The organism is Vibrio sp. 10N.222.52.C12 (assembly GCF_041474215.1).
GTDB lineage: Bacteria > Pseudomonadota > Gammaproteobacteria > Enterobacterales > Vibrionaceae > Vibrio > Vibrio crassostreae_C.
Genome location: NZ_JBFRTR010000036.1, coordinates 1 through 57,671 on the forward strand (window position 1 = coordinate 1; position 57,671 = coordinate 57,671).

Below are 57,671 nucleotides of genomic sequence, written 5' to 3' on the forward strand. Positions count from 1 at the left end.
GCTAGATGCTAGATGCTAGTTTGGCTTGTAAATCTTGCTGGACAATTTTGATTGCTTCTAACGCGACTTTTGGATCGATTTCGTTGCTTTCGAGCAGATAGATCAGGTCGACAGCTAACTTAACTTCTTCTGGTGCGTTATCCAGTGGTGATGGTGTGTTATCAGTGTTCATTTCGCTTAGGGTTCTCTAAGTTAATCAGTCTCTCAATATTTTTCATTGAGTCTTCACAGCGTTCTAATCGCTCTTTTGCTAACTGCCAAGCCTCTTCCGCTTTTTTCTTACTGTGGCGAGGCGCAGAATCAAACGCTAACTTTCGTACTCGTACTAAATCGACCAATCGCTTTTGCCAGTCTTGGTGCTGGGCGAGTTCGTTGTATAGGTCGTTCAGGGTTTTCCCTGACTTGCTTTTTCGGTCCAAGCGTAAATCGTGGTTGGCTAACTCTCTTTGGATTGCTGCAATCTGATTGGTCAGCTTTTCTGTCAGGTAGTTGGCTCTGGACGCGGTCAGTTGATTTGAGGTTTGTTCACGTACAATGGTGCGGTACGTTGCCTGAGTTTCAAGTGCATAGGGAAGCAAAACAGAGGCGCCGCATTTAAATAAGGCTCGGTCAAACAAGGCTTGATGATAAGCCCCTCGAGATTTGTCAACCTGCGAGCAATGGCCAATCAAGGTATCAATAACACTTTTTAGCTTTGAAAATTGATTCATTTCACTTCCCGTTGGCTACTGCCTATAAGTTCACAAACCAAGCTTCGTATGCCAGTTTAATTGCAAGTACGCTTACAACTGTAACAAACACAGGTCTTATAAATGTAGCACCGAACCGAATAGCAGAGTGAGCGCCAACAAATGCACCGGCCATCAAACAAAGGCCCATGGTTAAACCTAGAACCCAATCAATATGACCAAGAATCGCGAAGGTCACCAAAGAGGTAAAGTTACTGGTAAAGTTCATGGCTTTGGATAGACCAGAGGCAAGTAAGATGTTTAAGCGATAAAGCGCCATAGAGCTTACCGTCCAAAACGCGCCAGTTCCTGGGCCAGCAACCCCATCATAAAAGCCAAGAATGAATCCTTGGTACTTTTGTTTTCTCTTAAGCACAGGGCATGGCTTAGGAGACACATTATGGCTCACATCTGGAGTCTTATGAAAAATGGTATAGATCGCTGCGGCAAGAATGACTAACGGCAATACCTTCTCTAACCACTCGGTGCTAATGGCATCAACAGTGAGTGTGCCGATGGTCGCACCTATTAAAGTAGATATGAATGCATTGACCCAACACTCAGGCTTGAACAGCTTTTTACGGTAGTAAGTGAATGCAGCTGTAGATGAAGCAAACGTTGCGGCCAGCTTATTAGTTCCGAGTGCAATGTGTGGCGGCAGGCCAAGCGATAGCAAAGCTGGAACGGTTAACATCCCTCCGCCACCTGCGACAGCATCAATAAAGCCTGCTGCAAATGCAACCAGAGCAAGTATGACCAACATGGTTGGCTCAATCATTTCCATAAATAGCTAGTGTTCTCGTTATCGGCTGATAGGGCAGCCACATGAAAAATCTATGGATTAGTCATGTTGGGTTGTGAATGCAAGGGCCTAGCGATGAAGGCCCATAACTACCTCAAGGGCAGGGGATATTAGTATTTTATTGTTCTTTTAAAAGGCGGTAGTGAATCGAGTAGGGACTTTCCGTATCGCTTCGTTACTATGCGTCTATCAAGGATCGTGACTTTACCAGAATCTCTTTCCTTACGCAGTAGTCTACCCACAGATTGAATAAGCTTTTTACTCGCATCTGGAACAGTAATCTGCATAAAAGGGTTACCACCGCGTGATTCAATATATTCTGAATGTGCTTGCTCTACGGGAGAGGTAGGAACACCAAAAGGAATCTTGGTAATAACGAGGTTTTCAAGAAGCTCACCCGGTAGATCAAGACCTTCAGAAAAGCTGCCAGTTCCAAAAAGAACGCTGGTTTTACCTTGGTCTATTAGCTTTTTATGTTTTTTTAGAATTTCAGTTCGTGAAGTATCGCCTTGAACCTGCAATGCCCACGACTTTTTAACGAAATCTGTTGTTAAAGCCTCTGCAACTTTGTTCATTTGCCAGTAAGAAGAGAATAGAACGAGATTGGCTTTTTTGTCTTCTATTACCTTAGGCAAAATTTCAATAAGATATTCGGTAAACTGAGGTGCTTGTGGTTCGTACTTCATTGCCGGAACGATCAGCTCAGCTTGATTCTGGTAATCAAACGGTGATGCCAAAGCCAAAAACTGTACGCCATCTTCTGCTTTTTGGCTGATACCGGCTTGATGACAGAAAAAGCTGAAAGAGTTGAGCGCCCTCATGGTCGCAGATACTAATACGGCACCCACACAGCGGCTCCAGATTTGTTGATCCAGTTGCCAACCTACCTCTAGTGGCGAAACATTCACAACGAAATCGCCTTCGCTTTCTTTATTCAGTTCGAGCCAACGAGCCAAAGGAGCGCCTTTTTCTCTCTTCGGTTCAGCCATTAAGCGCCAAACTTGAGCAAGGTTCTCTGTTCTTTGCATATAGAAGCCAATTTCTGCCAGTGCCGGCTCTGCAAGTTTTGCTGAAAGCTCGCCGTCTTTAACTCGTTCTGCAATTAGGTCTGCAATCTTCGCAACGGCTTGGCTCGCCTTTTGCGTGAGCTGCTTGAGATCTTTAGATTCATTCTCAAGCCACTCTGGTAAGTCGCCATGTTCGAAGCGATACAAGCCGTCTTCAAAGTGGTTAGCGTCAAACTGTTTACTCATTTGAGTCAGGGTAGGGATCAGCTGTTGCACTGAGTCTTGCAGCTCATTTCGAAATCGATGGACACGTTTCTCGTCAGCGAGGCCTGAAAGCTTAGTGATTGATTGATTCAAACGCTCCAACCACGATGCTGCGCCTTTTAAGCTCGCAGCCGCAGAAGAGTGATCTCTGGCTACATGCGGTAAATGGTGAGCTTCATCGAATATATAGATGCTATTTTCTGGTTCAGGCAGTATCACGCCGCCGCCTAAGTCTGCATCAGCCATCACTAAACTGTGATTGGCGATAATCACGTCTGCTTTATCTAGCTCTGAGCGAGCTTTCTGGAAAGGGCAGTCTCTATGCGTAGGCATACTGTTGTTACAGCTGTGCTTATCGCTGACAATCATCTGCCAAATCATGTTGTCGATGGGTTTTGGCCACGAATCACGGTCACCATCCCATTTACCTTGGGTTAGGCTACGATACATGGTTTGAAGTTGGTCGATATCCTTCTTCTTTGGCTTAGATTCGAACATGGCCATTTGTCCGCCATCAACCCCGCAGGCAGCGGCTAGCTTTTCGGAACAACAATAACGCTGTCTGCCCTTCGCTAATATGAAAGAAAACTCTCGATCAGTCAGTCTTCTATATAGAGGGAGATCTTTATTGACGAGCTGTTCTTGTAGCGCAACCGTCGCCGTTGATATGACTATTTTTCGGTTATTGAGCACAGCGACAGGAATAGTTGCCATTAAATAAGCCAGTGATTTCCCGATCCCGGTTCCCGCTTCTGCAACAATCATGCGATTACTTTTGTGGTATTGACCACAAAGTGTCTTCGCTATTTCTGCAACAAGGTAATTTTGAGCACGTCGAGGTACAAAGTTGTCCAACTGATTTTGGAGGTTTTGATAACTGGTGCGAATAGATTTTTGAATTTTAGTAGTTAGCATACTGTGACCTACGTAACGGAGCGAGGATAGTAGCACATATCACTAGTCGGTACATTTACGGTGAAATAGCTTGCTTTTGAATCAAAGGTAGATCTTGTTCACAAAAAAAAACTGAACCATCAGGAACTTAACTATTTTATTTATGTTGCGAAATATAAATATTAAAAAAGACTTGCTTGTAGGTGTTAAATCCTGAGATGTGGCGTTTTTACAAGTTGTTTGTGGTGTTAAATGCTGTTTTGTTCTTTTTTTGGATTATTATATTTCCTAATAAAACTAAGGATAAGCTGCTCGTAAAACTATGAAAAAAAATGTAAGTAGTTGATTTTGATTGCTTTGTGTTTTTTTTAGGTTTGTTTTTAGTTTATTTGACACGCAGGATAATCTTTTGCAATCTAGACCTCGAAATTTAGTGACGGTGATTAACCAACAAAGAGTGGTAATGACCAGTCATAAAAATAAAAGGGAACCGGGCAAGGATCTCCCATTCTTAGAAAAGGCAGTGGATTTATTATGAAAAAGACTCTATTAGCGCTAGCAGTAATGACTGCAGCAGGTTCAGCAAACGCAGCTATCGAAATTTACAACCAAGATGGCGTATCTGTTGATCTTAAAGGCGATATCGAAGTTGTGTACAGCAACGAATTTAAGAAAGGCTCTTCGATGGAGCAAAAAATCGAAGATGCTGACTTCGGCTTCGATGTAAAATACATGGTGAACGCTGACTGGAAAGTTGGCGCTTACTGGGAATTTAACGGTTCTGATAACGCAAACGCTGAAAATACTAAAAACGGCGATACATACGTAGCGGCATACCACAATACTTTTGGTTCTATCAAATTTGGTCGCCTATGTACTGCTGTTGATGATCTAGGTATCGGCGGTGATGAAGCGTTCGGTATCTCTACTCTTCTAGACAATGAAACTAAAGAATGTGCTGACGAAGCTGTTCGTTACGATTTCGATAATGGTGATCTCTACGCTACGTTAGGTTACGTTCAAGATAAAGTTGACGGTTCTGATAACGCAGAAGCTGAAGGTACTAACGTAGAATACTTTGATGCTCGTATGGGTTACCGTTTCGCTGATTTCGACGTTTCTGCATTTGTTGCTAACCTTAACGCAGAGAGCGCAAACGGTGATCACCAAGGTTACGGTGCTGAGTTAGTATACTCTGGTATTGAAAACGTATACCTATCTACAGCATATTACGGTGTAGCTTCTGACGCTGATAATGATGACAACTCAGTAATCGCATTTGCTGCTGGTTACACTATGGGTCTTTGGGGCTTTAACGCTGGTTACTCAATCGGTGACCACGACGTAGACGTTAAAGATGAAGACCGTTGGTTTGTTAACTCAACTTACGCAATCGCACCAAACACTAAAGTATACGCAGAAGTGGGTGGTATCGATTCAGACAACGTTGTTTACAAAACTGATTCAGGTCTAGCTATTGGTGTTGAAGCATCATTCTAATTGACTTCTTAATTGAGTCTTAAAAAAAGCCACCTTAGGGTGGCTTTTTTGTTAGGATAAAGAGTAGTTTATTCGATTTGAAAGAGAGATATGATGAAGAAAGTATGGTTAGCTTTGGGCTTGCTTACAAGCGTTATTGGCAGTGTAAGTGCGGCAACCCTAACGCCTCAGAAAGGCGTATCAATTTTGTTCATTAATGGACAACAAGCTGAAAACAAAATTAGTGAGAATCACATTAATGAAGGCTTTAACCAAGTTCTAGTTCGCTTTGATAAAAAATTTGGTAATAGTGGAGTATACTCTTCAGCGCCTTATATATTGAGCTTTAATGTTACCGGTGATGAAGTAAAAATTAAGTCCCCAAAAGCGCGTAGTTATATTGAAGCAGAGAAGGTCTTCGAAAGCGGAAATCCTTCATGGAATGTTGTGCAAGATGAAGTGGCAATCAAATATCAACAGAATGTCATTGAGCGTAAACCCGGTTTTGCACCTTTTGGCGGGTTAGACTCCCAGTTGGTTGAGTATAATGAAAGTAATGCGATCTACTTCAAGGATGGTGTGTTACTTGATAAACCGGCTGACGCCGTGGTTTTAGTTCCTGTGGCAACAGGAATGGTTGTAGAAAATGAAGCTAAAACTCAAACGAAAACTGCGTCAACAGAAGCTCAAAGTGTCGAGCAATTGAAAGCTTGGTATCTAAAAGCTTCTAAAAAAGAGCGCAAAGAATTCCGTAAATGGATGATAGATCAAGAGTAACCAATCTTCATGTACAAAAAAAGCGAGACTAATAAGTGTCTCGCTTTGTTGTATTGCTATGACTTAAATCTCTTTCCACTCACCAGGCTGAAGCTGCCCTACATTCATGTTGCCCATTGAATAGCGAATAAGTCGCAGGGTAGGGAAGCCGATATTTGCTGTCATTCGTCTTACCTGACGGTTACGCCCTTCAATGATAGTAATCGCTAACCATGTTGTCGGTATTGCGGCTCTGAAACGCACTGGAGGGGTTCTTTCCCACACAACAGGTTCAGACATCACCTCGACCTGAGCAGGCAGTGTCATGCCGTCTTTTAGCTCCACGCCTTTTCTCAATTTATCTAAATCTTCCTCAGAAGGTGCGCCTTCAACCTGCACCCAGTAAGTCTTTGGCGATTTTGAGTTTGGTTGAGTTAATTTAGCTTGGAAGATGCCATCATTGGTCAAGACCATTAATCCTTCACTGTCGCGATCAAGTCGACCCGCCGCGTAAACATCTTTAACCGGAATAAAGTCGGCGAGTGTTTTCCTGCCTTCGCCATCAGTGAACTGGCTGAGAGTATCGAAAGGCTTGTTGAACAAAATGACTTTGCGATCTTCGAGCGCAACCTTAGGTTTTGCATTGGTAGGCTTGCCTTTATATCGGTGCTTGCTTGAGTGAGATTTGTTGTGCGAATTGCCAGTGTTATTCTTATCACTGCTTCGGCTTTGTCTATTACCGCTTTGTTTTAATGTTGCACCAGAACGAGCCGGTTTGTCTGAACGAGATGCGCTGCGTGAGCGAGTAGACATGTTAACTACCTTGCAAAAATGTAAACGAAGTGTGCTGAAAAGTTTTCACTGAAACGGAATTGAGCTATCATTTGCGCGCCTAAAAGACACAAAATAGAACAAGTTGATGGACTCTTAAGCCTGATTTGTTTAATTATACCTTCGTGTTTTATTATAACAACGCACTCACGGATTTGGTTCATGCTGTCATCAAGATTGTATGAAAAATAAGATAGAGTACGACTATCGAGTAAGCAGTTTTCACTCTTAGAGTGGCTTACTGGTCAATTTATAACACGCTCACTACTTTAAATGAGCTTGTAAGAACTATAGGGAAATTTCATGCCTACTGAAAAACCAACGATCATCTATACCATTACAGACGAAGCTCCGGCGCTAGCAACATACTCTCTGCTGCCTATCATTCAATCTTTTACAGCTTCTTCTGGTATTAACGTTGATACTCGCGACATTTCACTTGCAGGGCGTATTATTGCCAACTTCCCTGACTATTTGAACGAAGAGCAACGTATTGGTGATGCATTAGCAGAACTAGGTGAATTGGCTAAGACACCAGAAGCAAACATTATCAAGCTTCCAAACATCTCTGCATCTGTACCTCAGCTTCAAGCAACAATCAAAGAGCTACAGTCAAAAGGTTACGCACTTCCTAATTACCCAGAAGAAGCAAACACTGACGAAGAGAAAGCAGTAAAAGCGACTTACGACAAAATCAAAGGCAGTGCAGTAAATCCAGTATTGCGTGAAGGTAACTCGGATCGCCGCGCTCCACTTTCTGTTAAAAACTACGCGAAGAAGAACCCACACTCAATGGGTGCTTGGTCTGCAGATTCTAAGTCGCACGTTTCAAGTATGGACGACAAAGACTTCTTCGGTAGCGAAAAGTCAGTAACCATTGAAGGTGCTACAGAAGTTAGCATTGAATTCGTTGGCAAAGATGGTGCGAAGAAAACATTGAAGCCAGCTTTTGCACTGCAAGATAAAGAGATCATTGATGCGTCAGTGATGAATAAGGCCGCTTTGGTTGCATTCTTCGAAAAAGAAATCGCATCGGCTAAAGAGCAAGGTGTACTGCTTTCTCTTCACTTGAAAGCGACGATGATGAAAGTATCTGACCCAGTGATCTTTGGTCACGCGGTTAAGGTTTACTACAAAGACGTATTTGCTAAACACGGTCAGCTGTTTGAAGAGCTAGGCGTTGATGTAAATAACGGCATCGGTGATGTCTACGCGAAGATTGATGCGCTTCCTCAAGAGCAGAAAGAAGCAATCGAAGCTGACCTGCAAGCGGTATACGAGACTCAGCCACCACTAGCGATGGTTGATTCGGACCGTGGCATTACTAACCTACACGTACCAAGCGATATCATTGTGGATGCATCTATGCCTGCAATGCTGCGTTCTTCTGGTCAAATGTGGGATCCAGAAGGTAAGCAAAAAGATACCAAAGCAATGATCCCAGATCGTAGCTACGCGAGCATTTACCAAGCGGTTATTGATTTCTGTAAAGAGAACGGCGCGTTCGATCCAACAACGATGGGTAGCGTACCAAACGTTGGCTTGATGGCTCAAAAAGCGGAAGAGTACGGTTCTCATGATAAGACTTTCATCCTTGAAGCTGCTGGTCAGGTTCAAGTTGTTGACGCTTCAGGCGCTGTGCTTCTTGAGCAAGACGTAGAGGAAGGCGATATCTTCCGTATGTGTCAGGTTAAAGATGCACCAATCCAAGACTGGGTTAAGCTTGCGGTAACGCGTGCTCGTGCATCGGGTGTTCCAGCGGTATTTTGGCTAGATGCGTCACGCGCACATGATGCTCAGCTTATCAAGAAAGTTGAAGCATACCTTCCTGAATACGATACCGATGGTCTTGAAATTAAGATCCTTGCTCCACTTGAAGCGACTCAATACTCACTGGTTCGTATCAAAGAAGGCCTAGATACTATTTCGGTTACTGGTAACGTATTACGTGATTACCTAACTGACTTGTTCCCGATTTTAGAGCTTGGTACATCAGCTAAGATGCTATCGATTGTTCCACTAATGAACGGTGGTGGTCTGTTTGAAACAGGTGCTGGCGGCTCTGCTCCTAAACATGTTCAACAAGTAGAGAAAGAAAACCACCTGCGTTGGGATTCTCTAGGTGAATTCTTGGCACTAGCGGCATCTCTAGAGCACCTGAGCGTAGTAACAGGTAACGCTAAAGCACAAGTTCTAGCTGATGCGCTTGATAAAGCGACGGGTGAGTTCCTTGATAACAACAAGTCTCCTTCACGTCGAGTAGGTGAGCTTGATAACCGTGGTAGCCACTACTATCTAGCGGCATACTGGGCTAAGGCGCTTGCTGAGCAAACGGCTGACGCTGATCTTGCTGCTGAGTTTGCAGGTGTGGCAAGTCAACTGGCTGAAAGTGAAGAAGCGATCGTTGCAGAGCTGAACAACGCTCAAGGTGTGGCTGGCGACTTAGGTGGTTACTACCTACTTGACGATGCATTGGTTTCAACACTAATGCGCCCAAGCTCAACGCTAAACGCGTTTATTGATGCATAGTGATTGGACTCATCGTTAGTCACTCATGAACGTGATTTGCTAACGAGTTGCTTAGGCTGATAGCTAAGTTATAGATAAAGTCAAAACGAAAGACGCTTTAACGATAATGTTAAAGCGTCTTTTTTCTGTCTAATACTTCTTAAGACCTAGCTTAAGGGGAGTAGCTCTTCGAGCTCATTGTCCAGTGAGCAACTTTAGAGCCCCAAAAACGAAAAAAACCGCTCACGTAATCCTGTGTTACAGGTATTAAATGATCGGTTTCAATATTCTGTTTACCTGTCACCGTTAATGACGACTGATGGAGGTTAACATGAGTTTGCATTCGCCTATTTTGCGGCGCTGCCTTCTACAGGAACAACGGAGCTAGCATGCGAGCCTTTAGGTCCACTTTCTACTTCATAGTCGACCTGCTGACCAGCCTTTAAGGTTCGATAACCTTCCATTTGTATTGTGGAGTAGTGCGCGAAAATATCGCCGTCTTCACCTTCTGGACAAATAAAGCCAAACCCTTTGGCATTGTTAAACCATTTTACTGTACCTGTAGCCATGCTATACATCCCTCATGCATTTTGTTACTAACGTTGTTATATCAATTGTTGTAAGTGCGATTGATATCATTCCTACCAGCTAAAGAATTTCAGCTAATAGCTTGAATCTCGTACATTGCTTACGGAAATTAACGCTACCCTGCGTAATTATTCCTTATTGTTAATTTTTGAAGCGTGTTACTGATTTTAATTCATGTTGCAAAAGTGTATTAAAAAACCTTTTAGCTCCAATGTAGCTAATGATTGAGCACAGTCAATAGTAAATTGGTATAAAAGTGATCAATTTTAATAACAAATCACATTCGAGATTAACCGCAAACTATTAACCAAATAGTAACTTAGCGGTAATCTTATCGTTAGTATCAATAGTTATGGCGTCTTTTTAATCAATCACATATGTTAATCTTGTTAATCGAGATCTTTTATTTGCAGCGATGGAAATGGTGGATTAGGCTCAGTATAGAGGAATATTTTTTGGTACTGTTTCTAGGTGCAGTTTCTTAGTACACGGTAAAGCGTGAATGTGGTAAATTTGAGTTAGGTAAACACTCACGACTTCCGAAAAATAACCCTTAGCAAAGCGATATGAGCAGAAACTTTGAATGGGCATCTCCAGGCTCAGATTTACTGGAGAAAGAAGCAACAAAAGTAAAGCCACCGGCGATGTATAACGTTGTGTTGAATAACGATGACTACACGCCCATGGACTTTGTAATCGAGATCCTAGAGCGATTCTTCTCACTAGATATCGAAAAAGCAACGGAAGTGATGCTCAAGGTTCATTATGAAGGTAAAGCTATATGCGGCACATACAGTGCTGAAATAGCGGAAACAAAGGTAGCGCAGGTCACGATGTACTCAAAGGAAAATGAGCATCCGCTACTATGTACAATGGAGCAAGTATAAATTGCTCGAACAACACTGTTGTTCCCTTAGGAGGTACTTATGCTAAATAAAGAATTAGAGACGAGTTTAAATGGCGCATTTGCTCGTGCGCGAGACAAGCGACATGAATTCATGACTGTCGAACACCTCCTACTAGCATTATTAGAAAATGATGCGGCCAAGGAAGCGCTCCAAGCTTGTCAGGCTGATCTCGATGCTCTTCGCAATGAGCTCGATATTTTTATCGATCAAACGACCCCACTTATCCCTGAAAGCGACGAAACTCGCGAAACTCAGCCTACGTTGAGCTTCCAACGAGTACTTCAACGCGCTGTTTTTCATGTTCAATCTTCAGGTCGCAGCGAAGTAACAGGTGCTAACGTACTTGTGGCTATTTTTAGTGAGCAAGAATCTCACGCGGCATATCTTCTCAAGAAAAACGACATTAGTCGCTTAGATATTGTTAACTTCATCTCACACGGTATTACCAAAGCGAGCAACGAAGGCGACAGTCCTTCATCATCCGATTCATTTGGTGGTGCAGAAAATGCTGAAGAAGCTAACTCTGAAGACCGTTTAGAAAATTTTGCTACTAACCTTAACGAAGTCGCAAAGCAGGGCAATATTGACCCACTAATCGGTCGTGACAAAGAGCTAGAACGCACTATCCAAGTTCTGTGTCGTCGTCGTAAGAACAACCCTCTGTTAGTGGGTGAAGCGGGGGTAGGTAAAACTGCCATCGCGGAAGGTCTTGCATGGCGCATCGTTGAAGGACAAGTGCCTGAAATCATTCAGAGCAGCGTAATTTATTCTCTAGATATCGGTTCACTGTTAGCCGGAACCAAATATCGTGGTGACTTTGAGAAACGTTTTAAAGCGATTCTTAAGCAACTGGAGAAAGAAGAAGACGCGATTCTGTTCATCGATGAGATCCACACCATTATCGGTGCCGGGGCTGCATCGGGTGGTCAGGTTGATGCGGCAAACTTAATTAAACCACTACTAAGCAGTGGCAAATTACGTTGCATCGGTTCAACAACGTACCAAGAGTACAGCAGTATTTTTGAGAAGGAGCGTGCTTTAGCTCGTCGCTTCCAGAAAATAGATATTATTGAACCATCGCTAGACGATACGACCAAGATCCTGATTGGCTTGAAGCCAAAATACGAAGCTCACCACGAAGTGCGCTACACCAATAAAGCGTTGCGTGCCGCTGTGGAACTGTCAGCTAAATACATTAATGAACGCCACCTTCCTGATAAGGCCATTGACGTAATCGATGAAGCGGGCGCTCGTAGTCGTTTGGCACCTGCAAGCCGTCGTAAGAAAACGGTAAGCGTGGCTGATATTGAGTCAATGGTTGCGAAAATGGCGCGTATTCCTGAAAAGTCAGTATCGTCTTCAGACAAAGATACACTCCAGAAACTGGATGAGCGCATGAAAATGTTGGTATTCGGACAAGACCCTGCAATCGATGTATTGAGTGAAGCAATTAAGCTGACCCGTGCTGGATTGGGTGCAGACAATAAACCTGTTGGTTCATTCTTGTTTGCTGGTCCTACTGGTGTCGGTAAAACAGAGGTGACTGTTCAGCTGTCTAAGTTGATGGGTATTGAGCTTCTGCGCTTTGATATGTCTGAGTACGGTGAGCGACACTCAGTGAGCCGCTTGATTGGTGCGCCTCCTGGTTATGTTGGTTACGACCAAGGTGGTTTGCTAACGGATGCCGTAATCAAGAACCCGCACTCTGTTGTGTTACTGGATGAAATCGAGAAAGCTCACCCAGATATCTTTAACTTGCTACTGCAGGTAATGGATAACGGCACGCTAACTGACAACAATGGTCGCAAAGCGGATTTCCGCAATGTGATTCTAGTGATGACGACCAACGCAGGTGTGGCTGAAACCGAGAAGAAATCGATCGGCCTGATCCAACAAGATCATGCGCCAGATGCGATGGGCGAAATCAAGAAGGTATTTACTCCTGAGTTCCGTAACCGTCTTGATAATATCATTTGGTTCAACAGCCTTGACCCAAGTGTGATTAGCCAAGTAGTTGATAAGTTCATTGTCGAGCTTCAGGTTCAACTGGACGCTCGTGGCGTGTCTTTAGAGGTTTCTGAGGATGCTCGTCACTGGTTAGCTGATAAAGGCTATGACAAGACCATGGGTGCTCGTCCAATGGGACGTGTGATTCAAGAGAAGCTTAAGAAACCACTTGCTAACGAGTTACTGTTCGGTAGCTTGGTTGATGGCGGTACGGTTAAAGTATCCCTGAAAAAAGACGAATTGGATTTCATCTATGTTGGTGCTAAAGAAGAGGTCATGCACTAACGAAGTGATTGATAAATCAAAGGCTTAAATATAAAACGCATGACTTAGGTTGTGCGTTTTTTTATGCTTGCGAGATGCGAGATGCGAGATGCGAGATGCGAGATGCGAGATGCGAGATTGATGTGCTTGTGTAGTAAAAAGCTCAGGCAATAAAAAACGGAGCCTTAAGCTCCGCTTCTTATTGTATTCGCTAATTAAAAATTAACGAGCACGGAAGACGATGCGGCCTTTAGAAAGGTCGTATGGAGTCATCTCAACAGTTACTTTATCACCAGTAAGAATACGGATGTAGTTCTTACGCATTTTACCAGAGATGTGTGCTGTCACTACGTGACCGTTTTCAAGCTCAACACGGAACATTGTGTTTGGTAGAGTATCAAGGACAGTGCCTTGCATCTCGATTACGTCTTCTTTAGCCATCTAATCCTCTTTCGAAATTTGGCGGTTTTCAACGGCTTGATTGTGCCGTTAAAATCAAAATATGTAAAGTTGTCGCGTATTCTACCCTTGCCACCGCTGATTTACTAGCCTTTGATGACGTTGAAATCGTACTTTATAGTTCATCGCAGGGCATTCATCGATTTGATAACCCAAATATAACCATTGTTTTTGTTCTTTCTGGGCATGTTGGATCTGAAATAGAACGCCAAGTGTTCCCATCGAAATGTCTATATCAGGATCGAAGAAGGTATAAAACGCGCTCGTACAGTGAGCCATGTTGTCGGTTACGGCGATACCAACCAACTTGTTCTCATCATAGATGTGCATGAACTTTGTAGTAAGCCACTCATTTTTAGAGAATTGTAGAAACTCTTCTTTCTTGGGTGGGTACATGGTTCCCGAACGGTGACGAGCGGTGATATAGCGACTGTATAAGTCAAACCAGTTGTCATCCATCTCATCTTTCAGTTCCCAACGTAGTGATTTTCCTTTGTTAAGGATCCGTCGTTGGCTTTTGGAAAGCTTAACCTCAGGAATTGAAAGCCGAATCGCTTGGCATGCTGAGCAATTATCGCAATGTGGCTTATAAATGGTTGAACCACTGCGGCGAAATCCATTCGCAAGCAGAACTTCATAGTTATCTGAGGTGTGCATGTGTTCGTCAAGCGTGACCGCCACTCTCTCTTCGAAGTGAGGTAAGTAGCTGCAAGCGTGATTGTCTGTTAATCCAATTCTGATTTGTTGTAAATCTGGATTCATTAAGGCATTTCCTTTAGCCATTGGGTTTTAAAGCATGCATCGTCAACGGAGAACTCTTTGAGTAATTGCAGAGAGCCTAGGAATTCATCCCTATCAACCTCGATAGCGCCCAAGGATTCCAAGTGAGGGTTCATGACTTGGCAATCAATCAGTTGTCCGCCGAATCGGGTAAAGTGTTTACAAAAGTACCACAGCGCAATTTTAGAGGCATTGGTCTTTAGGCTGAACATCGATTCACCGCAAAAGACTTGGCCTCTTTGTAAGCCGTAAAGTCCACCGATCAGTTCATCATCTTGCCAAACCTCAACCGAGTGGCAGAAACCTAATGAAGCGAGTTTGCGGTAGGCTGACTGCATGTCGCTGTTTAGCCAAGTTTCTTCTTCGGGTCTTAGTGAAGAGCAATAACCAATTACTCTGTCCGTCGCTTGGTTGATGCTGACTCGGTAATTGTGCTTTCTTTGAAACTTTTTAAGACTTTTTGACGGTTCGAATGTCTTAGGATTAAATACCGCTCGCGGTGCAGGGCTCCACCAAAGTATAGGCTCACCTGGACCATACCATGGAAATATACCTTGGCTATAAGCGTTTAAAATTCGCATTGGTGATAAATCACCACCGAAGGCGAGCAGACCGTTGGGGTCATCAAGCGCGTCGAAAGGCGAAGGAAACTCTATACTAGTAGTATCAAGTTCGGTTAGGTATATAGTCATAAGTACCGCATTACAGATTAATCACTGACCAAGAGGTCTTTAGGAGTTTTACAATGAAGAAGTTGCTTTGGATTTTACTTGTTTTGCCCATGTTGGCAAATGCAGCTTACAACAGAAACCAAGCTCGACCAGTAAACGAGGTGGTTTATGGTGAGATTGATACGGTCAGATACATCACTCAGCAAGAGATCGTTGAGTCGAAAGCGAATGGTTGGGAAACCTTGTTAGGTGCGGCGATTGGTGGCTTGATTGGTAACCAGTTTGGCGGCGGCACTGGTAAAGAAGTGGCGACAGCTGTAGGTGCAGTAGCAGGTGCGGGTATTGCTCGTAACCGAGGTAACACACAATATAAAGTAGAGTACAAACTGGTCGAGTTATTGGTCAAAACCAAAGACGACAAGTTGGTCAACATTATCCAAGATGTCGATAACTCGATGCTGTTCAACCGAGGCGATGATGTACGAATTCTCTATTTTTCAGATGGTGTTCGAGTTGATCTCGTGTACTAGTATATAAATACGATTGATTGGCTAATTAATCACCGGTTTGGGCCGGATTAGCTCTGGAGTTCGTTGGAAAAGTTCGTTAGTCTGCAAGTACGAAGAATTATTCATCACCCGAAAATAAATACGCACCAGTGACTTCGGGTGGTACAAGGACTATAAGATTTAATGGAAAGCCTTACGTTACAACCAATTCAAAAAGTGAACGGGGAAGTTAACCTACCTGGTTCAAAAAGCGTTTCCAACCGTGCACTTCTTTTGGCTGCACTTTCTACGGGAACCACTCGCCTAACAAACTTGCTAGACAGTGATGATATTCGTCATATGTTGAATGCATTGACTCAGTTAGGTGTTGATTATCAGTTGTCTGCAGACAAAACCGTTTGTGAAGTGACAGGTGTTGGTGGTGCATTCTCAAGTGACAAAGCCCTAGAGCTTTTCTTAGGTAACGCGGGTACGGCGATGCGTCCGTTGGCGGCTGCACTATGTTTAGGTCGCGGTGAATACGTTCTTACTGGTGAGCCTCGCATGAAAGAGCGCCCAATTGGCCACTTAGTAACAGCACTACGAGAAGCCGGTGCCGACGTTGAATATTTAGAGAACGAAAACTACCCGCCATTGAAGATCACAGGTACCGGTTTGAAGAGCGGTACGGTTTCTATCGACGGTTCGATCTCTAGTCAATTTTTGACGGCATTTTTGATGGCTGCGCCTTTAGCTGAAGGTGAAGTGACCATTAAAATTGACGGTGAATTGGTTTCTAAACCTTACATCGATATTACGCTGCACATCATGAAGCAATTTGGTGTGGACGTGATCAATAATGATTACCAAGAGTTTGTGATTCCTACCGGGCAATCTTACTCGGCACCGGGTGATTTCTTGGTTGAAGGTGATGCATCATCTGCGTCATATTTCCTTGCAGCCGCTGCTATCAAAGGTGGTGAGATTAAGGTCACTGGTATTGGTAAAAACAGTATCCAAGGTGATATCCAATTCGCTGATGCGCTTGAGAAAATGGGTGCGGAAATCGAATGGGGTGACGACTACGTTATTTCTCGTTGTGGCGAGCTGAAAGGCATTGATATGGACTATAACCATATCCCAGATGCTGCGATGACTATCGCGACAACCGCATTGTTTGCGAAAGGCACAACGGCAATCCGTAATGTCTACAACTGGCGTGTGAAAGAGACAGATCGCTTGGCTGCAATGGCAACAGAGCTACGCAAAGTCGGCGCTGAAGTGGAAGAGGGTGAAGATTACATTATTGTTAACCCTGTGGCTGAACTGACTCATGCGGCGATTGATACTTACGATGATCACCGTATGGCGATGTGTTTCTCGCTGGTTGCCTTGAGCGATACGCCTGTGACGATTAATGATCCAGGTTGTACGTCAAAGACATTCCCTGATTACTTCGACAAGCTGAAAATGCTAAGTCTATAAAAATGCTTAGTATGTAAAGGTTTAGGAACAAAAAAGCTTGCCTAAGTGGCAAGCTTTTTAATTATTGCTGAATTGTAAATTCTTTCGAAAGGTGGTGCGCTAAGTATTTAAACATGTTAAATACCGCGGTTGTATTCTCGGTCGGCATTCCATTGCTGTCTAAGAAGTATTCACCTTTGAAGACGAGTACATCGTCTTTTTCTACTACGCTGTTTGCGCGCATGCCTTCAATGTAGTCATCATGTGATTGGATAATTTGGTTTGCGATAAGCAGTAAATCAAATTCTGCTATTACTTTCTTTGTCATGAGTTTATCTCTGATAACTGAATATAACGTTGAGTTTATGGTGTCGAACTAGAAATTCAATGATTTCACAACCGATTAAGAGAGTCTTTTCAAACATCCACAATTTATTTTGTGATTTACGGCAAAAATAATTGAATGGGGCTCGCGTTAGATTCGCGGACAAGCTTAGTATGAGCCCGTTTAGACGTAATGCCTGATGAATAGGCTCTTGCAAGTATTCTTAGTGAGTACTTTATAGCTTCTTTATATTGTGACCCTTTTATCTATGAGTCGTCGAATTGTCGAGCGATCAGATCCAATTTTGAAAAAAGCGGTTGATCTTCTAGTAATCTCGCACAATAGTAAAAAAAGAAGCAATGAATTTAGAATATCATGCGTAAAAGCCCACAAGCTAAATTGTTGGTGCTGAAGCATCGTGATTAAGGACGTTAGAGTCAATATGGGTAAATCGCTCGTTATAGTGGAGTCGCCAGCCAAGGCTAAAACTATCAATAAATATCTTGGTAAAGACTTTGTCGTTAAGTCGAGTGTAGGTCACGTACGTGATTTACCAACGGCAGGTCAAAGTACTGGTCAAAAGGCTGCTGCAGTTTCAACCAAGGGTATGAGCCCAGAAGACAAAGCTCGTATCAAAAAAGAAAAAGATCGCAAAGCTCTTATCAAAAAGATGGGTATCAACCCATATAAAGAGTGGGAAGCGAACTATCAAATCCTACCTGGTAAAGAGAAAGTCGTCGCTGAATTGCAAAAACTGGCTGAGAACGCAGACCATGTTTATCTCGCAACCGATTTGGACCGCGAAGGAGAAGCTATCGCATGGCACCTTCGTGAGATCATCGGCGGCGATGAAACGCGATACAAGCGAGTGGTTTTTAACGAAATCACCAAGAATGCTATTCAACAAGCTTTCGAAACGCCAGGTGAGCTAAATATTGATGGCGTAAACGCACAACAAGCACGACGTTTTATGGACCGTGTTGTTGGCTTTATGGTGTCACCTCTGCTTTGGAAAAAAGTAGCACGAGGCCTGTCCGCTGGCCGTGTTCAATCAGTAGCGGTAAAACTACTGGTAGAGCGTGAGCGCGAGATCAACGCCTTTATCCCTGAAGAGTTCTGGGATGTGCATGCTGATACTAAAACAGCAGAGAAAACCGACTTTAGACTGCAAGTTGCACAGAAAGACGGTGTTGCGTTTAAACCTGAAAATGAAGCGCAAACACAAGCTGCTGTTAGCGTTTTAGAAAAAGCGCAATACGAAGTATGTAAACGTGAAGACCGCCCAACAAAGAGTAAGCCGTCTGCACCTTACATCACGTCGACGCTGCAACAAGCGGCGAGTACGCGTCTTGGTTATGGCGTAAAGAAAACCATGATGCTGGCTCAACGCCTGTATGAAGCGGGTTACATCACTTATATGCGTACTGACTCAACTAACTTGAGCTCAGAAGCTGTAGAAGCCGCTCGTGAATACATTGGTTCTGAGTACGGCGCGCAATACCTTCCACCTAAAGCACTTGTATACGGCAGCAAAGAGGGCGCTCAAGAGGCCCACGAAGCGATTCGTCCTTCAAGTGTAGATGTTAAGTCGGAAGATCTAAACGGCGTAGACGCAGACGCACACAAGCTTTACTCGCTAATTTGGAATCAATTCGTAGCGTGTCAAATGACGCCAGCTCAATACGATTCAACGACAGTAAGCGTTAAAGCAGATGAGTACACGTTGAAAGCGAAAGGTCGTATCCTTAAATTTGATGGTTGGACTCGTGTTCAGCGTCCAATGGGCAAGAACGAAGATACGATCCTTCCAGCAGTACAGATCGGCGATAAGCTTGATCTGATTGCGCTAGACCCTAAACAGCACTTCACTAAGCCACCGGCTCGTTTCACTGAAGCGGCGCTAGTTAAAGAGCTTGAGAAGCGTGGTATTGGTCGTCCTTCAACATACGCATCAATCATCTCAACGATTCAAGATCGCGGTTATGTAAAAGTTGAACAGCGTCGTTTCTATGCTGAGAAGATGGGTGAAATTGTTACTGACCGTCTAGATGGCAGCTTCAATGACCTAATGAACTACGACTTCACTGCTCGTATGGAGCAGAAGTTGGACCAAATCGCAGAAGGCGAAGCAAGCTGGAAAGGCGTGCTAGATAACTTCTTCGAAGACTTTACTGGCGATTTGGAAAAAGCAGACTTAGACGAAGACGCTGGTGGCATGAAGCCAAATCATATCGTGGAAACCGATATTGAGTGTCCGACTTGTAGCCGTAAAATGGGTATTCGTACTGCTTCGACAGGCGTATTCCTTGGTTGTTCTGGCTATGCACTTCCACCAAAAGAGCGTTGTAAGACAACAATCAACCTTGGTGATGAAGAAGGCATTATCAACGTGCTTGAAGAAGACGTTGAAACAGCAGCACTTCGAGCTAAAAAGCGTTGTCCTATTTGTGAAACGGCAATGGATGCCTATCTAATCGATGATAAGCGTAAGATGCACGTATGTGGTAACAACCCGAACTGTGAAGGTTATGTGGTTGAGCACGGCGAATTTAAAGTGAAAGGCTACGATGGTCCACTTGTTGAGTGTGACAAGTGTGGTTCTGACATGGTTCTGAAGAACGGTCGTTTTGGTAAATACATGGACTGTACGAGTGAAGATTGTAAGAACACTCGTAAGATTCTGAAAAATGGCGAAGTTGCGCCACCAAAAGAAGACCCGGTGCATTTCCCTGAACTTCCGTGTGAAAATTCAGACGCGTACTTTGTTCTTCGTGATGGTGCTTCTGGTCTATTTATGGCTGCGAGCAACTTCCCTAAATCACGTGAAACACGTGCACCATTAGTGGAAGAGCTGGTTCGTTTTAAAGACCGTATCTCACCTAAGTTCCAATACCTAGCATCAGCGCCAGTTGCTGACCCTGATGGTAAGCCGACAGTGGTTCGTTTTAGTCGTAAGACCAAAGAAAACTACGTGCGTACTGAAGTAGATGGAAAACCGTCCGGTTGGACTGCGTTGTACATCGACGGTAAGTGGGAAGTTACGGATAAGCGTAAAAAGCCTAAAGAGAAATAACTGAACGTTATTGATGAAAAAGCAGCCTAATGGCTGCTTTTTTTGATCTCAATATGACTAAATATGCAACTTGTTGACCTGGTGTTTCGTCGGTGGGGATTTATTAAATTCACACCGCGAAATTAATGGCGGCAATTAATCATATCTTCTTATGCAACTTTAACGAAAATGTAACTTAATTAAAATATTGTAACTCACAGATCAGCGTTTAGTTGTATACCTGATGTGTGTCGGGTGTTAATGTAATGTTTCGTCTGGACGGTGTAGTGTGAGCTGCTTTAAGTCTTAGGAAAGCAATCAGCTTACGTACCACAGAATGGCGTATTAAAAATTGAATTCGGCCGAAAAGTCGATAACGTATATAAAACCAAGTGCAAAGAATAGTGCACACATAACAACGTTTGGCTTAGGATATTGTCACTGTATGTGAATGGATATTCGCTAAATACCGAAATAAGTGTTGGTGCTCATCCCCCAGAGGAAGATACCTCTACGAGTACTAACATCGACAAGCTATAGATATATGGAGAATAAAATGGCTGGTGTATTGGGAATGATTCTTGCTGGTGGTGAAGGCTCTCGCTTAAGACCTTTAACTGAATCTCGCAGCAAACCCTCGGTTCCTTTCGGTGGTAGTTACCGCTTAATTGATTTCGCTTTGAACAACTTCGTTAATGCTGATCTAATGAAGATCTACGTATTAACACAATTTAAGTCACAGTCACTGTTCCATCATATGAAAAAAGGCTGGAATATCAGTGGTATAACAGACCGTTTTATCGACCCAATTCCTGCGCAAATGCGTAAAGGAAAGCGTTGGTATGAAGGCACAGCAGATGCTATCTACCAAAACATGGGCTTTATGGAGTTGGAAGAACCTGATCAAGTATGTATTTTTGGTTCAGACCATATTTATAAGATGGACATCAAACAGATGCTTGATTTCCATAAAGAGAAGAAAGCGGCTCTAACAGTATCAGCATTGCGCATGCCGCTTGCTGAAGCATCAGAATTCGGTGTTATTGAGGTTGATGCTGACGGCCGTATGATTGGCTTTGAAGAGAAACCTGCAAATCCGAAGTCGATCCCGGGCGATCCAGAATCAGCGCTCGTTTCAATGGGCAACTACGTGTTCGAAGCGAAAGAGCTTTTTGCTGAACTAACGGAAGATGCTGATAGAGAAGGTTCGACACACGATTTCGGCAAAGATATTATTCCAAACATGTTCCCACGTGGTGACGTGTTTGTTTATGATTTCAGCACCAACCGTATTACTGGTGAGAAAGAAGAAGTTTACTGGCGCGATGTAGGTACGATTGACGCGTACTGGCAAGCGCACATGGACCTTCTTAAGAAAGATGCGCCATTCTCGCTATACAACCGTAAATGGCCTCTACACACTTATTACCCGCCACTACCACCAGCTACGTTTACTGATTCGGCAAATGGTCGAATTCAGATCATTGATAGCCTTGTGTGTAGCGGTAGTTATGTACGTGGTTCGCGTATTGAAAAGAGTGTACTGGGCTTCCGCAGCAATATCGCATCAGCGTGTGATATTAGCGAAAGCATCTTACTCGGTGATGTAAAAGTGGGTGAGGGTTGTATCTTGCGCCGCGTTATCATTGATAAAGACGCAGATATCGCACCGGGTACACAGATTGGTGTAAATCTGACAGAAGACAAAAAGCATTACCACGTATCTGACGATGGTGTCGTAGTGATTTCTAAAGGAGCACGAGTTGGTTACTAAGACTCTCTCGGTACTTTTTGTAGCGTCTGAAGTTGAAGGCTTGATTAAAAGTGGTGGCTTGGCTGATGTAGCCAAGGCACTGCCGAAAGCGTTGCAAACACTCGAACAGGACGTTCGAGTGACTATCCCCGCATATAGAAACATTCCAAACATTGATTCAGCAGAAGTTATTTTATCGACTGAACTCGATCATTGGCCTCATACGGCTTATCAAGTTAAAAAACTGAGCGTAGAAGGCGTTCCAGTTTTTGGTATTGAATGTGCCAAGTATTTCGACCGCCCGGAAATGTACGCAGAAAACAATCAAGCTTATGCTGATAACGGAGAGCGCTTCTCGTTCTTTAGTGCAGCCTGTCTTGATATGCTTCCTAAGCTTGGTTTCCAACCGGATATCATTCATGCAAATGACTGGCATACTGGTTTCGTTCCTTTCTTGCTTAAATCGCGTTATCAACAACACGATTTCTTTGAAAATACGCGCAGTGTTATTTCGATTCACAATGCGGTTTTCAAAGGTGTGTTCGCCTACGATGAACTTCAATTCCTGCCAGAGATGCACCGTTACCATGCGCCTGAAGCTTCAGTGAGTGACACTCATGTCACTATGCTAAGAGCTGGAGTGATGTGTGCGGATAAAGTGAACGCAGTAAGTCCTACCTATGCAGAAGAGTTGAAAACGGAATTAGGTAGCCACGGTATGGCTGCAGAATTCCAACACAGATCTGCTGATCTGTTCGGCATTTTGAATGGGTGTGATTATGGGGCTTGGAATCCGGAAACTGATGCTTTCCTTCCTCGTAAATACAAAGCGACCAAGCACAGCATGGCTCGCGGAAAATCAGCTTGTAAGCAAAAACTGCAACAAGATGTAGGTTTACCCGTTGCCGATTGCGCGGTTTATGGCATGGTTTGTCGCTTGACGAATCAAAAAGGTGTTCATTACTTACTGCCTATCATCGAACAGTTTTTGAAAAATGATCTTCAGATCGTGATTGTCGGTACTGGCGATCCGGTTTTGGCGAGTCAATTGAAAGAGCTATCAGCGCTTCACTCAGATAAGTTCTCGTTCGTAGAAGCGTACAATAATGAACTTGCGCACTTGGTTGAAGCAGGCTCTGATTTCTTCTTGATGCCTTCGGAATTTGAACCGTGTGGCTTAAACCAAATCTACAGCATGGCTTACGGTACTTTGCCGATTGTTCGTTCTGTGGGAGGTTTAAAAGACAGCGTGAATGATTACGATGAAGATCCTGAAGTCGCGACTGGGTTTGCTTTTGAAGAGCCAACACCGCAGGCGTTATTGGCTGTGTTACATCGTTCATTACTGCTTTATGCACAAAACCCATCTGAAATTAAGCGTGCTCAGCTTTATGCGATGCAGCAAGATTTTAGTTGGGAAGATGCGGCTAAAGAATACCTAGCTATGTATCATTCAGCATTTTAACTTGTTGACTTAGCTTTAAAGTTAGCTGGCGAGCAACTGCCGCTCGTACTAAATGAAGGCGCTCTAATTGTAGAGTGCCTTTTGGTTTCCTGGTCAGAGCACATCACGTTTACGAAGACAAAGCTTGCAAACTCATTTTAGTCAGGTAGAAAAGGTGAGGTAGGTATTCACATGACTAATGATAGGTTTGACACTATTATCACTTAAAGTTCTTAATAGCGTGGTATCCTTAGTCATCGCCTCGTGATGAGGCATAGCTCCATTCCAATAATTAAAGCGATAGGTATGTCTGAGAGTTTACTATTTCATAAAACATTTACTCACCCTACGAGCGATGAGTGGGTTGTATTTGTGCATGGCGCAGGAGGCAGTTCCTCCATCTGGTTCAAGCAGATCAAAGCGTATAAACAGCATTTCAACTTACTTCTCATTGATCTGAGAGGGCACGGTAAATCAGACAATATACTTAAAGGGCTGATTTCGAATCGTTATACGTTCAAATCGGTGACGCTTGATATTCTTAAAGTGTTAGACCATCTTAAGATCCGTTCTGCACATTTTGTTGGCATGTCTTTGGGCACGATTATTGTGCGTAACGTTGCCGAACTGGCGGCTGGCCGTGTACGTTCAATGGTACTGGGTGGCGCTGTCACCAAGCTAAACACTCGCTCTCAAGTGTTAATCAAGTTTGGTAACCTCAGCAAGCACATCATTCCTTACATGTGGTTATACAGCCTTTTTGCTTATGTTGTGATGCCACAAAAAAGCCAAAAAGAGTCTCGTCACCTTTTTATCCGCGAAGCCAAAAAACTGTGCCAGAAAGAATTTAAACGCTGGTTTATCTTAACGGCTGATGTAAACCCCTTGATGAAATATTTTAAAGATAGAGAGCTACCAATACCGACTCTTTATTTGATGGGTGAACGTGACTACATGTTTATTAAGCCTGTAAAAGAAATGGTTGCAGCGCATGAATCGAGTGAGCTAGTAGAAATCCCGAATTGTGGACACGTGTGTAACGTGGAAAACCCTGAAGAGTTTAATCAGCGTTCGATTGCGTTTATTCAAAAACAAATTCAGTGATTTTCTAGGCGTGAAATCAAAGATGATGAGTTAATCGAATTGAAATAAAAACGGGAAGCTAACTTTAGCTTCCCGTTTTTAATTGGAGGAGGTATCTGACCGAATCGTTCTATCAGGTCACTGAAACCCTGCTATTCAGGTGAGGCAGCACCGCACTGCCAGCAAGAGCCGAATTGCGCTTCGTTGACTTCATGACACTCACCACAACGCCACTCTTCATAGATGATCGAATCTTGCTGCTTTTGGTAGTCATTGACGAGCATGCGAGCTTTACTGGCCAATTCTGGCTCATATAACCATACGTAAGGGTCAGTTTCTTCAGTGAATGGGATTTCCCCCTTTAATCCGAACAACCCCTCACCACGGACTTCACAGGCAATATTCTCGCTTTCTAACAATCCACAGATGATATGAGCTTCTGTCGGATTCGATGCACTGAAGATTTTCATTGAAATAGAACCTTATTCGGCTATCTGTGTTATTTAGCTATTATAAATTATTCAGCTATATACGTTATTCAGCTACGGGTGCTGAGCGAAACTTCCCCATCAACCATTTAGCCACTATTGGGAATATACCCAATAACGCAAATGACAATAGTACTGAAGGGGAGACGATGCCCGAAAGTGAATCAATTTCTGCGAGCTGAGTACCAGCATTCAAGAAAACCGCCGTCCCCGGTAACATCCCGATTTGACTCGTAATGTAGTAACGACTCACTGACATCGGTGTTAGACCCATCAATAGGTTGATAAGGAAAAATGGGAATACAGGAATCAGACGCAGAGAAAACAGGTAAAATGCGCCGTCTTTTTCAACCCCCTTGTTAATCGTCGCCAATTTGTCACCAAACTTGGTTTGAATCCAGTCACGCAACAGGTAACGGCTACTTAAGAAAGCTAAGGTCGCACCGATCGCACTTGCGAAAGATACCAGTAGCAAGCTGTTCCAGAAGCCAAATAGCGCGGCCCCTAATAAGGTTACAACAGCGGCACCAGGAATGGAGAAAGCCGTAATCATGACATACGCGACAAAATAGATAGCGGCAGCCGCAATAAAGTTGCTGTCAATGTAGTCATTTAACACAGCTTGTTGGGCCTTAGCATTTTCAAGCGTTAAGTACTGGCCGAAATTGATGCCTAACAAGACGATGGTTACGACCAACACAATACCCAATATCATTTTCTTACTCATTGATACTTCCTCTAAATTTTCAATGCATACCGATAGTATAGATAGACAGGCAAAGCATAGATTAACTTTCACCAGATATAAAAAAAGCCGCAGTAAATGCGGCTTAGTTATGTATATAGATTGCACTGACAATGTTAATTGACGCGATTGATAAGCTCTTCGCGACGCTGCTGCGGTATAACAGACCAATGTGTACCATTAATCGCGCCTTCTAGCGCCCAAAGTAGTTCAATACTGACAGAAGACGCATGCGATTCTTTGATGGCGTTAAATGCGTTTACAGAGCCAGATTCATATAAACGTTCTACAGAATCGATCCCTGCCTTTTTCAACATACGCTCGGTAGCGAGTCGAAGATTAGGCAGATCTTTGAGTCGGGTCGGCTTAGCAGAAGACTGCTCAGCTTTTTCTTCTTTAGCAAAACCTAGAGACGTGGTTGCAAGCTGCAAGATTTTCTCTTGGTCTTGCCAGAGGCCTTCAGGTAAAGCGAAATATTTAGTAACGACAGGGAAACCACGTTTTTTGTAGACGTACGGTTGAAACCCTTGTTGTTCGAATTGTTTAGTTGTGCCTTTGTCTGCGCGTATGTGCAACTGGTCATTTACAACCAGAGCAAACATAGTGTCATCAGCAAAAAGACCGAAGCCACCAAACATTGAGCGTGATTTTATTTTTCCTAGGGACTCAAATAACTTCATCGAGTCCTTTAGTATCGGTTTATCCATGTTATTTATCTCGGTGTATTTGAACTACGCCACCAAATAAGCAGGTCCGAGAGATTAGCAAAATGTTGCAATTAAATTGTCAATAAGCCGTAAATTACTAAATTATTAGTAGTTACTGCATTTTGCCATCGGTAACCCCGCTACCATACCAACGAGTGGTTTAGGCCGGAAGCTTTGCGTCTCACTCTTTCGAGTGGTTTGCCCTGTGCGTGACTGATTGAATAGAATAAAGTTTTTGTTGAATGAAGCTCACACTTGATATTTCAAAATGTGATACTGCTTCAATTAATGATCTTTCATTTATGCATAAGGGTTCATTATAGTTGCTGATAAAAAAAGCGCACCTAAAGGTGCGCTTGATGAAATTAAACTCGAATTATCAATTAATTTAACGTCTTAACTGTACTTCGTTCAACAATTTCAGGGTGCATTTCGAAGACGCGTTTTTCGTGGTCTTTGTCTTTGATGCGCTCCAATAGAATTTCGAATGCATTCTTACCAACACGACGTTTTGGTTGGTGAACTGTCGTTAACGGCGGAGAGAAGTATTCAGCGAGTTCGATGTTGTCGTAACCGATCACTGAGATATCTTCAGGAATGCGGATGCCTTTTTCTTGCAGTCGGCTCATTAAGCCGAGTGCCATTGTGTCGTTAAAGCAGAATACCGCCGTTGGACGATCTTCCATCTCAACGATTTGTTCTGCAGCAAGAACAGCCGTATCACACTCAAAGTTGCCTTCGATGATCATATTTTCATCAGCAGAAATCTTTGCTTCGTTCAGTGCGCGCTTGTAACCGGCAATACGTTCAACACATGCTGCTTTGTCTAAGTGGCCACTTAAACATGCAATCTTAGAGTGACCGCGTTCAATAAGGTATTTGGTCGCTAGGTAGCCACCTTCTTCTGAGTTATCGATGATCTTATCAGCCTGAGAGCTCTCAGGGCCCCAGTCCATGATAACTTTAGGGATGTCAGCGTGACGGTCTAACATCTCTCTTAGTTCTTCAGTTAGGTCAGAACACATAACTAAGATGCCATCTACACGTTTCTCTGCAAGCATTCGAATGTAGTCACGTTGCTTCTCATAGATGCCGCCCGTATTACACAGGATCAAAGTGTAACCTTGACGGTAGCAGTAGCTCTCAACACCATCGATAACTTCAGAGAAGAATAGATTAGTTGATTGAGTCACTAGCATGCCGATGGTGCGTGTTGTATTACACTTCAAGCTACGAGCAACAGCACTTGGTGCATAGTTCAGTTCATCTACGGCTTTGTTTACTTTTTCTTGCGTTGCTTCTGCAACAAAGCGAGTTTTATTGATTACGTGAGAAACGGTTGTTGTTGATACGCCGGCTAAGCGAGCGACATCTTTTATAGTGGCCATGGTTTTATCCTATTAGAAGCTACTTTCCCAAAGTACGGAATAAAGTAGCCGTTAAGCTACCTAACTAAGAGCTTAAATTTGTAGGGCTCTTTGGGTACTAAAAGTGCTAAAAAACAAAAAACCGCTATTGAGCGGCTTGTCTTAACACCGAAATGCTCAAAACTATAATAAGCATAGCATTTCGTGAATGTTTCATATTTTATCGTTTGCGGTCACAATTTTAGACTGACTAGAAATTACTCGCAATAAAATTCACCCGGAAATCCGGGTGAATTGTCACATTCTTCTGAATTTATTTAACGAGTCATCCAATAAGCTATTCACCAGCTAAATATTGAGTGTCTAATTGACAGAATGCGAGTAGCAACGATGAGACGGAGGCGTAGAAACCGAATTCATCAACGTCATGACATTTCACGTTGAACTTTGGTAACCAAGTCAGCAGTTGTTGTTCGATAAACTGCTGTTGAGCGGCAAATGAATTCTCTAGTTCTTCTTCAATATTCGTTTCGTTTGAACGAATGATCAAGTTACCAAGGAAATCGAGTTCGATAGCAATGTGGTCTGCTGGCTCTTTTAGATCTTGGTTCACAACTAAGTTGTGCTTAGCCATGATCTCTTCCATATCTTTTGCTGGCTTATCATTCAAAAGGCCAGTTTCGCCGATATACATTGAAGCGTAAGGAAGAGCGCCGTGCTTATCTGTCTTTAAGAAAAGATCGCAAAAGTCTGCAGACAGTTCTAGCTGAGCATCTTCACGAGTTTGTAGGCGGTTCAGCGCATCCACTAACTTATCAATCGCTGGCTTTAGTGTCTCATTTTCGCCTAAACCAGTTAGGAAAGAACGAATTTCAACAGAGTGGTAGTGATCGAGTTCTTCTTGAGTGAGCTCTTTGGCAAATAAGCTTGATAGCCACCAGTATATTTCTGCTCTTTGCTCGTTGAACGCTTTCGTATCTTTCATTTGTTAGATCCTGACTTAGTCTTGTGATGTTGCTTATATGCATCTTGAAGTCACTTGGGCATAAGCACACCAAGGCTGAATAACAAGGTTATTTGCGAAACGCAAAGTTACTCGTTAGTAGTAATGCCTATATTGAATTGCGATGGACGATAAATAGCAAGGTTTAAGATTGTCTTGTATCAAAAAAAATCCATGTTTCTGGCTTTTATCTTCTGTACCACTAGAATTGTTACTAGTTATGAATAGAATAGTCACTGAAACTATTAAATAAGAAAAGTGGTGTAGATGAGCTATCACGTATTAGTCGTAGAAGATGATGTGGTAACCCGCAGTAAACTGGTTGGATACTTCCAGAACGAGGGTTACACAGTGAGCGAAGCAGAAAGCGGCGCTCAAATGAGAAACGTGTTAGAAGAAAACAACGTTGACCTCATTATGCTGGACATCAACTTACCAGGCGAAGATGGATTGATGCTAACTCGCGAATTACGCAGTCAATCAGACATTGGAATTATTTTAGTTACTGGACGCACGGATAGCATCGACAAGATCGTAGGCCTTGAAATGGGCGCTGACGATTACGTTACTAAACCCTTCGAACTTCGCGAGTTATTAGTTCGAGTTAAAAACCTACTTTGGCGTATCTCTGCTGCTCGTAAAACAGCAGCGGGCGCTGTAGAAGAAACATCAGATGAGTCTGTGGTTCGTTTTGGTGAGTGGACATTTGATATCCCTCGTCGTGCGTTAAGCAAGAACGGCGAACCAGTGAAACTGACCAAAGCAGAATACGAACTGCTAGTGGCTTTGTCTTCTTACCCTAATCAAGTATTAAGCCGCGAACGTATTTTGAATATGATTAGCCACCGAGTGGACGCGCCTAATGACCGTACTATCGACGTATTGATTCGTCGCATGCGTGCTAAAATGGAATTCGACCCTAAGAACCCACAAATCTTTGTGACGGTTCACGGTGAAGGTTACATGTTCGCTGGTGATTGATTTCCTTCGGGAGTGATTAATCAACAACGACATTTAAACGTAAAAAGCCGAGACATCATTGATGTCTCGGCTTTTTTATTACTTAGCTTTTATTGTTAACGACCAGAAAATCTATAAATATTTGGCGACTCGTCTGCTCATATGAGTTTAAAGATTCAATAGGGTTACTGAGGCTGGGCCGCAGAAACGTCACCGTCATCTTCAATTAAGCTGGAAGCTTCTGGAATAACAGGCTCTTCAACAATGTCATTGCTTGTATCTAGCCAATCACGCAGGCTTTGCCAAACCAATCCCATGGTTTCGTGCCAGTAACGCTCAGTCTGCTCAAGGTATAGCGCTTTCGGCATGTACTTTTCCCACGGCTCAACAATACCTTCTTGTGCAAGGTAGTTGGTTGGTGCAGGTAGTGGTTTCATGCCAGCTGAATTGAATTCGTTCAGTGCGCGAGTCATATGGCTCGCTGAAGTCACCAACACCATTCTTTTATTCTTAACGAACGCAGCGGCTTGGCGGGCTTCTTCCCAAGTGTCTTTTGCGGTTTCAAGCAGAATGATGTCGGGCTTTGCTACGCCAAGTGCTAAAGCCACTTTAGCCATCATTCTTGCGTTACTTACTTCAGTGCCTGCGCCATAGCCAGACAAAATGAGTTTTGCACCAGGGTAGAGGCGTAGAATACGAATCCCTTCACTTAAACGCATCAGGCCGGTGCGGCTAAGTTCTGATGTCGGTGGAATTTGGTCGTCTACGACGTGACCACTTCCAAGAACCATCACGTAATCGACGGTTTCATCGACAGGTAAAAATGCGGTGTGTTGCCTTTCCATTGGCATTAAAAGTTGACTAGAAACTGGCTGGAAAGCGATTAGGAAAATACCACATAGGGCTGAGAGGGTGATTAGGCAACCAGTCTTCCTTTTGGTAGTAAACATCACTAGGGCTAAACCCAGAAAAGCGAGAATTAACATTGCTGGCAGTGGCATCAATAGCGAAGACACTACTTTTTTCAGCTCAAACATATCCGAATAGTCCGAAAAAACATCACTTAGTAGTAAAAAGAGACATCGCCTCTTTATTCCTGAAATTCCTGTGACAGAATAGCAGGCACGATAGGACATAATAACTCAAGTAGCCGTGACTGAAGACCGTAATTTCGACGATATTGCCCACAAATTTGCAAAAAACATTTACGGCTCTGACAAAGGAGAGATCCGTCAGATCATCGTATGGGAAGATTTAGAACAAGCTTTGAGCAAGTTTGAGCAATCAGCTTCGCCGCTGCATGTGCTTGATGCTGGAGGCGGACTTGCGCAGATGTCGCAAAAAATTGCCGCGCTTGGGCATAACGTTTCTCTTTGTGACCTCTCTTCTGAAATGTTGAAGCTCGCAGAAGAAAGTATCAGCGGAGCGGGTTTGCTAGAGCAATATCGATTCATTCATTCACCAGTACAAAAAGTCGCAGAACATCTCGATGAGAAAGTCGATTTTGTGATGTTTCATGCCGTAATGGAATGGTTAGCCGATCCTAAAGAGGCACTTGATTTATTGCTTGAACAAGTTAAACCGGGTGGCGTCGCCTCGATAATGTTTTACAACCACCACGGATTAGTCCTGAAAAATGTGATTTGTGGCAACATTCCTCATGTATTGAATGGGATGCCACATCGAAAACGGTTTAAGCTGCAACCACAAAAAGGCTTGAAGCCGGAAGAGGTTTATCAATGGATAGAAGACGCTGGTCTAGAAATCTGTGGTAAATCAGGCATTCGCTCTTTCAGTGACTACATAGGTAATATGGAGTACATGGGAGATTACCAATTTGAAGATGTATTGGAACTGGAAAAACAGCTATGTCGCCAAGAGCCATATCTGTCACTAGGCCGTTATATTCACGTTTGGGCTCAAAAACCTGCGCAATAACAGCGGTGAATGTGGTAAAAGAAGCCACAACATGCGCTATGCAATCGTAAGAAGCCCGCGTCATAAAGAAATAGGCGTCATATCTAATACATTCGATATGACGAAGAACAGTAACAGGAACCACAATGAGTGAAATGACTCAAACTGCCGAAGAGCAGCCAATTGATGAGTTGGTGGGCTGGGTCAAGCAGCATGATTTTTCATTAAACTTGCCACCAGAGCGCTTAGCATTTTTGATTGCTATCGCAGTACTAAGCAATGAAAGGTTCGATGAAGAGTTGGGCGAGGGTGAACTGCACGATGCATTTACCATCGTCACTCGACTGTTTGAAGATACTGGCGAAGCGTCCGCGTTTCGTGCCAACAATGCCATCAACGAGTTAGTTAAACAGAAGTTGATTAGCCGCTTTACCAGCGAAATCACCGATGGTGCGAGTATTTATCGCTTATCACCATTGGCGATTGGTATTTCAGATTATTACTTACGCCACCGTCAGTTCTCTAAGTTAAAACTGTCTATCCAGCTTTCTATGGTTGCGGACGAGATGGCAAAAGCCATTGAAGCAGCACAAAAAGGCGGAACTCCAGGACATTGGAGAAAGAATGTTTACGGCGTGCTCAAGTATTCTGTTGGTGAAATTTTCGATCAGATTGATCTTAACCAACGTGTTATGGATGAGCAGCAGCAAACCGTTAAACAGCAAATTGCCGACCTTTTAAACAAGGATTGGCGAGAGGCGATTAACAACTGTGAAACCTTGCTTTCAGAAACCTCGTCCACACTAAAAGAATTGCAAGACACCTTGCAAGCGGCGGGGGATGAACTGCAAACACAGATCCTCGATATTCAAGAAATTGTTTACGGTGACGATGAACTCGAGTTCGTTGGCGAAACCCTGTTCGGCTTGCAGATGAAGCTAGACCGAATCACCAGTTGGGGCCAACAAGCCATCGATTTATGGATCGGCTACGACCGCCATGTTCACAAGTTCATCCGTACCGCGATTGATATGGATAAAAACCGCGCCTTTAGCCAGCGCTTGCGTCAGTCGGTTACCGACTACTTTGATGCGCCTTGGCTTTTGACTTACGCCGATGCAGAGAAGCTGACGGATCTTCGTGATGAAGCGCTTATGCTTCGTGATGACGAAGTGATGGGACAAGCACCAATCGACGTAGAGTACGAAGAATTTGAGCAAGTGAATGACCTGCTTTCAGATCGAATTGCAGAGATGTTAAAAGCTCACAAACAGCAAGGCGCGCCAATTGATCTTGGCCTTGTGTTACGCGATTACCTCGCTGCACACCCTCGCACACACCATTTTGATTTAGCCAGAATTGTTGTCGACCAAGCCGTACGCTTAGGTTACTCAGAGTCTGACTATCAGGCTATTCAGCCAGATTGGCAGGCAATCAACGATTTCGGTGCAAAGGTACAAGCAAATGTCATTAACAAGTACTGATGATTACATGCCAGAGAAACTGGTAAAAGCGATAGCGAACCCACTGTTCCCTGCGCTAGATAGCATGCTGCGTTCAGGCAAGCATGTTTCAACAGAAGACCTAGATAACCACGCGTTGCTGTCTGATTTTGAAGTTGAGCTTCAGCATTTCTATCAACGCTACAATACGGAATTGGTAAAAGCGCCGGAAGGTTTCTATTACCTGCGTCCGCGTTCTACGTCTCTGATTGGTCGTAGTGTGTTGTCTGAGCTCGACATGTTGGTTGGAAAGGTGTTGTGTTTCTTATACCTAAGCCCAGAACGTCTTGCTCATGAAGGTATCTTCACCAACCAAGAACTGTTTGATGAGTTGATGTCGTTAGCGGATGAGAAAAAACTCATGAAGCTAGCAACCAACCGTGCGTCTGGTTCTGACCTAGATAAAGAAAAGCTGTTCGAAAAAGTACGTACTTCTCTACGTCGCTTACGCCGTATCGGTATGTTGATTGCGATTGGTGAAACCGGCAAGTTCCGTATCAGCGAAGCGGTATTCCGTTTTGGCGCTGACGTTCGTGTTGGCGATGATATGAAAGAAGCGCAGTTACGTCTTATCCGTGATGGTGAAGCTGTGGTGCATACCCAAGAGCCTAACCAAGGTAGCTTGTTGAATGAAGAACAAGCGGAAGCCACATCAGAAGTAGATGCAGACGTAGACGAAAACGGTCAACAAGACATTTTTAACGATCAAGCTGACTTTGACCTTGAGTCAAATGCTGGCGAACAAACAAAAGTAGAAGGTGAAGCATGATTGAAAGAGGTAAGTATCAATCATTAACCATGGTCAACTGGAACGGCTTCTTTGCGCGTACTTTTGATATTGATGGATTGGTTACAACGCTTTCTGGCGGTAACGGTGCGGGTAAGTCGACCACAATGGCGGCATTCATCACAGCACTGATCCCTGACCAAAGCCTTCTGCATTTCCGTAACACAACGGAAGCGGGTAGCTCACAGTCATCTCGTGATAAAGGCCTTTACGGTAAGCTTCAACCTGGCGCATGTTATGCTGCACTAGATGTTGTGAACTCTCGTAATCAACGCCTATTGTTTGCAGTAAAACTGCAGCAAGTTGCCGGTCGTGACAAGAAAGTAGACATCAAACCGTTCGTAATCCAAGGCCTTCCAAGCCATGTGAAACCAACGGATGTGTTGATTCAGAATGTTTCAGACAGCCACGCTCGCGTATGTCAGTTGAATGATGTGAAAGCGGCGGTTGCGCAATACGAAGGCGCTCATTTTAAAGCCTTCTCTTCGATTGTTGATTACCACTCGCAAATGTTTGAATACGGTGTGGTACCTAAGAAACTGCGTAACAGCAGCGACCGCTCTAAGTTCTACCGTTTGATCGAAGCATCGCTTTACGGCGGTATTTCTAGTGCGATTACGCGTTCTCTGCGCGATTATCTTCTACCGCAAAACGGTGGTGTGAAGAAAGCATTCCAAGACATGGAATCAGCACTGCGTGAGAACCGCATGACGCTAGAAGCGATCAAGACAACTCAGTCGGACCGTGACCTGTTCAAACACTTGATCACTGAATCGACGAACTACGTGGCAGCAGATTACATGCGCCATGCCAACGACCGTCGTAACAAGCTTGATCAAACCATGAAGTTCCGTGGTGAACTGTTTGGTTCGCGTGAAACCTTGCATGATCAAAACAACTTGTTGAACCGTGTTCAAGAAGAATTAGAGCTGTTGGTCGATCAAGAGTCGGCACTAGAGCAAGATTATCAAGCGGCTTCGGATCATCTTCAATTGGTTCAAACTGCACTTCGCCAGCAAGAGAAGATTGCTCGCTATAGCGAAGATCTAGAAGAGCTTAATGAGCGTCTAGAAGAGCAGATGATGGTAGTGGAAGAAGCTCAAGAGCGAGTACTTCTTGCTGAAGAGCAGGCAACCATCACTGAAGAAGAAGTGGATAGCCTGAAAACTCAGCTTGCTGATTACCAACAAGCGTTGGATGTTCAGCAGACTCGTGCACTTCAGTACCAGCAAGCGGTTCAAGCATTAGAGAAAACTAAGCAGTTGCTTGGTGATGAATCGATTACGGCAGAAAGTGCATTAACTCTTGTTTCTGAGCTAAAAGCACAAGAAGAATCAAGCACTCAAGCGCTACTGGCTACTAAGCACAAGCTAGATATGTCTTCTGCAGCTTCAGCACAGTTCGACAAAGCACTGTCTTTAGTTAAGAGCATCGTTGGTGACGTGGAGCGCAAAGAAGCGTCTAGCAGCGCTAAGCAAGCTTTAGAAAAAGGTCGTAACGCAAAACACGTTGTTGAGAACGAACAGCAGTGGCGCGCTCAGCACCGCGACATGGCTCGTGATGTGGCTCAGCAGCGTCAAGCAAAAGAGCTTGCGACTGAATACCAAAAACAGCACAACATCTCACTGACTGATGAAGCGGTTTTCGATGAAGAACGTGAACGTCATGCTATGCAGATCGAGTCCCTTGAGTACGCTCAAGAAGAGCTGCGTGAAGCGAAGAGCGAGCAACGTCGTATACAACAAAACCACGACCAAGAGATTCAAAAACTTGAGTCAATTGCTCCTGCGTGGATCACGGCAAACGATGCACTTGAAGCTTTAAGAGATCAAACAGACGCTGAGCTAGAAGATAGCCAAGCGGTAATGACTCAAATGCAGCAAGTACTTGAAGATGAGAAATCTCAAGCGGTAGCAAAAGATCAGTTGGCAACGCGCCGAGCTGAACTTGAGCAAGAGATTGAGCGTTTAGCTTCGCCAGGTGGTTCTAACGATCCTCGCCTGAAAGGCCTGGCGGATACGCTGGGTGGCGTGCTGCTTTCTGAGATCTACGATGACATCACGATTGGTGATGCGCCGTACTTTAGTGCGATGTACGGCCCAGCTCGTCACGCGATTGTGGTTTCGGATCTTGATGGTATTAAAGAGAAGCTGGTGGATCTTGATGATTGTCCAGAAGACCTTTACATCCTAGAAGGCGATGTAGACGCGTTTGATGACAGCTCGTTTAATGCCGATGAGCTTGAAGGCGCGGTGTGTGTTCAGCTGAACGATCGCCAAATGCGTTACTCTCGTTTCCCTGAGATCCCACTGTTTGGCCGTGCGGCTCGTGAACAGCGCCTAGAGAAATTGCGCGAAGAGCGTGATGTTGTGGTTGAGAACCACGCGAAAGCAGCGTTTGACTCTCAAAAACTGAATCGCTTATACCAAGCATTCAACAGCTTTGTTGCGAAGCACCTACACGTTGCGTTTAACGCAGACCCAGAACAAGCACTTACTGCGATTCGTGATAAGCGCAATCAAATTGTTCGTTCTCTGGCTGAGCTTAACTCTAAAGAGCAGCAGCAACGTAGCCAGCTTCTACAAAGCAAGCAGGCACTTGGTGCATTAGATAAATTAGCGCCAATGGTTCGTATTCTTGAAGACGAAACATTGGCTGAGCGCTTAGCTGAATTAGAAGCACAACTAGAGCGTTTAAGTGAAGCTAAGTCTTACTTGAATAGTCATGGCAAAGCGCTTACTTCTCTAGAGCAAATCGTATCTGCACTAGATGCTGACCCAGAGCAGTTCGAAGCCTTGGAAGCCGAATATCGTCAAGCCGATTACGCACTACAAACCCTAAAAGGCAAAGTGTTCGCGCTGTCTGATTTGATTGAGCGTCGTCACTACTTTGCTTACGCGGACTCTGTTGATTTGCTAAACAAGAGCAGTGAACTGAGCGAGCAATTAAAAGCGAAATTGGTTCAAGCAGAGCAAGCAAGAACCAAAGGCCGTGATGGCTTGAAGCAAGCTCGCGAACAGATGAACCAATACAACCAAGTATTGGCGGCACTGAAGAGCTCACATCAAGCGAAGCAAGAGACGGTTCAAGAGTTCAAACAAGAGCTACAAGAGTTCGGCGTAAACGCTGACGAAGGCGCTGAAGAGCGTGCTGTACGTCGTCGTGATGAACTTCAAGAACGTCTGCACACATCTCGCAGCCGTAAGAGCGAATACGAGCGAACGATTACGTCAACAGAACTTGAGATGAAAGCCTTGGCTAAGCGTCTTAAGAAAGTTCAGAAAGAGTACACAGAGCTTCGTACTTTCGTTGTTGCAGCAAAAGCAGGCTGGTGTTCAGTACTTCGCTTAGCTCGTGAAAATGATGTTGAACGTCGTCTTCATAAGCGTGAACTGGCTTACCTAACGGCGGGCGAGCTTCGTTCTATGTCGGATAAATCACTGGGTGCTTTACGTCTAGCTGTAGCTGACAATGACGACCTACGTGATTCGCTGCGTCTATCTGAAGACAACGCACATCCAGAGCGTAAGGTTCTGTTCTACATTGCGGTTTATCAACACCTTCGCGAGCGTATTCGCCAAGACATCATTCATACGGATGATCCGGTTGAAGCAATCGAAGAGATGGAAGTTGAGCTCGCTCGATTAACAGAAGAACTGACGCAGCGTGAAAACCGCTTGGCGATCAGCTCTGAGTCGGTAGCAAGCATCATCAAGAAAACGATTCAGCGCGAGCAGAACCGTATTCGAATGCTGAACCAAGGGCTGTCGAACATCTACTTTGGTCAGGTTAAGGGCGTACGTCTGAACGTTAAGATTCGTGAAAGCCACGAGATCTTGCTATCAGGGCTAGCGACTCAGCAAGAGCAACACAAAGACTTGTTTGAATCAACACGCTTTACCTTCTCAGAAGCGATGGCGAAGTTGTTCCAACGTGTTAACCCACATATCGATATGGGTCAACGTTCTCCACAAGTTCTAGGTGAAGAGCTACTGGATTACCGCAACTACCTAGAATTAAGTGTTGAAGTTAACCGTGGTTCAGACGGTTGGTTACAAGCGGAATCGGGCGCACTGTCTACGGGTGAAGCGATCGGTACGGGTCAGTCTATCCTACTGATGGTTGTTCAGAGCTGGGAAGAAGAGTCTCGTCGACTTCGTAGCAAAGACATCGTTCCATGTCGTTTGTTGTTCCTTGATGAAGCAGCTCGTCTGGATGCGAAATCTATCTCTACCTTGTTCGAACTGTGTGACCGTTTAGGTATGCAACTTTTGATTGCAGCACCAGAGAACATTAGCCCTGAGAAAGGCACAACCTACAAACTGGTTCGTAAGGTCTTTAAAGATCACGAGCACGTACATGTTGTTGGCCTGCGCGGTTTTGCTCAAAACAAACCAGCATCTCCGGTGCAAGAGCTTATCGAAGAAACTGAGCAATAACTTTGATAGCCGAATTATAATCTTGATAGCCGAGCAATAACCTTGATAGCTTAGCTATAAGCTCGAAAGCGACTCAATGATATTTGTTCAAAGCCCCTAATCATTAGGGGCTTTTTTGTACCTTGAATCTAATTTCTTACTTCTTACTTCTACAGCAGAACCCCTCCCGCTTAATCCTTTCGTCGACACTGATAAGACCACTCATACATTATGGTTATTATCAATGGAACTTGTTTGAGGTCACACGCACAAAACCACAAATAATGTATGGTAATGACATAGATTTAATAATATTAATAATATTGTATTACTTAAATTTTAATTGTTGATAACTCGCGTGTGCGAAAGGTAAAGGTAGGACTTAGGTATGATTCAAATCGTTATTGATGGGAAATATCGAATCGTCGAGCAAGGACAAACCGTTCTTGAAGCGGCAAAAACATGTGGTTTGGAAATCCCATCTTTATGTGGTTTGAATAAAACAGCGGATAAAGTGCCGTGTGATTTGTGTGTTGTGGAAGTTGATGGCGTTGGTGTTACTCGCTCTTGTGAGCTTGAAGTGTCTAATGGGCTGAATATTACCACTCAGTCAAAACAGTTAACGAATCATCGACAAGAAGCGTTGAATCGCATCATGACCGATCACTACGCTGACTGTGAGGCGCCATGCCAAACAGCCTGTCCTGCTGGGGTCGACATCCAATCTTACCTGCACCATATTGCTCAAAATGATCACATTAAAGCGATTGAAGTGATCAAAAAGACATTGCCAATGCCGCTTTCAATTGGTCGTGTGTGTCCTGCTTTCTGTGAAACCGAATGTCGTCGTAACTTGGTCGATGAATCCATTGCGATTCGCCAACTCAAACGACACGCTGCCGATGCGGATCTAGCGGCTCAAGAGAGCTACATGCCAGCGAAGAAACCAAATAAAGGCAAGAGCATTGCTATTGTTGGTAGTGGCCCCGGTGGGCTTACGGCGGGTTATTACCTATCTAACGAAGGCTATGATGTCAGTGTCTATGAGTCGATGCCGCAAGCGGGTGGTTGGCTGCGTTACGGTATCCCTGAATATCGCTTACCTAAGTCGATTCTAGATAAAGAAATCGAGTTGATGTGTCGCAACGGAATGGTGGTTGAGTGCGGTAAAAAACTCGGTGTTGATTTTACACTGTCTGATTTAAGTAACGATTTTGATGCGGTTTGTTTAGCCGTTGGTGCATCGCAAGCGGTCGAGATGAATTACCCGGGTAGCGAACTCGGAGGTTGTTATTTGGGTGTCGATTATCTGAAAGATTACGTGACCGATCAGCAGTACGTCACTGGTAAAAAGGTTGCCGTGATCGGTGGCGGTAATACAGCGATTGACTGTGCTCGAACCGCAGTTCGTGATGGCGCGGATACTACGCTGATTTATCGTCGTACTCGAGATGAGATGCCAGCAGAAGATTACGAAATCGAAGAAGCTGAACATGAGGGTGTGAAGTTCCACTTCTTAACCAACCCTGCAGAAAACATAGCCGATGAAAATGGTCATGTATCAGAAATACGATTAGAGCGTATGGCTTTGGGTCCGGCTGATGCTTCAGGTCGTCGCAGCCCTAAACCAATGGGCGAGTTCTTTGTTGAAGCGTTTGATACGGTTATTGCTGCCGTGTCACAAAAGCCTGATCTGAGTTTTATGGACAATGAAGCAATTGATATTCCTCTTACTCGTTGGAATACCGCAGATGCTGATCCACAAACCATGCATACCGGAACCGGAAATATTTTCAGTATTGGTGATTTCCGACGCGGCCCTGCAACTGCAGTCGAAGCGGTTGGGGATGGGCGTATTGCTGCACAAGCGATCGATCGCTTCTTCCATGGTGATATGGAAAATATTCCGGCTAAACCGTTTAACTCAAGAAAGCACAAACAGCTCAAAGCGGTGGATCCTGAGCAATACAAATCTATACAACGCATGGCGCGCAAGATCATGCCTGAGCTAACGCCCGAACAGCGTGAACAAAGCTTCGATGAAGTAGAAACAGGGTTTGATAATGCCGATGCAATCGCTGAAGCTGCAAGATGTCTAGAGTGTGGCTGCCAAGCTAATACAGATTGCGACCTACGAGACTACTCGACTGAATACAAAGCAACGCAAACCCATCCTGAATACAAAATCGATGTGGCTTCGAATGAGAGTTGGCAGGCGATTCGTGCTGAAGAAGCGAAGGTCGGGTTAACAAGACAAAAATTTTCGGTCGATGACAGTTCTGAGTTCATTATCTTTGACGCTAACCGCTGTATTAGTTGTGGCCAGTGTATCCAAGCGTGTCGAGAACAGAATGTTCATGGCGTTCTAAGCTTCATGAACCAATCGGATGGCAAACCTGCATCAAGACCAGAATGTCGTCCTAACTTTGGGGCGGACAAGACCTTAATGGGCGACTCAAACTGCGTTCAATGCGGATCGTGTATTCAGGCGTGTCCAACCGGTGCAATGGTCGATGCTCGCGACAGAAAGCAGGGAGACACAGACGTACTCAAGAAAGTCGATACCATCTGCACTTATTGCGGTGTGGGTTGTAAGTTAACCATGCATATCGATGAGCAGAAAAACAAAATTCGCTATATCGAAGGCGGAGACTCTCCGGTTAATGAAGGCATGTTGTGTGTTAAGGGACGATTTGGCTTCGATTTTGTGGGCAGCGATGCGCGTTTAACCACACCATTAATTCGTAAAGATGGCTGGTTGCAACCTGCAAGTTGGGATGAGGCAGTTAAGCTTATTGCCGAGAAGTTTACTGCGATTAAGCAAGGCTTTGGCAGTAACGCTTTAGCGGGGTTCTCGTCGGCGAAAACCACCAATGAAGATAACTATGCCTTCCAAAAATTCATACGTCGTGAACTCGGTACCAATAACGTCGATCACTGTGCGCGCCTTTGTCACGCATCTACTGTTACTGGTTTAGAGGCTTCGCTAGGTAGCGGGGCGATGACCAATGATATTCCAAGCATCAAGCACTCAGATGTGATCTTTATTATTGGCTCCGACACCACGTCAGCACACCCAATTATTGGCTCGCATATCAAGCAAGCTGTGAGACATGGTGGAGCGAGATTGATCGTTGCCGATCCAAAACGAATCGATATTGCTGACCATGCTGAACTTTATTTAGCGCACCGACCGGGTACTGATGTAATGTTGATCAATGGTGTGATGCAGCAAATCATCAAACACGGTTGGTACGACCAAGAGTATATCGAAGACCGTGTGGATGGCTTTGATACCTTGCTTCAAGAGGTAATGTCACCAAGTTATTCACTAGACAAAGTGGAGCTGGTAACTGGCGTTAAAGCGGAAGACATCTTCGCAATGGCGCGATTGATTGGTACTGCAGAGCGTACAGCGGTGTACTACTCGATGGGCATTACGCAACATACCACTGGTCACGATAACGTTCGATCAATCGCTAACCTACAGCTCTTGTGTGGCAATATCGGAATTGAAGGCGGCGGTATCAACCCATTACGTGGTCAATCCAATGTTCAGGGTGCGTGTGACATGGGCGCATTGCCAAATAACCTTCCGGGTTATCAGAAAGTGTACAACCCAATGGTTCGTCAAAAATTCGCGATGGAGTGGGGTGTTTCTGACCTACCGGCTGAAACAGGCTTAACGTTGACCGAAATTATTGATGGAGCGTGTCATCGAGATGTTCGTGGTCTGTACGTAATGGGCGAGAACCCAGTGCTGAGTGACCCGAACCAAGCGCATGTGATTGAAGGTCTTGAAGCGTTAGATTTCCTCGTGGTTCAAGATATTTTCTTAACCGAAACCGCTCAATATGCCGATGTTGTGCTACCGTCTTGCTCGTTTGCTGAGAAGTCTGGTCATTTTACTAATACCGAGCGTCGTGTTCAGCGTATTAACCCGGCGGTATTGCCTCCAGGTGAAGCGAAAGAAGATTGGGTGATTATCCAAATGTTGGCTAATGCGATGGGCGGCAATTGGGAATATGACTCGGTTGCTGATATCACCAATGAGATAGCGCGTGTCACGCCACAGTATGGTGGTTTACGTTGGGAGAACATTACGGTGAACGGCGTGCAATGGCCAAGTAATAAGAACAACCCTGATGGCACACGTATCATGCACCAGACCCAATTTACGCGTGGGCGTGGTCAAATGGAGGCGATTCCGTTTAGATACGCTGCTGAGCTACCGGATGCGGAATACCCGTTAGTATTAACGACAGGCCGTATTCTAGAACAGTTCCACACCGGAACCATGACACGTAAAACAAAAGGGTTGGATAACTTAGCAGGGCCGCGTGCCATGGTGAGTGTTCATGATGCTGAAGCGCTAGGTATCTCGAATGGTCAGATGCTTAAGGTCTCAACACGTCGTGGTGAAATCGAAATCGCGGCCTTTGTGACTAAACGAATGCAAAAGGGTGTGGTATTTATTCCATTCCATTTTGTTGAATCACCAGTTAACCGTTTGACTACCACAGCGACTGATCCACACGCGAAGATCCCTGAATTTAAGGTGGCGGCTGTGCGTATTGATCCTATTCGTGAGCCTGAGAGTGAAGTAACAGAGGCTTAATCATATTAGCTCGGTGAAGACGGCTGGCATTAAAAAGCCGCGTAACTCTCAGAGTTATGCGGCCTTTTTATCGAGCTAGATTCAGTATCAATAACTGAGTCGTTTCGCTTTAATTTAGATGAGCTTAGTTTGGAACAATTTCGCTACCGTGAACACCAAATTGCTTAGCAGCGTAGGCAACGCGCTCTGCTGGTTTTGGGTATTCAGCCGGTGTGCCCAGGTTTTCAATATGATGCAAGCGAGGTAATAAACCTGCGCCGTTTGCAATCTGTATTGCTAATCCAGGGCGAGCGTTTAGCTCCAGTACCATCGGGCCTTCTTCTTGGTCTAAAACCATGTCCGTACCCATGTAACCAAGGCCTGTCATTTCCCAAGCACTTGATGCAAGTGTCAGCAGCTTTTCCCAATGGGGTACTTGTAGTAGCGCCAACTCTTTACCCGTATCAGGGTGGTGAGTCACTGGGTGGTCAAATTGAACCGCACGAACGGCTTTACCCGTAGCGATACAAATACCTACGCCCACAGCACCTTGGTGCAAGTTAGCTTTACCATCAGAAGCCGAAGTCGATAGACGCATCATCGCCATTACAGGGTAGCCCTTGAATACAATGATTCGTACATCTGGTACACCCTCGTAACTGAAGCCGTCAAAACACTCGTCAAACTTGATGAGGTTTTCAACTACAGCAACATCGTTCTTACCACCGAGTGAGAAAAGACCCGCGAGAGCGTTACTGATGTGGCGCTCTACGTCTTCTTCATTGATAGTCGAACCCGATGGCTTGGTGTAAACGCCGTCCTTGTGAGAAGTCACAACAAGGATACCTTTACCACCACTGCCTTGAGCTGGCTTGATTACGAAACCCGGCCACTCTTTTACCATCTTGTGGATTGTTTTTACTTCAGCTTGATGCCCAATCACGCCAATCAGTTTTGGTACAGTAGCACCAGCCTGTTCAGCAATGATCTTCGTCTTAAGCTTGTCATCAACGAGTGGATACTTGGAACGATCATTGTAGCGACCAATATAACTATGGTTACGCTTGTTCATTCCCATTATGCCTTTGTCTTTCAACCTAAACGGTGAAGTAAACTGATCAAACATAACTTAGTCCTCCGATAGCGGTTTAAAGCGACGAAGCTCGGTTAGACGGTATCCTGTGTAGTTACCTAGTAGCAAGATGGTCGCTAGAATAACAAGTTGTAAACCAATAAAGTTAAACGTTAAGTGCTGAATGAACGGGTTAGTCATGCCTAAGTAAACAAGAACCGCAGTGAATAGAGAACCACCACCTTGCAGCATTACTTCTTTCGCGCCTTCTTCTTCCCATAGGATAGACATACGTTCGATAGTCCAAGATAGGATAATCATAGGGAAGAACGTAATAGATAGACCTTCAGTCAGACCCACTTTAAACGCGACTACAGTAAACACAGAGATAATCATGATTACCGTGATGATTACGGCGGATATCCTGGCTACCAAGAGCAAGTTGAGTTTGGACAAGTAACTTCGAATAATCAGACCCGTACCTACAATAAGCAGGAAGCCAACAATACCCGTTACCAGTTGTGTTTGTACAAAGGCTACCGCAATCAGTACTGGCATGAACGTACCAGACGTTTTCAGGCCGATGATGACACGTAGGAACACAACAATCAGAGCACCGATAGGAATCAGCATGATGGTTTTAAACATCGCTTGCTCTTCTAACGGTAGGCTGTGAATTGAAAGGTTTAACAGTTGATCAGCAGAGACTTTACTATTGGTTGCTTCCGTTGGTGAAACCTCTTGAGCAATCATAGAGAAGTGAACTTTACTGTTCTGACCGCCAACAACATCCAGTAGAGAAACGTTTGATTCGTCCCAGATGAGTAGGTTTGGTTGGACTTGTTGTTCGCTTGATTCAGGAGAGAATAGGATCCACTCATCGTTATCCCAAATCTGAATCATGTTCTGAATTGATTGACGACGACGGCCATCTTCTAGCTCGATAACACCAACCACTTTGTTGTGTATTTTCGCTGCTGAAAGTAGCTTGTGTGTCGCTTCCACTTTGGTCATGTTGTTCAGAATCAGCGCAGAGTTTTGACTGTCTGGATCATTAAGTGTTTTGATGAGCTCACGAGTGAACGTTAGATTGTCTGCAGAACGCTTTGTTGCTCTGTCAATAAGAGCTAGAGACGCCGCTTCTTCCGGGCCGTCGAAGCTTGGTTGAACCACTTCACCTTCTGGTGGTGTGTCGTTCACTTTAGCTTGGTTGTCGACTAGGAATTGTGTCTTGTAGTAGATGGTTTGAGGGCCATCTGCGTAACGAATAGACCACTCTGCACGACGACCTGACTCAGTATTTAAGTAAGAAATACCGTAACCTGGTGATGAAGCCGATTCGCCGATAAGTGTGTAGTTAGACTGAGTATGAGGAGCCGCTAAGGAAACTTTTGCTTCTTTGCCTACTGCGTTGAACTCAATACGAGCTTCAACGTCCCAAACCTGCCTGGTTTCCCCTGGAGTCCAAGGTACACCGTAGGTCGTATGTCTGAACATACTCAGTGTTATGCCTGCCACGATAAGCAGGAATATAGAGATATAAAATGGAATTCTTGACGTCATAGCTTACCCTACTATTGTTATTTAACTTCCGTTTGTACGTACTTTTTACTTACATCTACTAGCGCTATGTCTTTGATAAATTCGCGCCCTAGTAATACAGGGTGACTCATTTGAGAGCGATCCGCCAATGTAAATTGCGCTTTTTCATGGATTTTTCCAACTTTAACCCATAATTCAATCACAGCTCGACGTTCTGTCTGATCATTCGTTGATTGGCGGATTTTCACATAACGTACAACAGGCGCTTCAATCCATTTTTGGTCTTCTGCCACTTGTCCTTGGTCTTCTAGGTGGAACTTAACCCAGTTCTTACCATTTCGTTCGAATTCTTTAATATCGACGGCATTCAAAGAAGAGGTTGTTGCGCCGGTATCCACTCGCGCATCAAAGCTTTGTTTGATTGAGTCGATAGACACTTTTTCGATTCCGCCAAGGATAGTCGGTTGTGAGGTAGGAGCGATAGGAGCCGCTGCAACTGCCACGGGTTCTTCTTCCTCTAGCTCTTCAATGACTTTGTGTTCCATGCTTGTTAGATGAACATCTAACTGATTTGAAAGGGTGATGATTTCGTCTTCTAAGCTTTCAATGTAATCACTTTGATTACTGACTTGCAGTTCAAGATTTTGAACCTTATTTGCGATGTTTGTCTCTGAGCGGGCAATAGCATCGAGAGTTTCTTGGTGGTAGGCAGCACCGTTAGTAAGGGTACAACCAGAGAGCAAACCAACCGCCACAATAGGCGATAATCGCTTAAACATAAAAAAACCTTTGGAAATTAGAGAATAGTTCAGACTATTTAGAAGTTTAGCCCACAAAAAAGGATGCGTGAAGCATCCTATTGTAAGAGTCTGGTCATATTGAATCGCAATGTGAGCGCTACGCCAATTATTGTAATTTTAAATAGCTCACTTATTAAGCATAAGTCAATTTTTGTTCAATTTGCGCGCATTTTTGTGAAAGCTCACAGCGAAGCAAAAGGTGGCGCTGTAGCCACCAAAAAGCCATTACTCTGTTATCGGCTAAATAATGGCTTTCGGGCATCACATTTATGGCTTGGTCGCCACAAGAATGGCACGTCTTGGTGCTGGGTGACCTTCAACCGTTTTACTTGGATCGTTCGGATCGAGGTAATCTGGAAGAGAGTTGTGTGTCATCCATTCTGTGGTGCGTTGTTCACCAATTGTCGTGACATTTTCGTCAACGATTCGTACGTCTTCAAAACCAACTTGTTCTAGCCAGCGTTTCAGTGCGCGAGCTGAAGGGAAGAAGTAGACGTTTCTCATTTGCGCGTAACGGTCAACCGGAACTAATACTGCGTTCTCATCGCCTTCAATCACCAAGGTTTCAAGAACCAGTTCACCGCCAGACACCAATTGGTCTTTCAGTTGAATCAAGTGGTCCAGTGGTGAACGACGATGGTAAAGCACGCCCATGCTGAATACCGTGTCGTAGGCTTCTAGCTTTGGGAGCTGCTCAATACCTAGAGGTAATAGGTGAGCTCGTTGGTCATCGCCCATCAACTTACGAATTGCTTCAAACTGAACCAAGAATAGGTGGGAAGGATCGATACCAACCGTTAAGCGAGCACCTTCACCCAGCATGCGCCACATGTGGTAACCATTGCCACAACCTACATCGAGAACCGAACGGTTTTTTAATGGAGATATATGTGGAAGCACACGATCCCATTTCCAGTCACTGCGCCACTCTGTATCGATATGGATGTCGTGAACCGTATAAGGACCTTTTCTCCACGGGTGGAAAGTCTTCAATAAGCTTTCTAGCTTTTTCAGTTCGCCTGTGTGGTATGGCGTAGAACTACCAATCGTCACTGAATTTTTCAGGTCAACTTGATCTGGCACGTCTTGTGGAATCTTGTTTAGTGCACGTAGCCAGCGGTCAAAGTCACCGTGCTCTGCATTTTGCCAATCGGTCAGTTGCTGTGGCAGGACATTTAGCCACGGCTGAAGGCGAGTATCTTGGGCAATAAGTTGATAAAAATTGGCAAAATTAAACATAGGTTTTCACTGAGTTGGTGGTGTAGAAATTAAATTTGTCACTCCATTAAGAGTGTGGACAAACATGCTAGGGAATCTCGTTTATCGTGTTTGATAAGAGATCCCCAATTCGTTTGTTCCTCGCTCTTGAGGATGACATTTTAGTACGTGCTAACGGTGTCGCGACGGTTACGTAATCTAAAATGTTTACTTTATCGCGAACATTGAACCAAAGTTGAAACATTGGAACCAGACTTCGCTGCTTGAGAAGCCAATCTTATCAAATCGCTCTCTGTGAACAGGGATCGAATCCGGGCGCATCACGTTTTCAATTGCGCTACGTTTCTGACTTACTTCTAGCTCGCTGTACCCGTTAGCACGTTTGAAATCATGGTGCAGGTCGATAAGCAGTTCATTTGAGCTTTCATCTTCGAATACGTATTTTTCTGACAGGATTAAGATCCCGCCTGGGCGCAGGCCAGCATGAATTTTCTCAAGCAGAGCGTATCGATCGTCTGGAGAAAGAAATTGCAGCGTAAAGTTAAGCACCACAACAGAAGCGTCTTTGATTTCCACTTCACGGATGTCGGCTTCAATCACTTCTACCGGTGTGTCACTGCGGTAAGCATTAACGTGCAATTTGCAGCGCTCAACCATGGCTTCTGAATTATCGATCGCGAAAATCGTGCAGCCTTCTTGCTGAATGTGACGACGCATAGAAAGTGTCGCAGCACCAAGCGAGCAGCCAAGGTCGTAAATATTTGAGTGTGGCTTTACAAAGCGCTCAGCCAGCATGCCGATTGCAGAGATGATATTGCTATAGCCAGGCACCGAACGTTGAATCATATCCGGAAATACTTCAGCAACCCTTGCATCAAAGGTGAAGTCTCCAATTTTATCAATAGGAGCGGAAAAGATATTGTCTGTGTTGCTCATAGCATTTTCTCTCGACAGTCAGCGTAATTGGCACAAAATTCGTACCAAATAAAAGGGGGCGTATTTTACGTAAAAAAAACGCCACTGTCACGAAAACTGAGATTTAGCTCAAGGTTCGAAGCTACTTACAAGTGAGAGGTTAAAACATCGAGATTTGGTGATTGCCTTTTTGAGCTGGAAACTGAGCCAGTTCGGGCAGTAATAATGATGTATTTTCAGAGACTTGCTTTTGTAGCCTCTTATAAATAGCAATCGCAAGTTCAGGTGCGTGGTTATTGTCTGGGGTGTGGATCATTAAATAGGGCTGCTTGCCTTCATTAAGCCAGTTTGGGATTTTGGCAAACCAAGGCTTAAAAAACTCAATATTAGGTTCTTGGTCTGGGTGACCAATAAATCGAATCATCGGGTTATTGGCGGTAGCAATTGCATGAACAGGAACACGCGGTTTTTTCTGATGCGCATCGATCACCGCTTCTGTGGTGGGTGGCGCAGAGAAAACGGGGCGGCTGTCCATGATGATGCGATTGATGCCTTCCTCAACCAGCCATTGGTTGAAGCGTTTTTCCGCATCGCCCTTATCAAAGAAACCTAAGTGTCGAACTTCGACGCCAAGCTGCATATCTTTTGGGAATAAGGTGCAAAACTTTTGTAGGGCAGGCAGCATGCTGGGCTCAAAACTGTGCGGCAGCTGAATCGTCCATTGACCAATACGGTCATGCAGTGGCGACATCGTCATCAAGAACTCTTTGAGTTCGGCTTGGCAGTGTCTCAGTTGTTGCTGGTGGGTGATGAATTTGGGCAATTTGAAGGTGAACTTGAAATCATCGTGACTGGCGGCTTTCCAATTGTGAACGGTAGACATACTTGGCGTAGCGTAAAAGGTGGTGTTGCCCTCAACGGTATGGAAAACTTGGGTGTATTTTTCCAAGCGTTCGGCAGGCTTGGTGCCTTTACCGTAGAACTGACTTTGCCACTCAGAATGAGACCACATAGTTAATCCAAGTCTTAGAGGTAAAGTTTCTGTTGTTATTACACGATTATCCATCTATTACACCGTTATCCATCACGCCATCAGTCATTACAAAAAGTTTTTGGGTTGAAACGAAAATCTACTTTACGAGAGTTTTGCTGATTAAGGTACTTTCGAGATATAATTATCGCAATTTTTTCGGTTTTGATGAATCTTTGCGCACTTGATGGGCTAAAAAGCAGCAAAGCCAGATAAAACACAATAAATTCGAATGTGGAAGGTCGATTTTAAGCGAGTTTCCGCGTATAAATGTTCCTTTGCTCTGTTGTGTGGAATGACCACTGACAGCTTGGAAATTAGTAAATAATTAAGAGATTGGGAAATTCATTATGCGTACCCATTACTGTGGTAACCTGAACAAGTCCCTGGCGGGACAAACTGTAGAATTGTGCGGCTGGGTAAACCGTCGCCGTGATTTAGGCGGTCTTATCTTTATTGATATGCGTGATCGTGAAGGCATCGTTCAGGTTGTTGTCGATCCAGATATGAAAGATATCTTCCCGATCGCTAACCAACTGCGTAATGAATTCTGTATCAAGTTTACTGGTGAAGTACGAGTTCGTCCGGACAGCCAAGTAAATAAAGACATGGCTACTGGTGAAGTAGAACTTTACGCGACGGGTCTAGAGATCATTAACCGTTCAGAAGCGCTTCCACTAGACTTCAACCAAACGAACTCTGAAGAGCAGCGTCTTAAGTACCGTTACATCGATCTTCGTCGTCCAGAAATGAGCGACCGTATTAAGCTTCGTGCACGTGCTTCTAGCTTCGTTCGTCGTTTCCTAGATGAGAACTTATTCCTAGACATCGAAACGCCAGTACTAACGAAAGCGACACCAGAAGGTGCTCGTGACTACCTAGTACCAAGCCGTGTTCACAAAGGTAGCTTCTACGCACTTCCTCAATCTCCTCAGCTTTTCAAGCAACTGCTGATGATGTCTGGTTTTGACCGTTACTACCAAATCGTTAAATGTTTCCGTGATGAAGATTTACGTGCTGACCGTCAGCCTGAATTTACTCAAATCGATATCGAAACATCTTTCATGACTTCTCAAGAAGTACGTAACGTGACTGAGAAGCTTGTTCACGATATGTGGAAAGAACTTCTAGATGTTGAACTAGGTCAATTCCCAGTAATGCCTTTCTCTGAAGCGATTCGTCGTTTCGGTTCTGATAAGCCAGATCTACGTAACCCACTAGAGCTAGTGGACGTTGCTGACTTGGTTAAAGATGTTGAATTCAAGGTATTCTCTGGCCCAGCTAACGACGAAAAAGGTCGCGTAGCAGTTATCCGTGTTCCAGGTGGTGCTAAGCTAACTCGTAAGCAAATCGACGGCTACGCTGAACACGTAAACATCTACGGCGCGAAAGGCCTAGCTTGGATGAAGGTTAACGACCGTGCTGCAGGCATGGAAGGTATTCAATCTCCAGTTGCTAAATTCCTAAGCGAAGACGTAATCAACGGTATTCTAGATCGTACTCAAGCTGAATCTGGCGATATCATTCTGTTCGGCGCAGACAAAGCGGGCATCGTTGCTGAAGCAATGGGCGCACTTCGTCTTAAACTAGGTACGGATCTAGAGCTAACAGACACATCTGCATGGGCTCCACTGTGGGTTGTTGACTTCCCAATGTTCGAAGAAGACGGCGAAGGTAACCTACACGCAATGCACCACCCATTCACATCACCACTAGGTGTGAACGCGGAAGAGCTAAAAGCGAACCCAGCAGCAGCAAATTCTGATGCATACGACATGGTAATCAACGGCTACGAAGTAGGCGGCGGTTCTGTACGTATCCACAACGCAGAAATGCAAACAGCGGTATTTGGTATCCTAGGTATCGAAGCACAAGAGCAACAAGAGAAGTTCGGCTTCCTACTTGAAGCGCTTAAGTACGGCACGCCACCGCACGCTGGTCTAGCATTCGGTCTTGACCGTCTAGCAATGCTGCTTTGTGGTACTGAGAACATCCGTGACGTTATCGCATTTCCGAAAACAACAGCTGCAGCATGTCTACTAACAGACGCGCCAAGCCTAGCGAACCCAGCATCACTGGAAGAGCTAGCAATCGCAGTTAAACTAGCGAAGAAAGAAGACTAATCAAGCGATTAGCCTAACTTTCTACTGAAGCTTTGAGTTTTCGATAGAGCTAAATTTTGTAGTAGAACAATAAAATGCCCGTTAATTTGACGGGCATTTTTTTTTGCGTTCGATATACTAAGCTCATAAAGCATGTATAAATAATCAGTATTTGAAGTTATGTCTATTATCTTAGGGATTGACCCTGGCTCACGCATTACCGGTTACGGTGTTATTCATCAAAATGGCCGCCACCTATATTACTTAGGGAGTGGTTGCATTCGCACCTCAGAAAAAGAGTTGCCGGGTCGACTCAAGCAGATCTATGCAGGTGTGAGCGAAATTATTACTCAGTTCCAACCGGATGTGTTTGCGATAGAGCAGGTCTTCATGGCTAAGAATGCAGACTCAGCGCTTAAGCTTGGGCAAGCTAGGGGCAGCGCGATCGTAGCGGCTGTAAATGCGGATTTGCCTGTTCATGAATACGCGGCTCGTTTAATTAAGCAAGCAGTGACGGGTAATGGTGGTGCGGACAAGTCTATGGTTCAGAACATGGTGATGAGCATGCTTAAGTTACCCGCTAAACCACAGGCCGATGCTGCCGATGCTCTAGGCGTAGCGATCACTCACGCCAACACCAATAAAACTTTGATAGCGCTTGCGGGTAAAGCAACGGGTGCAAGAAAAGGGCGTTACCGTTAATTCTCATTCTCTTGTAAGCTCCTAACATACAGCCTTTAGACCTATTCCATCGATGAGCCTCACGCCCTGTTTGGCTCATATCAAAACACTACGCTGCTAAATCCTTGATGAAATGAGATCTTTCGAACAGAACCCAGATAATAACATTGCGTATCATTTAACATGTTATTAACATTGGTCGGAGGTCTAACAAGTTAATCAAGGATGATCACTGATGAACCCTATCAAGCTGTGGCGCGCGCTGTTTTTACCCAAAAGTAATGGGTGGAGTAACAACGAAGTCAGACAAGCCGATATCTTATTACTCTTTACCTTTATCGCCTTCTTTGTGGGTGTCTACAGCTTAATCAAATGGACCAAGCACGAAGAGCAACTTCTGATCGCCACATCTGTGTTCCTTATCGTGTTCGAACTGATCTCTGCACTGCTGTTGCGTGTTACCAGTAAGCCCAGTCTTGCTCTCAATTTTGGCTTTGTGGGGATGGCGGTACACGCCCTCAATATTATCTATCAAAGCGGTGGTGTGGTGGCGTCAACACAGGCTTATTGGGTGCCTTTGTTAGTGGTCGCTTTTTTCTTGTCAGGAACACGCATTGTCGCCTTGGTATGGAGTGGGTTAGTGATCGGGGTTTCATTGGTGATGACGTCGGCTCACCTTAATGGCTTTGAATTTCCGCAGTTAGTACTTACTCCTGAAGCGGTGGTGGTTGAAACCTGGTCTGGTGTGATCATGCCGTTGGTGGTGATTTGCATTGCTCAAGCGTTTACCGCGAAGCAAAAAGAGATCGCAATCGAAATAGCGGAAGAAGCGATTTCAGAAAGCCAGCAGGTTGCCAATCAAGCAACTCAAAGTGAAGCGCGCTTATCGGTTGTGCTAGACCAAGCCAATTCGAATTCAGAAAGCTTACAGGGTGTCTCTGTTCATCTAGAACAACAGTCACAAGACTTACATGGTCAAGTCGAGGTGTTGAACATAAATTGTGAATCCCAAGCGAGTGCGGCAGAACAGATGAGCCAACAACTGCATCAGATGACACAAGGCATCGAGGAATCTAATTCATTTGTGGGTGAACTAAAAGAGCGCAGCGAAGCCGTTGGCACCAAAGCTCAAAAAAGTTCTGAGTCACTTGAGGCCTCGACCAGTGCAATCAGCCAAATTATTCAAAGCAACCAAGAGATCATGAAGGTCGCGGATCTGATTACGTCGGTTGCTGAACAAACTAATTTGTTGGCATTAAATGCGGCCATAGAAGCGGCTCGCGCAGGAGAACAGGGAAGAGGATTTGCGGTAGTTGCCGACCAAGTGAGAGAGTTATCGGCGAAAAGCAGTCATTCCGCAATAGAAATTCGAACCCTGTTGGACCGCAGTAAAGACGAAGTGGAGCATGGACGAGCGATTATTGAGACGACTGCGAATGAGATGAACGGCATCATCTCCGAGGTTCAAACTATCTCGACTGACGTCAATCAGCTGACCAACATTATGGCGATGCAGATGAATTCCTTGAAAGAGCTCGATCTCGCGAGTTCAGAAGTGGCGCAAAGTGTCGCGGAAACTAAATCTGTTTCAGGGTTAGTGGCCAATTATGGTTCTGAACTCACAGGACATGTTACCTCTGTCAAAGAGCTGGTCGAAAGCCTAAATAACGTGGTTTCACAAGCCAAACAAGCGTAAATAAATCACCCGAATAAACACAAAGAACTGGATAAGCATCCAGTTCTTTTATATTCTGTCCCTCAAATTATATTCCACCAAGAGAGTGAATTGTGATCGGACGTCTACGCGGTACATTAATAGAAAAACAGCCACCAGAGTTATTAATTGAAGTGAGTGGCGTTGGCTATGAAGTTCAAATGCCAATGAGCTGTTTTTATGAATTACCAAACGTTGGCGAAGAGGCAATTATCTACACTCACTTTGTTGTTCGTGAAGATGCACAACTGCTTTACGGCTTCAACACAGTTAAAGAACGCGCGCTGTTCCGTGAAGTCATTAAAGCGAATGGTGTTGGTCCTAAGCTTGGCCTTGGTATCCTTTCAGGTATGACGGCGAGTCAGTTTGTTCAGAGTGTTGAACGTGAAGATATTTCTACACTAGTGAAACTACCGGGTGTCGGTAAGAAAACCGCAGAACGTCTTGTTGTTGAAATGAAAGACCGCCTGAAAGGATGGGGCGCAGGAGACTTGTTTACGCCTGCAACGGATGCAGCACCGATTGACTCTATGCCAACGGTTCATGACGCTGAAGAAGAAGCGGTAAGTGCACTACTTGCATTAGGCTACAAGCCCACTCAAGCTTCTAAGGTTGTTTCTCAAGTGGCTAAAGAAGGCATGACAAGCGAACAACTGATTCGTGATGCCTTGAAGTCGATGGTTTAATTAAAACCTAAATCGCGATATAAGCTCAGTATTGCATCACGTTTATCTATAGCGAGTACTATCTCGTTAGAATATGCTTAGTATTCATGTGCTCCACTATTGGTGAGCGACTAAGCAAGACTTAAAGATAACAGAGTTAACACTCTTAAATTGGAACCCTCTATGATTGAAGCTGATCGCCTCATTGCTCCTGATAATCCGGTCTTTAAAGATGAAGATGTTATTGACCGCGCGATAAGACCGAAAGCATTAGCCGACTATCAAGGTCAGGATCACGTTCGTGGTCAGATGGAAATCTTCATCAAAGCAGCTCAACTACGTAACGAGGCGCTCGATCATCTATTGATATTTGGTCCTCCTGGCTTGGGTAAAACCACCTTGGCGAATATCGTTGCCAATGAAATGGACGTTAACATTCGTACCACTTCAGGGCCTGTATTAGAGAAAGCAGGTGATTTGGCGGCATTGCTGACCAACCTTGAAGAAAATGATGTGCTGTTCATCGATGAGATCCACCGTTTAAGCCCTGTGGTTGAAGAGGTGTTGTATCCAGCGATGGAAGATTACCAACTGGACATCATGATTGGTGAAGGCCCTGCGGCGCGCTCAATCAAGATAGATCTTCCACCTTTCACTTTGATTGGCGCGACGACTCGTGCTGGTTCTCTGACGTCTCCGCTGCGTGACCGTTTTGGTATTACTCAGCGTCTTGAGTACTACAAAGTTGAAGACCTGCAAAACATCGTTCAGCGTAGTGCCGATTGCTTAGGTTTATCTATGGAGTCTGAAGGCGCATTGGAAGTTGCTCGTCGTGCTCGTGGTACACCTCGTATTGCTAACCGTTTACTGCGCCGCGTTCGCGACTATGCGGAAGTGAAAGGGGATGGCCATATCTGTCCAGAGGTTGCCGATAAAGCGCTTAACATGTTGGATGTCGATGCTAAAGGTTTCGACTACATGGATAGAAAGCTTCTACTCGCAATTATGGAGAAGTTTGGTGGCGGTCCAGTGGGTATCGATAACATGGCAGCCGCGATTGGTGAAGAGAGAGACACCATTGAAGATGTGTTAGAGCCTTATTTGATACAGCAAGGTTATCTACAAAGAACGCCAAGAGGTCGAATCACCACTGACAGAGCGTATTTACACTTTGGAATAGATAAACCCTCCAATCGCTAATTTATTCATTTTTAAAGATCCCAGTTGCATAAGCACTGGGGTTTTTTGCATTTTACTGAATAACAACTCTTTGCGCGAGTCGCTATAAAACTCAAATAGGGCTGTTCAAAAATGAAAACTTTGATTTCAGGTTTGATTTGGCTAACAAAAATTGAAATAAGTTGTCATATTTCTTGTTAATACTTTATGGGTAGTTGTGACTTGAATGTTGATGGTGTGCTGAGGTTTTGTCACAGCTATCATGCAGTGTTATTAAGACAAGCCGAATTGGTGTGATTTTAATCATAATTGTACAAAATTAACCCTATTTTGCACGAATAAATTTGATACAAATCAACGCAGGGTTCTCCCATAAACCTTTTGAAACATACTGATTTTACCAGTAATATTAGCGCCAGCTATATTAGCTTATGCTTAACAATAATCTAACTATAACGGTACGTTTTTGCTACAAATTTCAAGTTGTAATAACAATTCTACAAATTGTTTTAACATGGATTTTTGAGGTGAATAATCACACAAGTGTCATTCAGCCGACACAAAGGAGTTACCATGATTGATGTTGTTGATCTGTCGCGATTGCAGTTTGCATTTACAGCGATGTATCACTTCCTATTTGTTCCACTGACTTTAGGTATGGCATTTCTACTTGCCATCATGGAGTCTGTTTATGTAATGACTGGCAAGCAAATTTACAAGGACATGACCAAGTTCTGGGGTAAATTGTTTGGTATTAACTTTGCTCTTGGTGTAGCGACAGGCTTAACCATGGAGTTCCAGTTTGGTACTAACTGGTCTTACTATTCTCACTATGTTGGCGACATCTTTGGTGCTCCGCTAGCTATCGAAGCGCTTGTTGCATTCTTCCTAGAGTCTACTTTTGTTGGCCTTTTCTTCTTCGGTTGGGACAGACTGTCAAAGCGTCAACACTTAGCGGTAACTTGGTTAGTAGCACTAGGCTCTAACTTCTCTGCGCTTTGGATCTTGGTAGCAAACGGCTGGATGCAAAACCCAGTGGGTGCGGAATTTAACTTTGAAACCATGCGTATGGAAATGGTGAGCTTCGCTGAAGTTGTACTAAACCCAGTAGCGCAAGTTAAATTCGTACACACAGTAGCGTCTGGTTACACAACGGGTGCGATGTTCATCCTTGGTATCAGCTCATACTACATTCTTAAAGGTCGTGACCTTGCCTTTGCTCGTCGTTCTTTCGCGATTGCAGCATCTTTCGGTATGGCGGCGATCTTGTCAGTAATCGTACTAGGTGATGAATCTGGTTACGAGCTTGGTGAAGTTCAGAAAGTGAAGCTCGCTGCGGTAGAAGCAGAGTGGCACACGGAAGAAGCACCAGCAGCATTTACTGTTTTTGGTATTCCTAACCAAGAAACAATGGATACTGACTACGCAATTAAGATCCCTTACGTAATGGGTATCATTGCGACGCGTTCTCTTGATAAAGAAGTAACGGGCTTGCGTGACCTACGTGATGATCACGTTGATCGTATCCGTACTGGTATGTACGCTTACGAACTTCTAGAAAAACTACGTGCAGGCGATAAGTCTGAAGAAAACATGGCAGCGTTCGACGAAGTGAAAGGTGACCTAGGTTACGGTCTACTTCTTAAGCGCTACACAGACAACGTTGTTGACGCAACAGAAGATCAAATCCAAATGGCTGCGGATGAT

45 protein-coding genes and 1 riboswitch (1 of these 46 running past the window's edge) are annotated in these 57,671 nt (G+C 44.3%); of the genes, 23 read left to right on the forward strand and 22 right to left on the reverse strand.

Annotated elements, in window-relative coordinates:
- Position 1: 1 nt before the first annotated feature.
- The 4 genes from rsmS to dinG all read right to left on the reverse strand — a co-directional run bounded on the left by rsmS (position 2) and on the right by dinG (position 3,716).
- The gene (gene rsmS, locus AB4623_RS06975; protein ID WP_017055021.1) at positions 2-172 is read right to left on the reverse strand and encodes a pleiotropic regulatory protein RsmS; all 171 of its coding nucleotides are present in this window, start codon (positions 170-172) and stop codon (positions 2-4) included.
- Positions 162-710: a primosomal replication protein gene (locus AB4623_RS06980; RefSeq protein WP_017070024.1), complete on the reverse strand. Its 549-nt coding sequence runs from the start codon at positions 708-710 to the stop codon at positions 162-164. Before AB4623_RS06980 ends, rsmS begins: the two co-directional genes overlap by 11 nt.
- A 22-nt stretch (positions 711-732) precedes the next feature.
- Entirely contained in the window at positions 733-1,512 is a 780-nt protein-coding gene (locus AB4623_RS06985) for a sulfite exporter TauE/SafE family protein (RefSeq protein ID WP_372100527.1), read from the reverse strand.
- Between the two features lie 128 nt (positions 1,513-1,640).
- A complete protein-coding gene (dinG, locus tag AB4623_RS06990) occupies positions 1,641-3,716 on the reverse strand; it encodes an ATP-dependent DNA helicase DinG (RefSeq protein WP_372109825.1) in 2,076 nt (691 codons plus the stop codon).
- Between the two features lie 513 nt (positions 3,717-4,229).
- Between dinG and AB4623_RS06995 the strand changes: the two genes are divergently transcribed.
- Positions 4,230-5,195, forward strand: a complete 966-nt coding sequence (locus AB4623_RS06995; protein WP_372109826.1) for a porin — start codon at positions 4,230-4,232, stop codon at positions 5,193-5,195.
- Positions 5,196-5,288: 93 nt separating this feature from the next.
- Positions 5,289-5,951, forward strand: a complete 663-nt coding sequence (locus AB4623_RS07000) for a DUF2057 family protein (RefSeq protein WP_372100547.1) — start codon at positions 5,289-5,291, stop codon at positions 5,949-5,951.
- Positions 5,952-6,014: 63 nt separating this feature from the next.
- On the opposite strand, the gene AB4623_RS07005 is transcribed toward AB4623_RS07000, so the two are convergent.
- A complete protein-coding gene (locus tag AB4623_RS07005; protein WP_102398104.1) occupies positions 6,015-6,743 on the reverse strand; it encodes a pseudouridine synthase in 729 nt (242 codons plus the stop codon).
- Positions 6,744-7,064: 321 nt separating this feature from the next.
- Here AB4623_RS07005 and AB4623_RS07010 point away from each other — a divergent pair, with 321 nt between their 5' ends.
- Positions 7,065-9,290: an NADP-dependent isocitrate dehydrogenase gene (locus tag AB4623_RS07010; protein ID WP_017067848.1), complete on the forward strand. Its 2,226-nt coding sequence runs from the start codon at positions 7,065-7,067 to the stop codon at positions 9,288-9,290.
- A 326-nt stretch (positions 9,291-9,616) separates the two neighbouring features.
- On the opposite strand, the gene cspD is transcribed toward AB4623_RS07010, so the two are convergent.
- Positions 9,617-9,838 carry a cold shock domain-containing protein CspD gene (gene cspD, locus AB4623_RS07015; protein ID WP_004736548.1) on the reverse strand — a complete coding sequence of 74 codons (222 nt, stop codon included), beginning with the start codon at positions 9,836-9,838 and terminating at the stop codon, positions 9,617-9,619.
- Positions 9,839-10,423: 585 nt separating this feature from the next.
- On the opposite strand from cspD, the gene clpS reads away from it, so the two are divergent.
- Positions 10,424-10,744: an ATP-dependent Clp protease adapter ClpS gene (gene clpS / locus AB4623_RS07020; protein WP_004737430.1), complete on the forward strand. Its 321-nt coding sequence runs from the start codon at positions 10,424-10,426 to the stop codon at positions 10,742-10,744.
- 39 nt (positions 10,745-10,783) lie between these two features.
- Positions 10,784-13,057 carry an ATP-dependent Clp protease ATP-binding subunit ClpA gene (gene clpA / locus AB4623_RS07025; protein ID WP_017062108.1) on the forward strand — a complete coding sequence of 758 codons (2,274 nt, stop codon included), beginning with the start codon at positions 10,784-10,786 and terminating at the stop codon, positions 13,055-13,057.
- A gap of 201 nt (positions 13,058-13,258) precedes the next feature.
- On the opposite strand, the gene infA is transcribed toward clpA, so the two are convergent.
- The 3 genes from infA to aat all read right to left on the reverse strand — a co-directional run bounded on the left by infA (position 13,259) and on the right by aat (position 14,967).
- Positions 13,259-13,477 (reverse strand): translation initiation factor IF-1, encoded by a 219-nt coding sequence (gene infA, locus AB4623_RS07030; RefSeq protein ID WP_001040192.1) that lies wholly within the window; start codon positions 13,475-13,477, stop codon positions 13,259-13,261.
- 81 nt (positions 13,478-13,558) lie between these two features.
- Entirely contained in the window at positions 13,559-14,257 is a 699-nt protein-coding gene (locus AB4623_RS07035; RefSeq protein ID WP_372146046.1) for an arginyltransferase, read from the reverse strand.
- Entirely contained in the window at positions 14,257-14,967 is a 711-nt protein-coding gene (gene aat, locus AB4623_RS07040; protein ID WP_017063504.1) for a leucyl/phenylalanyl-tRNA--protein transferase, read from the reverse strand. Before aat ends, AB4623_RS07035 begins: the two co-directional genes overlap by 1 nt.
- 53 nt (positions 14,968-15,020) lie before the next feature.
- On the opposite strand from aat, the gene AB4623_RS07045 reads away from it, so the two are divergent.
- Positions 15,021-15,476, forward strand: a complete 456-nt coding sequence (locus tag AB4623_RS07045) for a glycine zipper 2TM domain-containing protein (protein WP_004736438.1) — start codon at positions 15,021-15,023, stop codon at positions 15,474-15,476.
- Positions 15,477-15,638: 162 nt separating this feature from the next.
- Positions 15,639-16,919 (forward strand): 3-phosphoshikimate 1-carboxyvinyltransferase, encoded by a 1,281-nt coding sequence (gene aroA, locus AB4623_RS07050; RefSeq protein ID WP_017062105.1) that lies wholly within the window; start codon positions 15,639-15,641, stop codon positions 16,917-16,919.
- A gap of 61 nt (positions 16,920-16,980) precedes the next feature.
- Here the strand turns inward: aroA and AB4623_RS07055 are convergent, their stop codons facing one another.
- Positions 16,981-17,226 carry a YciN family protein gene (locus tag AB4623_RS07055; RefSeq protein ID WP_017062104.1) on the reverse strand — a complete coding sequence of 82 codons (246 nt, stop codon included), beginning with the start codon at positions 17,224-17,226 and terminating at the stop codon, positions 16,981-16,983.
- 439 nt (positions 17,227-17,665) lie between these two features.
- Between AB4623_RS07055 and topA the strand changes: the two genes are divergently transcribed.
- The 4 genes from topA to AB4623_RS07075 all read left to right on the forward strand — a co-directional run bounded on the left by topA (position 17,666) and on the right by AB4623_RS07075 (position 24,576).
- The gene (gene topA, locus AB4623_RS07060; RefSeq protein WP_017062103.1) at positions 17,666-20,296 is read left to right on the forward strand and encodes a type I DNA topoisomerase; all 2,631 of its coding nucleotides are present in this window, start codon (positions 17,666-17,668) and stop codon (positions 20,294-20,296) included.
- Between the two features lie 523 nt (positions 20,297-20,819).
- The gene (gene glgC, locus AB4623_RS07065; protein WP_080582251.1) at positions 20,820-22,049 is read left to right on the forward strand and encodes a glucose-1-phosphate adenylyltransferase; all 1,230 of its coding nucleotides are present in this window, start codon (positions 20,820-20,822) and stop codon (positions 22,047-22,049) included.
- The gene (glgA, locus tag AB4623_RS07070) at positions 22,039-23,493 is read left to right on the forward strand and encodes a glycogen synthase GlgA (protein WP_371720703.1); all 1,455 of its coding nucleotides are present in this window, start codon (positions 22,039-22,041) and stop codon (positions 23,491-23,493) included. The genes glgC and glgA overlap by 11 nt, the downstream gene beginning before the upstream one ends.
- Before the next feature lie 285 nt (positions 23,494-23,778).
- Positions 23,779-24,576 carry an alpha/beta fold hydrolase gene (locus AB4623_RS07075; protein ID WP_372146048.1) on the forward strand — a complete coding sequence of 266 codons (798 nt, stop codon included), beginning with the start codon at positions 23,779-23,781 and terminating at the stop codon, positions 24,574-24,576.
- A 131-nt stretch (positions 24,577-24,707) separates the two neighbouring features.
- On the opposite strand, the gene AB4623_RS07080 is transcribed toward AB4623_RS07075, so the two are convergent.
- The 5 genes from AB4623_RS07080 to torD all read right to left on the reverse strand — a co-directional run bounded on the left by AB4623_RS07080 (position 24,708) and on the right by torD (position 28,847).
- Positions 24,708-25,025 (reverse strand): DUF2007 domain-containing protein, encoded by a 318-nt coding sequence (locus tag AB4623_RS07080; protein ID WP_017062099.1) that lies wholly within the window; start codon positions 25,023-25,025, stop codon positions 24,708-24,710.
- 64 nt (positions 25,026-25,089) lie between these two features.
- Complete coding sequence (locus AB4623_RS07085) at positions 25,090-25,770, reverse strand: TVP38/TMEM64 family protein (RefSeq protein WP_017072239.1); 681 nt, start codon at positions 25,768-25,770, stop codon at positions 25,090-25,092.
- Between the two features lie 134 nt (positions 25,771-25,904).
- On the reverse strand, positions 25,905-26,495 hold the full coding sequence (locus AB4623_RS07090; protein WP_019820997.1) for a TfoX/Sxy family DNA transformation protein: 591 nt from the start codon (positions 26,493-26,495) through the stop codon (positions 25,905-25,907).
- Positions 26,496-26,622: 127 nt separating this feature from the next.
- Positions 26,623-26,708, reverse strand: a riboswitch (cyclic di-GMP riboswitch).
- Between the two features lie 170 nt (positions 26,709-26,878).
- On the reverse strand, positions 26,879-27,883 hold the full coding sequence (purR, locus tag AB4623_RS07095; RefSeq protein ID WP_017062096.1) for an HTH-type transcriptional repressor PurR: 1,005 nt from the start codon (positions 27,881-27,883) through the stop codon (positions 26,879-26,881).
- A 316-nt stretch (positions 27,884-28,199) separates the two neighbouring features.
- Positions 28,200-28,847, reverse strand: a complete 648-nt coding sequence (gene torD / locus AB4623_RS07100) for a molecular chaperone TorD (RefSeq protein ID WP_017062095.1) — start codon at positions 28,845-28,847, stop codon at positions 28,200-28,202.
- Positions 28,848-29,132: 285 nt separating this feature from the next.
- Here torD and torR point away from each other — a divergent pair, with 285 nt between their 5' ends.
- Positions 29,133-29,846, forward strand: a complete 714-nt coding sequence (gene torR / locus AB4623_RS07105) for a two-component system response regulator TorR (RefSeq protein ID WP_017067841.1) — start codon at positions 29,133-29,135, stop codon at positions 29,844-29,846.
- A gap of 164 nt (positions 29,847-30,010) precedes the next feature.
- Here the strand turns inward: torR and elyC are convergent, their stop codons facing one another.
- Positions 30,011-30,862, reverse strand: coding sequence for an envelope biogenesis factor ElyC (gene elyC, locus AB4623_RS07110; protein ID WP_372073344.1), 852 nt, complete (start codon positions 30,860-30,862; stop codon positions 30,011-30,013).
- Between the two features lie 115 nt (positions 30,863-30,977).
- Here elyC and cmoM point away from each other — a divergent pair, with 115 nt between their 5' ends.
- The 5 genes from cmoM to fdhF all read left to right on the forward strand — a co-directional run bounded on the left by cmoM (position 30,978) and on the right by fdhF (position 43,067).
- Complete coding sequence (gene cmoM / locus AB4623_RS07115) at positions 30,978-31,763, forward strand: tRNA uridine 5-oxyacetic acid(34) methyltransferase CmoM (RefSeq protein ID WP_108149820.1); 786 nt, start codon at positions 30,978-30,980, stop codon at positions 31,761-31,763.
- A gap of 125 nt (positions 31,764-31,888) precedes the next feature.
- Complete coding sequence (mukF, locus tag AB4623_RS07120) at positions 31,889-33,226, forward strand: chromosome partition protein MukF (RefSeq protein ID WP_372073341.1); 1,338 nt, start codon at positions 31,889-31,891, stop codon at positions 33,224-33,226.
- Positions 33,207-34,013 carry a chromosome partition protein MukE gene (mukE, locus tag AB4623_RS07125; protein WP_017067527.1) on the forward strand — a complete coding sequence of 269 codons (807 nt, stop codon included), beginning with the start codon at positions 33,207-33,209 and terminating at the stop codon, positions 34,011-34,013. Before mukF ends, mukE begins: the two co-directional genes overlap by 20 nt.
- A complete protein-coding gene (mukB, locus tag AB4623_RS07130; RefSeq protein ID WP_372146050.1) occupies positions 34,010-38,470 on the forward strand; it encodes a chromosome partition protein MukB in 4,461 nt (1,486 codons plus the stop codon). The genes mukE and mukB overlap by 4 nt, the downstream gene beginning before the upstream one ends.
- 367 nt (positions 38,471-38,837) lie before the next feature.
- Positions 38,838-43,067: a formate dehydrogenase subunit alpha gene (gene fdhF / locus AB4623_RS07135; protein WP_372146052.1), complete on the forward strand. Its 4,230-nt coding sequence runs from the start codon at positions 38,838-38,840 to the stop codon at positions 43,065-43,067.
- 124 nt (positions 43,068-43,191) lie between these two features.
- On the opposite strand, the gene AB4623_RS07140 is transcribed toward fdhF, so the two are convergent.
- The 6 genes from AB4623_RS07140 to AB4623_RS07165 all read right to left on the reverse strand — a co-directional run bounded on the left by AB4623_RS07140 (position 43,192) and on the right by AB4623_RS07165 (position 49,659).
- On the reverse strand, positions 43,192-44,172 hold the full coding sequence (locus tag AB4623_RS07140) for an alpha-L-glutamate ligase-like protein (protein ID WP_029235462.1): 981 nt from the start codon (positions 44,170-44,172) through the stop codon (positions 43,192-43,194).
- 3 nt (positions 44,173-44,175) lie between these two features.
- Entirely contained in the window at positions 44,176-45,681 is a 1,506-nt protein-coding gene (locus tag AB4623_RS07145; RefSeq protein ID WP_372146054.1) for an inactive transglutaminase family protein, read from the reverse strand.
- A gap of 17 nt (positions 45,682-45,698) precedes the next feature.
- The gene (locus AB4623_RS07150) at positions 45,699-46,439 is read right to left on the reverse strand and encodes an ATP-dependent zinc protease (RefSeq protein WP_372146056.1); all 741 of its coding nucleotides are present in this window, start codon (positions 46,437-46,439) and stop codon (positions 45,699-45,701) included.
- Between the two features lie 288 nt (positions 46,440-46,727).
- On the reverse strand, positions 46,728-47,699 hold the full coding sequence (gene cmoB / locus AB4623_RS07155; protein WP_017062084.1) for a tRNA 5-methoxyuridine(34)/uridine 5-oxyacetic acid(34) synthase CmoB: 972 nt from the start codon (positions 47,697-47,699) through the stop codon (positions 46,728-46,730).
- Positions 47,700-47,885: 186 nt separating this feature from the next.
- The gene (gene cmoA, locus AB4623_RS07160) at positions 47,886-48,614 is read right to left on the reverse strand and encodes a carboxy-S-adenosyl-L-methionine synthase CmoA (protein ID WP_017062083.1); all 729 of its coding nucleotides are present in this window, start codon (positions 48,612-48,614) and stop codon (positions 47,886-47,888) included.
- A gap of 139 nt (positions 48,615-48,753) precedes the next feature.
- Positions 48,754-49,659, reverse strand: coding sequence for a DUF72 domain-containing protein (locus tag AB4623_RS07165; protein ID WP_029235140.1), 906 nt, complete (start codon positions 49,657-49,659; stop codon positions 48,754-48,756).
- Between the two features lie 314 nt (positions 49,660-49,973).
- Between AB4623_RS07165 and aspS the strand changes: the two genes are divergently transcribed.
- The 6 genes from aspS to cydA form a co-directional block, all read left to right on the forward strand.
- Positions 49,974-51,746, forward strand: a complete 1,773-nt coding sequence (gene aspS / locus AB4623_RS07170; protein ID WP_065585130.1) for an aspartate--tRNA ligase — start codon at positions 49,974-49,976, stop codon at positions 51,744-51,746.
- A gap of 159 nt (positions 51,747-51,905) precedes the next feature.
- Positions 51,906-52,427: a crossover junction endodeoxyribonuclease RuvC gene (ruvC, locus tag AB4623_RS07175; RefSeq protein WP_372102524.1), complete on the forward strand. Its 522-nt coding sequence runs from the start codon at positions 51,906-51,908 to the stop codon at positions 52,425-52,427.
- A 214-nt stretch (positions 52,428-52,641) separates the two neighbouring features.
- Positions 52,642-54,102: a methyl-accepting chemotaxis protein gene (locus tag AB4623_RS07180; RefSeq protein WP_229647093.1), complete on the forward strand. Its 1,461-nt coding sequence runs from the start codon at positions 52,642-52,644 to the stop codon at positions 54,100-54,102.
- 92 nt (positions 54,103-54,194) lie between these two features.
- Positions 54,195-54,806, forward strand: coding sequence for a Holliday junction branch migration protein RuvA (ruvA, locus tag AB4623_RS07185; protein WP_008219934.1), 612 nt, complete (start codon positions 54,195-54,197; stop codon positions 54,804-54,806).
- A gap of 162 nt (positions 54,807-54,968) precedes the next feature.
- The gene (ruvB, locus tag AB4623_RS07190; protein WP_371724950.1) at positions 54,969-55,985 is read left to right on the forward strand and encodes a Holliday junction branch migration DNA helicase RuvB; all 1,017 of its coding nucleotides are present in this window, start codon (positions 54,969-54,971) and stop codon (positions 55,983-55,985) included.
- 552 nt (positions 55,986-56,537) lie between these two features.
- A protein-coding gene (cydA, locus tag AB4623_RS07195) for a cytochrome ubiquinol oxidase subunit I (protein WP_061032863.1) crosses the window boundary here: on the forward strand, positions 56,538-57,671 show its 5' portion. Its footprint extends 453 nt past the window's final position; the window shows 1,134 of its 1,587 coding nt (coding positions 1-1,134); the start codon lies at positions 56,538-56,540; the stop codon falls past the right edge of the window.

Bases quoted from the DNA above. Each gene is read 5' to 3' on its own strand.
- rsmS (WP_017055021.1), bottom strand. From the start codon at position 172: ATGAACACTGATAACACACCATCACCACTGGATAACGCACCAGAAGAA.
- AB4623_RS06980 (WP_017070024.1), bottom strand. From the start codon at position 710: ATGAATCAATTTTCAAAGCTAAAAAGTGTTATTGATACCTTGATTGGC.
- AB4623_RS06985 (WP_372100527.1), bottom strand. From the start codon at position 1,512: ATGGAAATGATTGAGCCAACCATGTTGGTCATACTTGCTCTGGTTGCA.
- dinG (WP_372109825.1), bottom strand. From the start codon at position 3,716: ATGCTAACTACTAAAATTCAAAAATCTATTCGCACCAGTTATCAAAAC.
- AB4623_RS06995 (WP_372109826.1), top strand. From the start codon at position 4,230: ATGAAAAAGACTCTATTAGCGCTAGCAGTAATGACTGCAGCAGGTTCA.
- AB4623_RS07000 (WP_372100547.1), top strand. From the start codon at position 5,289: ATGAAGAAAGTATGGTTAGCTTTGGGCTTGCTTACAAGCGTTATTGGC.
- AB4623_RS07005 (WP_102398104.1), bottom strand. From the start codon at position 6,743: ATGTCTACTCGCTCACGCAGCGCATCTCGTTCAGACAAACCGGCTCGT.
- AB4623_RS07010 (WP_017067848.1), top strand. From the start codon at position 7,065: ATGCCTACTGAAAAACCAACGATCATCTATACCATTACAGACGAAGCT.
- cspD (WP_004736548.1), bottom strand. From the start codon at position 9,838: ATGGCTACAGGTACAGTAAAATGGTTTAACAATGCCAAAGGGTTTGGC.
- clpS (WP_004737430.1), top strand. From the start codon at position 10,424: ATGAGCAGAAACTTTGAATGGGCATCTCCAGGCTCAGATTTACTGGAG.
- clpA (WP_017062108.1), top strand. From the start codon at position 10,784: ATGCTAAATAAAGAATTAGAGACGAGTTTAAATGGCGCATTTGCTCGT.
- infA (WP_001040192.1), bottom strand. From the start codon at position 13,477: ATGGCTAAAGAAGACGTAATCGAGATGCAAGGCACTGTCCTTGATACT.
- AB4623_RS07035 (WP_372146046.1), bottom strand. From the start codon at position 14,257: ATGAATCCAGATTTACAACAAATCAGAATTGGATTAACAGACAATCAC.
- aat (WP_017063504.1), bottom strand. From the start codon at position 14,967: ATGACTATATACCTAACCGAACTTGATACTACTAGTATAGAGTTTCCT.
- AB4623_RS07045 (WP_004736438.1), top strand. From the start codon at position 15,021: ATGAAGAAGTTGCTTTGGATTTTACTTGTTTTGCCCATGTTGGCAAAT.
- aroA (WP_017062105.1), top strand. From the start codon at position 15,639: ATGGAAAGCCTTACGTTACAACCAATTCAAAAAGTGAACGGGGAAGTT.
- AB4623_RS07055 (WP_017062104.1), bottom strand. From the start codon at position 17,226: ATGACAAAGAAAGTAATAGCAGAATTTGATTTACTGCTTATCGCAAAC.
- topA (WP_017062103.1), top strand. From the start codon at position 17,666: ATGGGTAAATCGCTCGTTATAGTGGAGTCGCCAGCCAAGGCTAAAACT.
- glgC (WP_080582251.1), top strand. From the start codon at position 20,820: ATGGAGAATAAAATGGCTGGTGTATTGGGAATGATTCTTGCTGGTGGT.
- AB4623_RS07075 (WP_372146048.1), top strand. From the start codon at position 23,779: ATGTCTGAGAGTTTACTATTTCATAAAACATTTACTCACCCTACGAGC.
- AB4623_RS07080 (WP_017062099.1), bottom strand. From the start codon at position 25,025: ATGAAAATCTTCAGTGCATCGAATCCGACAGAAGCTCATATCATCTGT.
- AB4623_RS07085 (WP_017072239.1), bottom strand. From the start codon at position 25,770: ATGAGTAAGAAAATGATATTGGGTATTGTGTTGGTCGTAACCATCGTC.
- AB4623_RS07090 (WP_019820997.1), bottom strand. From the start codon at position 26,495: ATGGATAAACCGATACTAAAGGACTCGATGAAGTTATTTGAGTCCCTA.
- purR (WP_017062096.1), bottom strand. From the start codon at position 27,883: ATGGCCACTATAAAAGATGTCGCTCGCTTAGCCGGCGTATCAACAACA.
- torD (WP_017062095.1), bottom strand. From the start codon at position 28,847: ATGAAAGATACGAAAGCGTTCAACGAGCAAAGAGCAGAAATATACTGG.
- torR (WP_017067841.1), top strand. From the start codon at position 29,133: ATGAGCTATCACGTATTAGTCGTAGAAGATGATGTGGTAACCCGCAGT.
- elyC (WP_372073344.1), bottom strand. From the start codon at position 30,862: ATGTTTGAGCTGAAAAAAGTAGTGTCTTCGCTATTGATGCCACTGCCA.
- mukF (WP_372073341.1), top strand. From the start codon at position 31,889: ATGAGTGAAATGACTCAAACTGCCGAAGAGCAGCCAATTGATGAGTTG.
- mukE (WP_017067527.1), top strand. From the start codon at position 33,207: ATGTCATTAACAAGTACTGATGATTACATGCCAGAGAAACTGGTAAAA.
- mukB (WP_372146050.1), top strand. From the start codon at position 34,010: ATGATTGAAAGAGGTAAGTATCAATCATTAACCATGGTCAACTGGAAC.
- fdhF (WP_372146052.1), top strand. From the start codon at position 38,838: ATGATTCAAATCGTTATTGATGGGAAATATCGAATCGTCGAGCAAGGA.
- AB4623_RS07140 (WP_029235462.1), bottom strand. From the start codon at position 44,172: ATGTTTGATCAGTTTACTTCACCGTTTAGGTTGAAAGACAAAGGCATA.
- AB4623_RS07145 (WP_372146054.1), bottom strand. From the start codon at position 45,681: ATGACGTCAAGAATTCCATTTTATATCTCTATATTCCTGCTTATCGTG.
- AB4623_RS07150 (WP_372146056.1), bottom strand. From the start codon at position 46,439: ATGTTTAAGCGATTATCGCCTATTGTGGCGGTTGGTTTGCTCTCTGGT.
- cmoB (WP_017062084.1), bottom strand. From the start codon at position 47,699: ATGTTTAATTTTGCCAATTTTTATCAACTTATTGCCCAAGATACTCGC.
- cmoA (WP_017062083.1), bottom strand. From the start codon at position 48,614: ATGAGCAACACAGACAATATCTTTTCCGCTCCTATTGATAAAATTGGA.
- AB4623_RS07165 (WP_029235140.1), bottom strand. From the start codon at position 49,659: ATGGATAATCGTGTAATAACAACAGAAACTTTACCTCTAAGACTTGGA.
- aspS (WP_065585130.1), top strand. From the start codon at position 49,974: ATGCGTACCCATTACTGTGGTAACCTGAACAAGTCCCTGGCGGGACAA.
- ruvC (WP_372102524.1), top strand. From the start codon at position 51,906: ATGTCTATTATCTTAGGGATTGACCCTGGCTCACGCATTACCGGTTAC.
- AB4623_RS07180 (WP_229647093.1), top strand. From the start codon at position 52,642: ATGAACCCTATCAAGCTGTGGCGCGCGCTGTTTTTACCCAAAAGTAAT.
- ruvB (WP_371724950.1), top strand. From the start codon at position 54,969: ATGATTGAAGCTGATCGCCTCATTGCTCCTGATAATCCGGTCTTTAAA.